The organism is Stutzerimonas sp. VN223-3, from assembly GCF_045999685.1.
GTDB lineage: Bacteria > Pseudomonadota > Gammaproteobacteria > Pseudomonadales > Pseudomonadaceae > Stutzerimonas > Stutzerimonas stutzeri_AR.
The window spans coordinates 1,079,727-1,136,886 of the sequence record NZ_RBEC01000001.1; the positions used below are offsets into that span (position 1 = coordinate 1,079,727).

Consider the following 57,160-nt stretch of genomic DNA (forward strand, 5'->3'; position numbering starts at 1 on the left):
GTTTGATTTCCATGCTGATTCCCGAGCCAGATGCCCAGATCCTCACTGCAAGCCTCAATGGCTACGGCAAGCGCACGGTGATCGGCGAGTTCCCTCGCCGCGGGCGTGGTGGTCAGGGCGTGATTGCGATGGTGAGCAACGAGCGTAACGGCCGACTGGTCGGAGCCGTTCAGGTGCAATCGGGCGAGGAAATCATGCTGATTTCCGATCAAGGCACGTTGGTGCGTACGCGCGTCGACGAAGTGTCGTCTTTGGGCCGTAATACACAGGGCGTCACCTTGATCAAACTGGGCAAGAACGAACACCTTGTCGGTCTCGAGCGGGTTCAGGAGCCCTCTGAGGAGGATGTTCTCGAAGATATCGAGGCGGTTATCGACGAGGAGGCATTGGACAAGGAAATGCCCGTTGTCAGCACCGAGCCCAGCGAAGACGAGTTGCTTGGGGGTGGTGGAGACGTTCCGCCAGACGTAGTACCTACCGACGACGATTGATCGAGCGGCGGCGCTGCCTTCACGGGCTTCGCCGCCGTTTTGTTGTGGATCCCTGCTGCGATGAAGGAGTTGCGAGCGCTGCACTTGGCCTCATGGCCGTAGGCGGAGCGAGCATAGTATCGACCGTTTTTGAGAGAACGAAGATGAGCAAACGCGCGTTTAATTTCTGCGCCGGCCCCGCCGCGCTTCCCGAAGCCGTGCTGCAACGTGCCCAGGCCGAACTCCTCGACTGGCAAGGTCGTGGCCTGTCCGTCATGGAAATGAGCCATCGCAGCGACGAATACACGGCCATTGCGGAAAAGGCCGAACAGGATCTGCGCGATCTGCTGAATATTCCCTCCAACTACAAGGTGCTGTTCCTGCAGGGTGGCGCCAGCCAGCAGTTTGCTGAAATTCCGCTGAATCTACTGCCCGAAAATGGCGTTGCCGATTACATCGATACTGGCATCTGGTCGCGCAAGGGCATCGAAGAGGCCAAGCGTTTTGGTCAGATCAACGTGGCCGCCAGTGCCAAGCCCTATGATTATTTCGCTATTCCTGGGCAGAACGAATGGGCACTCAGCGCCAACGCGGCCTACCTACATTACGCCAGTAACGAAACCATTGGCGGGCTGCAATTCGACTGGGTGCCGGAGCTTGGCGACACGCCACTCGTAGTCGATATGTCGTCCGACATCCTCTCGCGTCGGCTGGACGTGTCCCGCTTCGGTCTGATCTACGCCGGCGCGCAGAAGAACATCGGTCCATCGGGTCTGGTAGTGGTGATTGTTCGCGAGGACTTGTTAGGTCACGCACGTTCCAACTGCCCGACCATGCTCAACTACAAAATCGCCGCCGACAATGGCTCTATGTACAACACGCCAGCGACTTTTTCCTGGTATCTCTCCGGCCTGGTATTCGAGTGGCTGAAGGAACAGGGCGGGGTAGAGGCAATGGAGCAGCGCAACCGTGTCAAGAAAGACCTGCTCTACAGCGTAATTGATTCCAGCGATTTCTATTCCAATCCGATCGCGAGCAATGCCCGATCATGGATGAACGTACCGTTCAGGCTCGCTGATGAACAGCTGGATAAGGTGTTCTTAGCCGGTGCCGATGCGCGCGGCCTGCTCAACCTCAAAGGTCACCGTTCGGTAGGTGGCATGCGCGCCTCTATCTATAACGCAGTAGGTCTGGATGCGGTCGAAGCGCTGGTCGCCTACATGCGTGAATTCGAGAAGGAGCACGGCTGATGAGCGATGTCGATCGGCTGAAGGCGCTGCGTGTACGCATCGACACTCTCGACGAGAAGATTCTCGAGCTGATCAGCGAGCGTGCTCGTTGTGCGCAGGACGTTGCCAATGTCAAAACAGCATCGTTGGCTGAAGGCGAAGAGGCGATTTTCTATCGCCCGGAGCGTGAAGCCTGGGTGCTCAAGCACATCATGGAGCTGAACAAGGGACCATTGGGTAACGAAGAGATGGCGCGCTTGTTCCGCGAAATCATGTCTTCCTGCCTGGCGCTGGAGCAGCCGCTACGCGTCGCTTACCTGGGGCCTGAGGGCACCTTTTCCCAAGCTGCAGCGCTCAAGCACTTTGGTCAGGCGGTGATCAGCAAGCCGATGGCGGCGATCGATGAAGTATTCCGTGAGGTGGTCGCCGGAGCGGTCAATTTCGGCGTGGTGCCGGTAGAAAACTCTACCGAAGGCGCCGTCAATCACACCCTCGACAGCTTTCTCGAGCATGACATCGTCATCTGTGGCGAAGTCGAGTTACGGATTCATCACCATTTGTTGGTTGGTGAAACGACCAAGACCGATCGCATCACCCGAATTTACTCTCACGCGCAATCGCTGGCGCAGTGTCGCAAGTGGTTGGATGCCCATTATCCGAACGTCGAACGTGTCGCTGTTTCCAGCAATGCCGACGCCGCCAAGCGCGTAAAGAGCGAATGGAATTCCGCTGCGATCGCTGGCGATATGGCGGCGCAGCTGTACGGTCTGACCAAGATTGCCGAGAAGATCGAAGATCGTCCGGATAATTCCACGCGCTTTCTCATCATCGGTAGCCAGGAAGTACCGCCTACCGGTGACGATAAGACCTCGATCATTGTTTCCATGCGCAACAAACCGGGTGCGCTGCACGAGCTACTGATGCCGTTTCACTCCAATGGCATTGACCTCACGCGTATCGAAACCCGTCCGTCGCGCAGCGGTAAATGGACGTATGTATTCTTCATTGATTGCATTGGCCATCACCAGGATCCGCTGATCAAGGACGTACTGGAGAAGATCGGTCGCGAAGCGGTGGCGTTGAAGGTGTTGGGGTCCTATCCGAAGGCGGTACTCTAAAAAAAGCAGCTGGAAGTCGGAAGCTGGAAGCTGGAAGCCGAGAGCAATGCTGGATTGCTTCGAGCTTCGGGTTTCAAGCTTCGAGCTTCCAGCTCCAGCGGAGCTGAATATGAGTTGTGATTTCCTCGCTCTGGCGCAGCCAGGCGTGCAGAAGCTGTCGCCTTACGTGCCAGGCAAGCCGGTCGATGAGTTGGCTCGCGAGCTGAACCTGAATCCGCTCACCATCGTCAAACTGGCCAGCAATGAAAACCCGCTGGGTCCTAGTCCGAAGGTCATCGAGGCGATCAAAGCGCAGCTCGACGAGTTGACCCGCTATCCCGATGGCAACGGTTTCGTGCTCAAGCAGAAACTGGCCGAGCGATATGGCGTCGGCATCGAGCAGGTGACGCTCGGCAACGGTTCCAACGATATCCTCGAACTTGTCGCGCGCGCCTATCTCGCGCCCGGGCTCAACGCGGTCTTCAGTGAGCATGCGTTCGCGGTTTACCCTATCGCGACTCAGGCTGTGGGCGCGCAAGCGAAGGCTGTTCCAGCCCGGCAGTGGGGGCATGATCTTGATGCCATGCTTGCGGCTATCGATGAGAACACTCGTGTAGTGTTCATCGCCAATCCCAACAATCCCACCGGCACCTGGTTTGACGCCGATGCGCTGGGTAGTTTTCTTTCCAGCGTGCCCGAACATGTCTTGATCGTGTTGGACGAGGCTTATATCGAGTACGCCGAAGGCGGCGAGCTGCCGGATGGCCTGGCGTTCCTGGTCGCACATTCCAATCTGCTGGTTTCGCGAACCTTCTCCAAAGCCTATGGGCTGGCTGCTCTGCGCGTGGGTTATGCGATCTGTTCTGCGCGGATTGCCGATGTGCTGAATCGGGTGCGCCAACCGTTCAATGTCAATAGCCTAGCGCTCGCAGCGGCTTGCGCGGCGCTCGATGATACTTGCTATCTGACTGAGAGCAGGGCTTGCAATACCGCCGGTATGCTCCAGCTCGAAGCGGGTTTCAGGCAGCTGGGGCTGGACTGGATTCCCTCGAAGGGCAACTTCATTGCGGTCGATTTTGGTCGTGACGCGGCGCCAATAAATCAAGCACTGCTGCGCGATGGGGTTATCGTGCGGCCGGTCGCAGGCTATGGAATGCCGACGTTTCTGAGAGTTTCTATCGGCACTGAAGCGGAAAATGCCCGTTTTCTGGATGTTCTTCGCAAGGCGCTCGGACGTTGAGTCGAGACGTTGAGCTGCGCTCCGGCGTGCCGCTGGTACACCGTCTGGTCGTTGTCGGCCTCGGACTCATTGGTGGCTCATTCGCCAAGGGTCTGCGTGAGCGCGGGCTCTGTGGCGAAGTGGTCGGTTTCGATCTTGATCCACGTTCCCGTGAGCTTGCTGTCGAGCTCGGTGTGGTGGATCGCTGCGCGAATAATCTAGCGGAGGCCTGCGAGGGGGCGGATGTCATTCAGCTGGCCGTGCCGATCCTAGCGATGGAGCGGTTGCTGGCGGAGCTCGCCATGCTCGATCTCGGCGATGCAGTGCTTACTGATGTCGGCAGCGCTAAAGGCAACGTGGTGCGCTGTGCTGGTGAAGTGTTCGGTCGGATGCCGCAGCGTTTCGTGCCGGGCCACCCGATAGCCGGCTCGGAACAGAGTGGTGTTACTGCTGCCAAAAGCACGCTTTTTCGACGGCACAAGGTCATCCTGACGCCGTCGCAAGACACCGATCCTGCTGCGTTATCGCTTGTCGACAGTTTGTGGCGCGCTCTGGAGGCTGATGTCGAGCACATGGAGGTTCGGCATCATGACGAAGTCTTGGCGGCTACCAGTCACCTACCGCACCTGTTGGCGTTCGGCTTGGTGGACTCGCTGGCCAAGCGGAACGAGAATCTCGAAATATTCCGTTATGCGGCAGGTGGGTTTCGTGATTTCACCCGTATAGCGGGTAGTGATCCAGTGATGTGGCATGACATATTTCTCGCCAATCGCGAGGCGGTGCTGCATACCTTGGACGATTTCCGTGCTGACCTCGACGCACTGCGCGCCGCGGTCGAGGAAGGAGACGGGCATACGCTGTTGGGCGTGTTCACGCGCGCCAAGGCTGCCCGAGAACATTTCAGCAAAATACTGGCTCGCAGAGCCTATGTGGACGTTATGCATTCCAATGATCTGATCTTCCTAGCCAATCCTGGTGGCAGCCTGAACGGCCAGCTTCGTGTGCCCGGCGACAAGTCCATTTCCCATCGTTCCATCATGCTCGGCTCGCTGGCCGAGGGGACGACAGAGGTGGAGGGCTTCCTCGAAGGCGAGGACGCGCTCGCCACCATCCAGGCATTCCGCGACATGGGCGTAGTCATCGAAGGTCCGAGCCAGGGCCGCGTAACCGTTCATGGTGTTGGTCTGCATGGCCTGAAGCCGCCGCCAGGCCCGATCTATCTCGGCAACTCTGGTACCTCGATGCGCCTGCTGTCCGGCCTGCTGGCGGCGCAGCCGTTCGACTCCACCCTGACCGGTGATGCCTCTTTGACCAAGCGCCCGATGAACCGTGTCGCCAAGCCTTTGCGCGAAATGGGGGCCGTGATCGAGACGGCGGACGAAGGTCGTCCGCCCTTGACCATTCGCGGTGGCCAGAAACTTTCAGGTATGCACTATGAAATGCCGATGGCCAGCGCACAGGTGAAGTCTTGCCTGCTCTTGGCTGGCCTTTACGCGGCGGAAAAGACCTCCGTTACCGAGCCGGCGCCAACGCGCGATCACACCGAGCGGATGCTGCAAGGCTTCGGCTATCCGGTACAGGTCGAGGGCAGCACGGCTGCCGTCGAGTCTGGCCATAAGTTGCGTGCTACCCATATCGAAGTGCCGGCGGATATTTCGTCCTCGGCTTTCTTTATGGTCGCGGCGAGCATCGCGCCGGGATCAGATATCACCCTTGAGCACGTTGGCGTCAACCCGACGCGTACCGGCGTTATCGATATCCTCAGGCTCATGGGAGCCAATATAGAGCTGACCAATCAGCGGGAGGTGGGTGGCGAGCCGGTTGCGGATATCCGAGTGCGCGCCGCTCGGCTCAAGGGGGTCGATATTCCGGAAGATCTCGTCCCGCTGGCCATCGATGAATTCCCGGTGCTATTCGTTGCCGCGGCCTGCGCTGAAGGTCGGACCACTTTGCGTGGCGCGGAGGAATTAAGGGTCAAGGAGTCCGACCGTATCCAAGTCATGGCCGATGGTCTGCAAACGCTGGGTGTGAAGGCTACACCGACTCCGGATGGGATTATCATCGAGGGTGGCGGCACCATCGGCGGCGGCGAGGTTTGGGCGCACGGCGATCACCGCATCGCGATGTCCTTCAGCGTTGCGGCGCTTCGATCCAGTGCGCCGATACGCATCCACGATTGCGCCAACGTGGCCACTTCGTTTCCGAATTTCCTCGCGCTGGCCGAAAAGGTCGGAATGCGGATAGGCGTGGAGAGTAGTTCATGATCAGGCAGGTCCCGGTTATTACCATCGACGGCCCGAGCGGGTCCGGCAAGGGCACGGTTGCGGCACTGTTGGCGGCTAAGCTGGGATGGAATTTTCTCGATTCCGGTGCGCTTTACCGCTTGCTTGCTTTCGCCGCGCGCAACCATGGAGTCGACCTGACCAACGAGGAGGCGCTCCAACTACTGGCGGCTCATCTGGATGTGCAATTCGGTGCAGCCAAAGACGGCCATGGCATGGAGATCATCCTTGAGGGAGAGGAGGTCACCAATGCCATTCGTAACGAGCAGGTCGGTGCCGGCGCCTCTCAAGTTGCCGCGTTGTCGGTTGTGCGCGATGCGCTGCTGCAGCGTCAGAAGGCGTTTCGTGAACCGCCAGGCCTCGTGGCCGATGGCCGGGACATGGGAACAGTGGTATTCCCCGACGCATCGTTAAAGATATTTCTCACCGCCAGTGCCGAGGAAAGGGCACACCGCCGCTTCCTGCAGTTGAAGGCCAAAGGTGATGATGTTAATCTCGCGAGTCTTCTCGATGAGATACGGGCGCGTGATGAGCGCGATACCCGGCGTGAAGTGGCTCCGCTGAAGCCAGCAGACGATGCGGTACAGCTGGATTCTACGGATCTCTCTATCGAGCAGGTGCTAGGACAGATTCTGAGCGAAGTCGCCAAGCGCGATTTTGCCTGAAGAGCGACCGCCGAGAGGTGGCCCGACGGTCTCTCGATATCGAGGGCTGTTAACAAGGAGGCATGTGGGAGACCAGATCTAGTCCCGCAGGCCTTTTTTATATGAATGAACCCACTTCTATCTGGGATGTGGAGATTGGGCGGATTCTCGCCCGAAAACAGCAGGAATAAACATGAGCGAAAGCTTTGCAGAACTTTTTGAAGAAAGCCTAAAAACCCTCGACATGCAGCCGGGTGCAATCATCACCGGCATCGTGGTCGACATCGATGGTGACTGGGTCACTGTCCATGCCGGTCTGAAGTCCGAGGGCGTCATCCCGGTCGAGCAGTTCTACAACGAGCAGGGCGAGCTGACCATCAGCGTGGGTGACGAAGTTCACGTTGCGCTGGACGCGGTTGAAGATGGCTTCGGTGAAACCAAGCTGTCCCGCGAAAAAGCCAAGCGTGCCGAGTGCTGGATTGTTCTGGAAGCGGCTTTCGCAGCTGAGGAAGTGGTCAAGGGCGTTATCAACGGTAAGGTTAAGGGCGGCTTCACTGTCGACGTTAACGGCATCCGTGCGTTCCTGCCAGGTTCCCTGGTTGATGTCCGTCCAGTGCGTGATACCACTCACCTGGAAGGCAAAGAACTCGAGTTCAAGGTCATCAAGCTGGACCAGAAGCGCAACAACGTTGTCGTTTCCCGTCGTAGCGTCCTGGAAGCCGAGAACAGCGCTGAGCGTGAAGCTCTGCTGGAATCGCTGCAGGAAGGCCAGCAGGTCAAGGGTATCGTCAAGAACCTCACCGACTACGGCGCGTTCGTGGATCTGGGTGGCGTCGACGGCCTGCTGCACATCACCGACATGGCCTGGAAGCGCATCAAGCATCCGTCGGAAATCGTCAACGTTGGCGACGAGATCGACGTCAAGGTGCTGAAGTTCGACCGCGAGCGCAACCGCGTCTCCCTGGGTCTGAAGCAGCTGGGCGAAGACCCATGGGTTGCCATCAAGGCTCGTTACCCGGAAAACACCCGTGTGGTGGCCAAGGTCACCAACCTCACCGATTACGGCTGCTTCGCTGAGCTGGAAGAGGGTGTGGAAGGCCTGGTACACGTTTCCGAAATGGACTGGACCAACAAGAACATCCACCCGTCGAAGGTCGTACAGGTCGGCGACGAAGTGGAAGTCATGGTTCTGGACATCGACGAAGAGCGCCGTCGTATCTCCCTGGGTATCAAGCAGTGCAAGTCGAACCCATGGGAAGACTTCTCTGGCCAGTTCAACAAGGGCGACCGCATCTCCGGCACCATCAAGTCGATCACCGATTTCGGTATCTTCATCGGTCTGGATGGCGGCATCGATGGTCTCGTTCACTTGTCCGATATCTCCTGGAACGAAGTCGGTGAAGAAGCCGTGCGTCGCTTCAAGAAGGGCGACGAGCTGGACACCGTTATCCTGTCGGTCGATCCGGAGCGTGAGCGCATCTCCCTGGGCATCAAGCAGCTGGAAGACGATCCGTTCTCCAACTACGCCGCCGTCAACGACAAGGGCAGCATCGTTCGTGGCACCGTGAAAGAAGTTGACGCCAAAGGCGCCATCATCGACCTGGGCAACGACATCGAAGCGACCCTGAAAGCTTCCGAAATCAGCCGTGACCGCGTAGAAGACGCGCGCAACGTGCTGAAGGAAGGCGAGGAAGTCGAAGCCAAGATCATCAGCATCGACCGCAAGAGCCGCGTTATCAGCTTGTCCATCAAGTCGAAAGACGTTGAGGACGAGAAGGACGCGATGAAGGAACTGCGTACCAAGCAGGACGTAGAGCCGGCTGCCGGTCCGACCACCATCGGTGATCTGATCCGCGCTCAAATGGAAAACCAGAACTAAGTTCTGCAATCCATTGAAAAGGGCGACTTCGGTCGCCCTTTTTTGTACCTGTATTCTTGCAGTTGTTTCATGCACATAGTCGATGAGTTGCTGAACCCTCGTCTAGCTGTGACTCGTGCCGGTAGCTAGTGCCTGGTTCACTGAGAGCCAGCCGGAAACCGCGTCCTCTCCCGCCTCGTTGAACGCTCGTTCGAGCAGGCGCACCTGTTCCCGGCGTAGAGCTTGCTCCAGCTTCGCTCCGTCGCTGGTGAAACGCAGCATACGTTTGCGCTTATCGTCATCGGCGGTTCGACTTTCTACCAGATGCATCTCAATCAGCTGTCGCAGCGGAGTATTCAGCGCCTGTTTGGTGACGCCCAAGTAGCCAAGCAATTCTTTTACGCTCAGGTCAGGGTAGGTTGCGATAAAGAACAGGATTCGATGGTGTACGCGGGACAGTCCGCGCCGGGCAAGCATCTCGTCCGGTTTGGCGGTGAACGCTTGATAGCCCAGAAAAAAGCTTTCCATCATCTGACGCTGGACAATGCTTTTTTTTAGGTCAGGCATATTGACGTATTCCTGGATGAAGGCGTAATTTCAGTCAAGTAGTTTGACTTATTTTGTATGGCCTTGCATCTGGTGTCCCACATGGTTTTCTCCGAACGCGTCGACCGTCTCAAGAGCTCGCTTATTCGTGAAATTCTGGCCGCTGCGCAGCGGCCAGAGGTGATGTCGTTCGCCGGCGGATTGCCCGCAGAGTCGATGCTGCCTAAGGTCGAATGGGCTGAGATGCCTTCGTATATTGGCCAGTACGGCATGAGCGAGGGGGAGCCGGCATTGCGCGAGGCGATTGCCGCTGAAGCACGTCTGCTCGGAGTCCCCTGCGAGGCCAGTCAGGTGTTAATCGTTAGCGGTTCGCAGCAGACGCTCGATCTCGCATCCAAGCTGTTCATCGATCGTGGAACCGAGGTGCTACTCGAAGCCCCGACCTATCTGGCAGCGCTACAGGCGTTTCAGTTGTTTGGTGCCGAGTGCCTTGCTGTACCACAGGAAGCGGATGGACCTTCGCTGGTCGCGCTACGCCAGCGATTGGAACAGCACAAACCGGCTTTTGCTTACCTCATTCCGACCTTTCAGAATCCTTCTGCGGTTCGCTACAGCGAAGAAAAGCGCGACGCGGTTGCGGCGCTGCTCGATGAGTTCAAGGTAACTCTGATCGAAGACGAACCCTACCGTGAACTGGTTTTTGACGAAGGCAGCGCCAAGCCCATCGTCAGCCGCATGTGCCAGGCGAGCTGGATATACACCGGCACGGTTTCCAAGACGCTGCTACCTGGGCTGCGTGTTGGCTATCTGATCGCAACCCCGGACCTGTTCCCTTATCTGCTACGGCTGAAACAGTCAGCTGACCTACATACTAATCGCATCGGCCAGTGGCAGGCCCTGCAGTGGCTCGGCAGCGAGCAATATCGTTCGCACCTGAGTGAGCTGCGTAGTTTCTATCGCCTACGCCGCGACGCCATGCAGGTTGCGCTGGCGGAGCATTTCTCTGATCTCGCCGACTGGCAGGTGCCGCAAGGTGGGTTGTTCTTCTGGCTGCAATTGAAACAACCGTTCGATACCCGAACGCTGCTCGATTCCGCCCTGGCGCAGGATGTGGTGTTCATGCCTGGCGAGCCGTTCTTCATCGACCCTGAGCGAAATCCAGGATATTTGCGGCTCAATTTCAGTCATGTTGCGCCGGAGCGCCTCACCGAAGGCGTCCGCCGCTTGGCTTGTGTGATCCGTGAAGCGCTAGTAGTCGAGGCGGCTTGACCAATATAGCGGCTTGCGTTGCCCTGGGAGGGAGCAAATGGCGTACAAGATCTATGGCGATTATCGGTCAGGCAATTGCTACAAGGTGAAGCTGATGCTGCATCTGCTTGGTCGGGATTACGACTGGGTGTCGGTTGATATTCTTCGCGGTGAAAGTCGTGAGGAGGCGTTTTTGAAAAAAAATCCCAACGGCAAAATACCCGTGCTTGAACTGGAAGACGGCACCTGTTTATGGGAATCGAACGCGATACTCAATTTTCTGGCAGAGGGAACCGAGTTCCTGCCCACGGATGCGCGGCTACGTACCCAGGTTTTGCAATGGCAGTTCTTCGAGCAGTACAGCCATGAGCCGTTTATAGCGGTGGCGCGATTCATCAAGGTTTATCTAGGCTTGCCCGATGATCGCCTGGAAGAATATGCGGCCAAGCAGTTAGACGGTTATCACGCCTTGGAAGTGATGGAACAGCAGTTGCTACGTACCCCGTATCTGGTTGGCGAGCAGTACTCCATTGCCGACGTCGCACTGTACGCCTATACACACGTGGCCGAAGAGGGTGGTTTTCGGCTAGCCGGATACCCTGCAATCTGCGCGTGGCTGCAGCGAATTGCCAGCCACCCACGGTACGTTGGGATGTTCGATTAGGGGAACGCAAAAAAAGGCTGAGGGCTAGCGGCGGAGAGCTCTGCGGTCGCCTGAACCCAGCGGCAACAGTTGTTGGTGCAGCGGAAGAAATGAAAGCACTGGCGGCGTTACCTCGGCTGGCCTGATCAAGCCATATTCCTGACATAGTCTATTCCTAAGGTGATCCTCCAACGCCTTAGATCGCGCACATCGCGCGGTGCCGGCGCTAACCGGATGGAGACTTTGCCTCATGCGAATCCCGAAGCCGCTGGTCGTGGCGCTTGCCGCTGCGATCTCCGCCCCTGCGATGGCCGCCAGCAACATCTTAGTGGGCTGGGCGATGATGCCCGCCGACACCTTCTCCGACGGCCCGACTTCGGGTCAACTGATCAACGGGAATCCCTACGGGACGCATCGGCCACCTTACGAAGGCCGGCAACCGGTTCAGGGATTTTCCGCCGTGCTGCCGGGGGCCGACGAGAACAGCTTTATCGTCATGACCGATAACGGTTTCGGTGCGCAGGAGAACTCCGCTGATGCGCTGCTACGGCTTTATAGCGTGCGCCCGGATTTCCGCACCGCCAGCGGCGGCAGCGGTAAGGTCAGCGCCAGCGATTTCCTGAGCGCGGCGCCGTTGGCGCGCTTCATCCATCCGTCGCGGATCACCCTCAACGACATCAACCAGAAGCTTGAACTGCCGATCCAGGCGGATTTTCGCTTCTATTACGACGACGGCTCGAAACCGCGTGTCGATAGCGCCATCGGCTTTGGTCGATTGCTTACAGGGGCCGACCTGGATATCGAGTCGGTACGCCGGGATAAGAATTGTGCGATGTGGTTTGGCGATGAATTCGGCCCCTATCTGATCAAGACCGACACCTCGGGTACGGTCACCCGCAGCGCAATTTCACTGCCCGGTGTCTATGCGCCACAGCACGCCGATGTAATGGCGGGGCGGGCAACCGTCAATCTCGCCGGGTCAGGTGGTTTTGAAGGCATGGCGATTAATCCACGGGGTGATCGGCTCTATACGTTGCTGGAAAAAACCGTCAGCGGCGATCCGGCCGGCACGTTACGCATTAGCGAATTCGCTGTCGACCGGGAGCGCTACACCGGCAAGGTCTTTTTTTACACCTTGCAGGCTGTTGACCACGCCATCGGTGACATGACGGCCATTGATGACAGCCGCTTTCTGGTGATCGAACGCAATGGTGCAACAGCTACCCAAGGTACGCCGTTCAAGAAAATCTACCTGATCGATACGCGTGACGTCGGCAGCGGTGGGGCGGTGAGCAAGACCGAGTTGGTCGACCTGATGCAACTGGCTGACCCGGATGACCTCAACGGCGACGGCCAGCGCCTGTTCACCTTTCCCTACGTCACCATCGAAAGCGCATTGCTGCTGGATTCTCATACTTTGCTGGTGGCCAACGACAACAACTTCCCGGGCGGGGGTGGTCGCGAGTCGGCTGCCGATGCCACGGAGTTTCTGAAAATCCGCCTGGCTAGTCCCATCCCAGGCGTTAGCCCGCCGCACCTGCAGCAGGCGAGGGACGCGCGTCGTTGCGAGGTGTCGACGGCGCTGAACCCAAGCTGACCACCGGCCGAACCGCCGGGCAGCGTTTTATGTAGGAGCGAGGGGGACGGCTAGTTCTTGCTCGCGAGTGGAAGCATCAAAAGCTTCGCCAGCAAGCTGGCTCCTGCAAAAAACTGTGGTAATCGGTGCACCTGTAGGAGTGCCGCAGGGTGGGCCGGGCGGCGTTCCGCTTCAGCCCACCAAAGAAGACGCCGCGGGTAGGGAACCTCTGATCAGGCCTCGCCCACCTGCACCACCAGCTTGCCGAAGTTTTTGCCTTCAAGCAGCCCGATGAATGCCTCGGGGGCATTTTCCAGTCCCTGCACGATCTGCTCGCGATACTTGATCTTGCCATCGGCGTACCAGGCGCTCATATCGCGGGCGAACTCGTCGTAGCGGTGGCCGTAATCATTGAAAATGATGAAGCCCTGCATGCGCATGCGCTTCTTCAAAATCGTGTCGAGCAGCAGCGGCAGGCGATCCGGCCCATCCGGCAGACCGGTGCTGTTGTACTGGGCAACCACCCCGCAGACCGGCACTCGCGCACTGGTATTGAGCAGCGGCAGCACCGCATCGAACACCTTGCCGCCGACGTTCTCGAAATACACGTCGATGCCATCCGGACATTGAGCGGCCAATTGCTGAGGGAAATCGTCCGCGCGGTGATCGATACAGGCATCGAAACCGAGGGTTTCGACCGCATGACGGCATTTGTCGGGACCACCGGCGATGCCCACTACACGACAACCTTTGAGCTTACCGATCTGTCCGACTGTGGCGCCCACCGGCCCGGTGGCCGCCGCAACCACCAGGGTTTCCCCAGCTTTGGGCTGACCGATATCCAGCAGGCCCATATAAGCCGTGAATCCGGGCATGCCCAGCACGCCCAGCGCGTGAGACGGATTCTTCATATCGCGTCCGAGCTTGAGCAGACCATCACCATTTGACAGGGCGTAGTCCTGCCAGCCATTGCCACTGAGCACCCAGTCGCCTTCCTGATAGCCCGGATGGCGGGACTTGACGACCCGGCAGACCGTGCCGCCGACCATCACATCGTCGATCTCCAATGGCGGCGCGTAGGACGGCCCGGCGCTCATCCGACCGCGCATGTAGGGGTCCAGCGAGAGGTAGACGGTGCGCAGCAGCAACTGGCTGTCTTCGGGCGTCGGCACCGGGGCGGTTTCCAGGCGGAAGTTATCCGGCGTAGGCGCGCCGTGAGGGCGTGAGGCGAGGCGAATGCTGCGGTTTCGTTGCGACTGCTGTGTCATCACGGTCTCCCATGGGTCAGTCGGATAGATCAAAGTGGGAGCGTGCCGGGTACTTAGCGTTCCATAAGTATCGGCGCGCGTTTTATAGGCAAGCTGCTCAGAACATGGCCTATAGGCATATAGGTTCCGCGAGCTGTACCGACGCTGTCGCTACTCTATTTCTCTCGGTGTCGCGGATTTGTGTGGCGGGTCGTCGGTTATTGTTTCCTGTTCGGTGCGGTGCATGTTCCGGTTAGGTACCGAGTCGCTTTCGGGCATCCCTTTAACCACACGACCGTCCTCGGTCACGATCTGTCCTTGGTCATTGCGGTGGGTTTCGAGCTTTTCTTGTGGCGTCGGGTTGCCCATCGGGCTTGGGCGCGCGCCAGTGTCTTCCCGTGGCGTGCCTGCCGGCCATTGGGCAAAAGCAGGTTGGGCGGCAACCAGCAGCGTGGCTATCGCCAGTAACGATAGAAACGATCTGTTCATGACGTTCTCCTGTTTTTTTGACGTGCCGATGCGCCGATCAGCCGGCGTATTGGTATCCGGCTCTTTTAGAAAGGACAGTCCGCCACGTCCACGATTAGCGTCCCGTGACGCCTTCCGGTTCGCACACCAGCAGCGCAATGGGCCCACCGGCCGAGTATTTTCCTGGCACCCGCATGACGACCTGCTCGTTGGGATCTACCGAGAACGCCGGGGTAGCCGTCATGGCTGTTTCCTCGGGCAACGCATGAAATTGGCACGATGCGATCTCATTGCTGCGATTGGTTACTTTCACGGCTGGCACGCCGACCAGGTCGACCTTGCTGGACGACGCCTCTGGCACGCCGAGCGGCACCACTTCGATGTCCATTCCATTTAGTCGAGTAGATACCTGCACATCCTGCCCAAAAGCCGGGACCGCAAACGCCAGACTGACCAGCGCCAATAACGATGTTTTCATTCTGATTCTCCGTTGTGGCCTCAGAGCATGTGAACAGAGCTGACCGGCTGAGTTCGGGTTTCACCCATTTCAACTGAGCGCTGTTTCCTCGCCTTGCCTGACGAGGGGGCCGGGACAGCCGATATGAAGTAGCCTCCGTTTCGCCACATTTCGTTGCAAATTACTGAACCCCGTCCGTCTTCCTGGGTCGGAGCTGAGCGCTGTGGATAAAACCATGGCGGTGCCGCAGCGACGCCCCGACGCCAACGATGTGATCAATCGCTGGGCGACTGCTGGGCTTGGATGCCACCTGCCTTCTCGATCAGAGACCGAACGACCAATGGATCAGATATACGCAGTCGTACTGTCGTACAAACGCAAGGATTTGCTCAAACGCTGCCTCGATGGAATCAACGCGCAAAGCCGGCCATGCGACGGCGTCATCGTCGTCGACAACGCCAGCAATGACGGGACCGAGGAAATGCTGCTCGAATTGCAGCTGCCAAACCTCAAGGTGTATGTGCTGTCGCACAACACGGGCGCATCGGGTGGATTCAGTGCCGGGTTCCGTATTGCCTACCAGCTTGGCGCCGATTTCGTCTGGATGATGGATGACGACGTCATTCCCGAGCCAGACGCCTTGCAGAAGCTGACCGAGGCCGACGAGAAGCTTCGTGCCCAGGACAAGCCGCATTCTTTCCTGTTGTCGATGGCCTACACCGAAGACGGCCTGCTGACCAATGTTCCGCGCATCGACGAACGCACCAATGCCATTGCCTATGAGAACTGGCCGGCACTACTCGACCTAGGCGTGGTTCCGGTGCGCCCGGCGACATTCGTTTCGATACTGGTACCGCGCGCTTCGCTGCAGCGCTATGGCCTGCCGATCGCGTCGATGTTCATGTGGGGCGACGATACCGAATTCACCCTACGTATCAGTCAGGAGGCTCCAGGCTATCTCGTGGCGGCGAGCAAGGTGCTACACATGCGGCGAGTCAGCGGCGCCATCGACATTTTGAGCGAGACCGACCCGAAGCGGGTTGCGTTGCATCGGCACTTCATACGCAACGAATTATTCGTCGCACGCCGGTATTTCCGTAAGCGCCGCGTGCTGGGTGTGTTCTTTTCGCGCCTGGTATTGGTGGCTCGCATGCTTAAAAGCGGTGAGTTCGCCAAGGCTCGGATAGTGCTGAACGGTGTGATCGAAAGTTTCAGCTTTACGCCCAAGCCCGAGGCGGCCGATGCGCCAGTGGAGGCGCTCGGCGTGACTGTGCGGAAACTGAGCCCAAAGCCATTGAGCGGTGCGCAGATGAATGACATTTCACCGCCCGCCGTCGACACGCAAGCGCTTGCAGCAGACCCAACTGGCTTACTAACAGCAGGGGACCGCCAACCGCAGCCGCACTCATCCAAGCCGAACATGCGTGTCCTGGTGTGCGGTGCTGGCGGTCAGGTGGGCCACTGTCTGGTCAATCAGGCCGCGAGCTTTGGTCTGGATGCAATCGGGCTGATGCATCAGGAACTCGATATCACATCCCCGTCGCAGATCAGCGAGGCGATTGAGCGTTATCGACCGGCCCTAATTATCAATGCGGCGGCTTATACCAATCTTGATCACGCCGAGGCCGAGGTCGCACAGGCCGAAGCGGTGAATCGTGACGGTGCCGCAAACCTGGCCCAGGCTGCCAGTAATTTCGGGATTCCTCTGTTTCACCTGTCCAGCGAATACGTTTTTTCCGGCGACAGCAGCGAGCCTTATCGCGAAACCGATCCGGCTGTGCCAATTGGCGTCTACGGCACCACTCGGCGGGCCGGGGAGGTTGCCATCAGCGAAACCCTGGATCGATACCTGATTCTGCGAACCAGCTGGATCTACGGTGAGCGCGGCAATAATTTCGTCAAGACCATGCTCAACTTGGGCAGCAAGACGGATGAGGTTTCGGTAGTCAGCGATCAGGTTGGCTGCCCGACGCGCGCACGCAGTGTCGCTCGCGTGTTGATCGAGCTTGCGCTGCGCTATTGCCGTGATGGTGATCTCGAGTGGGGGCTTTACCACTACAGCGGTTCGTCGCCCTGCTCGTGGGCAGAGTTTGCTGTGGAAATTTTTCGTGAAGCCGAGCTTGCCGGGCTTATCGCTAAAGCACCTCGAGTCTTGCCGGTACTCAGCGCAAACCTGCCAAGGGCGGCGGCCCGACCAGCCTGGTCGGCGCTCGATTGCGGCCTGATAGAGACGACCTTCGGCATCAGACCCAAGCCGTGGCGGGAAGAGTTGCGCCATGTGATACGACAGATGAGCGACCTGCCAACTGCACCGTTCGGGCCTGCACCGAGCCGGGTGCCGTTCCGGACCTATCCGCAGCACGAGGGTGGCGAGCCATTCACTGCGCGTCTCTCGATAGCGCAAACGGCAAGCCAGCATTAGCCGTTTCCTCAAGCAAACTTTTTCCAGATGTTACGGTCCGAACTGCAGACCAAAAAATAAAGGGATTTTCGTGATGAACGGCACAGCTGTTAAAAGAGTGGGTGTTTCAGGCACAGGGATGATCTCGCACTGTTTCGTTCGCCTGATCATGCAGCATTACCAAGATCTGCAGATCAGCCGCGTCCTTACGCGCAGGAGCATTGACACGCTTGGCGATTTTCCGCTCCGGGATGTGCTGACCAATTCCATTGACGACCTCATCGTGCACTCGGACATCATCGTCGAGTGCACCGGTGATGTGTTCTTCGGGACGGAAGTGATCGAGCGGGCATTCGAAGCCGGCTTGCCTGTCGTCACCATCAATGCCGAGTTGCAAATCACCACCGGCTCCCACCTAGCCGGCAAGGGTCTGCTCACTGAAGCCGAAGGCGACCAGCCAGGGTCGTTGGCGGCATTGCGTGAAGATGCATTGCAAATGGGTTTCAAGCCTCTCGTTTACGGCAACATGAAAGGCTATCTGAACCATAACCCCAGCCACGAAGACATGGCGTACTGGTCCAAACGTCAGGGTATCAGCATCGATCAGACCACCTCGTTTACCGACGGCACGAAGGTGCAAATCGAACAGGCGGTGGTGGGTAACGGTTTTGGTGCGACCATCACCCGGCGAGGGCTGGAAGGGTTGGCGTCCACTGACCTTAACCGCAGCGGTAACATCCTCGGTCTGATCGCTGAAGGCATTGGTCAGCCTATCGTCGACTATGTGATCCCGAGCGGATATTCCGCTGGTGGGGTTTTCCTAGTCTGCCGCCACGATGAAGATCAGGCGCCGGCGATTGAGTACTTCAAGCTGGGCCCCGGTCCGTATTACGTATTGACGCGTCCGTTTCATCTCTGCTCGCTTGAAGTTGGCAAGACCGTGCGTCGAGTTCTGGCGGGCGGCGGCGTGCTATTGAATAACTCTGTCGAGCCGACACTGGGTGTTGCAGCGATAGCCAAGCGCGAGATAAAGGCGGGCGAGGTGATCAGCCGCGGTATCGGCGGATTCGACGTTCGTGGCGAAGCGGTGCGGCTTGTTGATGAGCTCGACTACGTGCCCATCGGCCTGCTTCGCAATACGGTGCTCAAAAGGCCCGTCGAACCAGGGCAGCTGATTACCTTCGACGACATAGAGATTCAACCCAGCCGGGTGCTGGACATCATCCTTCAGCAGCGCCAAAAGTTGATGGGAAAGACCGAAGCGCCCACTGTGATGAATGAAGTCGCTCAGCGGGTGCGCAGGTAATGATCGGAAATGAGGCCGAAATCTGGGCTGATGGTTATAGCTTCATCGAGTTTCAGCACACCGGGACAGGGCTCGTGCCATATCACTACGAATCCGCGCCGCCAAGCTTGGCGCAGCCTGCTGTGGTTGCCATGCCAGCAACGGAATGCGGGGCGGAAGATAACGGGAAGACGTTTACGCTTATGGCGTGAGCCGCTCTAGCTTCGACTTGATCCGGCTGAACAGCCTGCGGGCCGCGGCGGCGTTATAGAACTTGAGCTTCAGCAACGTTCAACCGCTGTACCTGCCTCACAGAACGCAGTCCAGACGTCTCCGGCAATCCGAACGACCGCACCACCAAAACTGGTGGCTTCGTCTTGAGCGTCTTGCTCGTTTTCAAATACCGCCAGTACGCTGCCGTACGAGTAAACAACCACCCATTGCCCAGCGTCTCTGGTATCGAGCCCTGTAGTATCCATTTGATATCTTCCTTGGAATGTTGCGAGATATGACGAAATCACGACATATGAATATCACTTCGTCAAAATATCGACAATCACCGTTCGGCGGGAGGCTCAAAAGAGGCTGGTATTGGCCGAATCTCCTTAGTTTTCGAAAATAAGGCCCTACTAGGAGCAGTACTCTGAGGGGCATTGGGAATCCAGGCTGGGTAATGAAACTCCGATTTGCGGTGTCATCAGCAACCGGCCCGGATGCCCATCGGTACCTGAGGCTCAGCTAATACTGTGACGTTCGCCCGGATGCGTCTCGTGGCCCATCGGCGTGGTATCGGGAAGCGTTACTTCGGGCTCGGCGAAATCGGGACTGTGAACTTCCGAGTCGAGGGGCATGTGGCTGTAACGCTGCTTATCTGCGACGTCCCTCCGCTGGCGCAAGTGCTCTTGCTCGGTCAGCATGCGTTTCGCCTCGCAACGCCCACTGATCCCGCGCGCCAATGCCATGCCGCCCATGGCCAGTTGCAAAAGCCCGCTCACTCCGCCACGGCGCAACCCCTTGCCCAGCAGCATCAGGCCCCCGGCGACCGACGCGGTGCGTTCCCAGCCGTGCACGTTCTGTGGTGCGGTCTTGTCGAACAGTCGAGTCATTCTGGTTTCCTCAGTTTCATCAGATATGTTTGGGGTCGGATGGAAGGGCGCGATCGGACACCGCGCCGTCTTCGCCTCAACCCAACGGGCTTTCGTCCTGATCCTCGCGTTCATCAACATCGGATGTATCTGCCGAGCCAGGTACATCGCTGTATTCGTCGTATTCGAGCGGCGTCTGGTCTTCGCTTGGCTGCGGTTCGCTACCGTTCATGGCTCACCTCGCTGTCTAGGGTTCGGCAACGGTGCTCGGCGATTCGTTCTGAACGACGGATGAACGGAATCAAAGGAACATGCGCTGAGCGCGAGCCTGGATTCGTAGACGAACGAGCGCTGTACTTTTTTGGTGAGCAGCAGACGGCATGCCAGTGGCGCGACCAAACCGCTTTTTCGGTAGGCTCTGCTCATTCATTCAGGATGACTCGACATGTGGCATATCGATCCAGTCTCGCTTCGGTTGTTTATCGCGGTGTGCGAAGAGGGCACCATCACCAAGGCCAGCGAGCGGGAGTTCATTGCGCCTTCGGCCGTCAGCAAGCGAATCGCCGACATCGAGGCGGATATCGGTACGCCGCTGCTCGTGCGTAGTAAGAAAGGTGTCGTGCCGACCCCCGCTGGCCAGGCTTTGCTGCGTCATGCGCGACAATTGATGCGCAGCATGGAACGCCTGCAGGGTGAGCTCAGCGAGTACGCCGAAGGGGCGCGAGGTCACGTGCGGATACTGGCCAACGTTTCATCCATCATCGAGTTCCTGCCCGAGGAGCTGTCCGATTTCATGTTTGCCAACGAGCATATCCAGGTGGACATCGAAGAACGCTTCAGTCCCGATGTGGTACGTGGTGTCGCTGAGGGCTATGCCGATCTGGGCGTCTGCCGTAAGTCCATGACCGAAGGCGACCTGGAATTCATTCCTTACCGCAGCGACCACCTGGCTGTCGTCGTCAACCGCGAGCATGCTTTGGCCAAGCGGACCAGCATCTCCTTCGTCGAGACGCTGGACTACGACCACCTGGGGCTGTCGGCGTACGCCACCCTGAACTCATTCATGCAGCGGGCAGCGTCAGAGGTCGGCCGTCAGGTGCATTTCCGTACCCACGTTTCGTCCTTCGATGCGGCCTATCGGCTGGTCCATGTGGGAATTGCCTTGGGCATCTTTCCCCAGGAAGCTGTGAGTCGTTACGCACAATTGTTCGACCTGAAGGTCATCCCACTAACCGATAGCTGGGCGCTCGGAGAATTCGTCATCTGCGTGCGCGATTCCGATGCGCTCTCGCTGTCGGCGCGGCGACTACTCAATCACCTGCTCGCGCGGGTGCCTAGCCAGAACACCGCGTCGGCCTAGGTTTCTATCCATCGTCAACGGCGATGGATCAGGCCGCGAATAACGTCTTTTCCCTGCCGCCGTAGCTTCTTAGTCTCTCCCTCAAGCGACACGCCTTAGCGAGAGACCTCATGACAAAAATAATCATCAATGAGGTGGGCATGCGGGACGGCTTGCAGAGCCTCCAATGCATCATGCCCACCGCCGACAAGTGCAAGTGGATCGATGCGGCCTATGCTGCGGGCGTCCGACATATGGAAGTTGCGTCGTTCGTTCCGGCCAAGCTGCTGCCGCAGATGGCCGACGCCAATGAAGTCGTCGCTCATGCACTGGGTTATCCAGACCTTCATATAACCGTCCTCGCGCCGAACCTGCGCGGCGTCGAAAACGCCCTTGCCAGTGGTGCGCATCGTATCGTCGCGCCGGTTTCGGTCAGCGCCGCGCACAGCCTTGCCAATGTCCGTCGTAGCCCACAGGAAATGGTCGAAGAACTTGGCCGCATGTGCGATCTACGCACCAGCTCCGGACGTGACGATGTGGTGATGGTGGCGGGCATGTCCACTGCGTTTGGCTGCACCCAGCAAGGTCAGGTGCCGCTTGCCGATCTTTGCGACCTGACCCATCTGGTCCTTGAAATCGGCTGCGATCAGGTTTCACTGGGCGATACCACCGGCTACGCCACTCCGGGCCAGGTTGGCGAGGCCATTGATGCGGTCCGCGCCATCGCTGGTGACAAGCTTCAGGCCGCGCATTTCCATGACACCCGTGGCTTGGCGCTGGCCAACAGCCTGGTGGCGGTTCAGCACGGTATCCGAGAGCTGGATTCATCGCTTGCCGGGCTTGGTGGTTGCCCGTTTGCACCGGGTGCCTCAGGCAACACCGTTACAGAAGACATGGTGTTCATGCTGCAGAGCATGGGCTACGAGACCGGCATCGACCTGCAACGACTGATCGAGTCGCGCACGGTGCTCGAAACCGCGCTACCAGGGGAAACCCTGTACGGGTACATCGCCCGCGCCGGTCTGCCGAAGAATTTCATCGCGCCGCCTGCCGCTGCCTGATCGCGCCTTTCATTGCTGGAGTAGAAAAATGTCGAGTCTTCCACTTGACGGGATTCGTGTTGTCGAAATTTCCCACATGGTCATGGGTCCCACCTGCGGAATGATCCTGGGTGACCTGGGCGCCGAAGTGATCAAGATCGAGCCCATCAAGGGCGACGGTACCCGTCGCTTGCTGGGCGCCGGGGCGGGATTCTTCCGCACCTTCAACCGCAACAAGCAAAGCATCGCGGTCGACGTCGATACGCCGGAAGGCAAGGAAGCCGTACTGAAGCTCCTCGACAGCGCCGATGTGTTCATCGAGAACTTCAAGCCCGGACGGATGGAGTCGCTTGGCTTCGGCTACGAGGCGGTCAAGGGCCGCAATCCGAAGATTGTTTACACCAGCCTCAAGGGTTTTCTCGCCGGGCCCTACGACAAGCGCCTGGCCCTCGACGAAGTGGTGCAGATGATGGCCGGGCTGGCCTACATGACCGGTCCGGTCGGCCGGCCATTGCGCGCCGGAAGCTCGGTCAACGACATCATGGGCGGCATGTTCGGCGCCATCGGCGTCCTCGCTGCGCTCAACGAGCGCAACCGTACCGGGCTCGGCCGCGAAGTGCAGAGTGCGCTCTACGAAAACTGTGTACTGCTCGCGGCGCAGCACATGCAGCAATACGTGGTCACCGGCGAAGCGGCGGCGCCCATGCCCAACCGTATCAGTGCCTGGTCGATCTACGACGTGTTCACCTTCGCTGGTGGTGAGCAGATGTTCGTTGCAGCCACCGGTGACGGCCAGTGGCGGGCACTGTGCAAGCTGATCGGTCAGCAGGCGCTGCTTGATGACCAGAGTCTCGCCACCAACAACGACCGCGTTCTGCAGCGGCCGCGGCTGTTGGCTCATCTAGGCGAAGTGTTCGCCACTATCGATGCTCAGGCGTTAGCACCGCAGCTGGAAGCCAATGGCATTCCTTTCGCTCCGATACGCAAGCCGGAAGAGCTGTTCGATGACGCGCATCTGATCGAAAGCGGCGGACTTGCCAAGCTTCAACTCGAGGATGGCTCCTACACCGACATGCCGCTGTTGCCCGTCTCCCTCGACGGCCATCGGCTGGGGCCGCGCCGCTCTATCCCCCGCATTGGCGAAAACACTTGTGAAGTCATGCGCGGGCTGGGTTACAGCGACGTGCAGATCGACGAATTGCAGCAGGCCGGCGTGTTCCGCGGCGAATGACTACCGCCGAGAAGGCAAGGAGACAGAAATGGCGATTTACGAATTCGAAGGCCAGCGGCCGGAAATCCACGACAGCGTTTACGTCGCCGACGATGCCACGGTGATCGGCAAGGTCGCGCTGGGTGAGGGCGCCAGCGTCTGGTCGCAGGCAGTGCTGCGCGGCGACAACGAGCTGATCGAGATCGGCAGCGGCAGCAATGTTCAGGAAGGCGCGGTACTGCATACCGATCCGGGCTTCCCGATGCGCATCGGCACCGACGTCACCATCGGCCATCAGGCCATGCTGCACGGCTGCACGGTGGGCGAGGGCAGCCTGATCGGCATCCAGGCGGTAGTGCTGAACGGCGCGAAGATCGGCCGTAACTGCGTGGTCGGCGCCGGTGCGATCGTTACGGAAAACAAAGAGTTTCCGGACAACTCGCTGATCATCGGCGCGCCAGCGAAAGTGGTACGCGAGCTCACCGAGGAGGCTGCCGCCAAGTTCCGCCTCAACGCGCAGGACTATGTGGCACGCGCGCAGCGGCACAAGAAGGGCCTGGTGCGCATCGGCTGAAGACTTGATGCCTGGCTCGGCCAGGCATGCAGAACTGCTTTCGGATCGAGAGCAGGCAACGCGTCCCCATGGGGACAAACCAATAATAAAAATGGGTTGCATAACAATGACAATAAAAGCGTCTCTACCACTCACCGGTACCCTGTTGATGTCATCAATGGTTGCCGTACCGTCCGCCTTCGCCGACTTTATCGGCGATGCGAAGGGCAGCCTGAGTACTCAGAACTTCTATTTCAGCCGCGATTTCCGCGACGGAGCGGGACAGAACAAACGTGAGGAGTGGGCGCAGGGCTTCATGCTCAAGCTCGAATCCGGCTACACCGAAGGCACCGTCGGCTTTGGGGTCGATGCCCTGGGCATGCTCGGCGTTAAGCTCGACTCCAGCCAGGATCGCACTGGCAGCGGGCTATTGGAGCGCGGTTCCGATGGACGCGCTGAAGATGAATATTCAAAGCTGTCTGCGACTGTAAAAGCCAGGATAGGCGAGACCGAGCTGTTTCTGGGTGGCGTCAGTCCAACCCTGCCTTTGCTGTTATCGAATAACAGCCGTCTGTTCCCGCAAATTTTCACTGGTGCTCAGCTTTTCTCGAACGATCTCGACAAATTCACCTTTCATCTCGGGCAGGTTCGGAAAGTAAAACAGCGCGATTCGGACGAATCTGTCGACCTGACAACGATGGGCCAGTTTGGCGCTTACGATGATTCAGTCACCAGCGACAGCTACACCTATGGCGGTGTCGACTTTGCAGTGACTCCGCAAACGAAGTTGAGTTTGCATGCCAGCGAGCTCAAAGATTTCTACGTGCGGCAGTATCTGGGATTCAAACATACCCATCCATTGAGCGAAAACAGCTCGCTCTTTGCTGAAGTTCGCTACTTCAACGCTTCTGAAACAGGCGCAGAGCGCGTAGGTGAGGTAGACAACCGTGCGTTAAGTACTTTATTTGGTTATCAGTTGGGTGGTCATCGCATTAGCGGCGGCTATCAGAAACTTTGGGGTGACAGCCCGTTTCCTCTACTTAACGGAGCTGATACCTATCTGTTTGCACAGCAGAACACCAGTCTTTTCGCCCAAGCGAATGAGCGAGCGTTGCATGCACGATATGACTACAACTTCGCAGCCATCGGCGTTCCCGGCCTGACTTTCACCCTGCGCTACGTCAAAGGCGACAATGTCAATCCAGAAAATATCGCCACGCCACAAGCCGCTGCACTGCGTGCGGCCGGTGAAGAAGGGCGCGAATGGGAGCGCACCACCGACATCACCTACGTGGTGCAAAGCGGACCGATGAAGGACGTCAGCCTGCGTTGGAGAAATGCCTCCAATCGCACCAACTACACCCGCAGTAACGACGAGAACCGCGTAATCATCGGGTATGCCTTCAAGTTCTGAAGATGAGAAGGGCAGCGTTTATGCCAATTGCGTACTGATTTGGAACTCGATATGAAAATCATAAAAGAATGTTTGCTGGCGATTGTTGTGGGTTCTCTTATTGCAGCGCCGTTATTCGCAGCGGAGCAAGATAAGGCGAGCGGCACTCGGGTATATACCGTAGGTACTGGCACGCCCGTACCGGAATCGGAACGTGCCGGCGCCTCCGTCGCGGTGGTTTATGGAGATCGATCGTTTCTGTTCGATGTCGGGTCGTCGGTTTCCAACCGTCTGATCAAGCTTGCCGAAGATGGCGAGAAGGCCCTGGCACCGCGAAACATTCAGCATTTGTTCATCACACATATGCACAGTGATCACACCCTGGGCTTCGCCTCAGTAGCGCTCAATCTGTGGTGGTTGCGTGAGAAGCAACTTCAGGTACACGGCCCGGTCGGCACTCGTTCGCTCGTCGAGCACATCATTAAAGCCTACGGACAGGACACCGAGATTCGCCAGAGCACGGTTGTAGGCGGAGCCGGAAGAGTCACGGATCCGACCCCTACGGTGAGCGAGATCACCGAACCCGGTGTGGTTTACGACGATGGCGAGGTGAAGGTGGAAGCCTTCCTGGTTGACCATGGCGACATCGAGCCGGCTTATGGCTACAAGATCACCACACCGGACAAGGTGACGGTCATTTCCGGCGACACCACGTATGACGAACGAGTCGCCGCCCAGGCTAAGGGCGCCGACTACTTGATCCACGAGGTGTACAGCGAAGCGGGCCTGCAGGCCAGCACCGACCCGAAGCGACCGCAGCGGAGCGACTATCACCGTCACCAGCACGCCTCGGTCGAGCAGGTTGCGAAAATTGCCGAGCACGCCCAGCCGAAGTTGTTGGTCCTTTCCCACATTCTCAAATGGTCGGACTCCGTAGAGAACATGCAGGCGGAGATGGCGAAGCATTACGACGGCCGTTTCGTCTTTGCGCGCGACGCCATGAAGCTGGAGTAGCCCGAGCGGTCTTTCATCGTTCCAGGTTTGTGGAGCGGGGCAGGTCGGCCCGTCCCTGAAAAATTACAAGAAGAGGCAATCATGAAAAAAACAGCCATTGCGTTAGCCGTTCTGCTCTCAAGCGCGGCATTGCCCCAGGCCCAAGCAGCCGACTACACGATGCGCCTGAGCCATCAGCTGCCGGCGTCCCATCATGTCGCCAAGGCGCTCGAGCAGTTCGCCGAAGACGTGAAGACCAACACCAACGATCAGGTCGAGGTGCAGATATTCGGCGGTGAACAACTGTTCAAGGCCACCCAGAACCACGCGGCCGTCGCCCGCGGCCAGGTCGAAGCGGCATCCGTGGTGAGTCTACTCTGGGGCGGAACCGTGCCGGAAGTTCAGGTGTTCAGCATTCCCTATCTGATGACGTCCAAGGAAAAGCTGGCCAACTTCTACGGTTCGGATGCAGAAAAGCTGCTCGACGAAAAGCTGCAGAAGAAGGGCGTTACCAATATCGCCTGGTTGGTCGACGCAAATAACGCCACCTTCACTTCCCAGCAAAAGCCGTTGATCGAGCCTAAGGATTTCGAAGGCGTGAAAATCCGCGGTCTCAGCCGCTTGAGCGATGTGGGTTTTATAGCTCTTGGTGCTGCGCCATCGACCATGCCCGGTTCCGAGGTCTATCAGGGGCTGCAAACGGGTGTGATTGATGCGGGTGTGTCCAGCGCCAGCGCGGTTCACGCGCGCCGTTACTACGAGGTACAGAAGTATGCCGTGGCGACTCCGTTGCTGACGGTGTACCAGAACCTCATCGTCAACCCGAAATGGTGGGCGGCTCTGCCCGCTGATGCCAAGGCTGGTGTGATGAAGGCCGCTGAAGCGGCTGAGCAAACGCTTCTTCCCAAATCGGATGAGGTCGATCCGGACGGTGTGGCGAAGCTTAAAGAGGACGGCATGCAGGTAACGGTGCATACGCCCGAGCAGGTCCAGGCGTTGGAAAAGCTCATGCAGCCGCCAGTGATCGAAGAATTCAAAAAGACCACCAAGGACGGGCAAAAGCTTATCGAAATGATCAAGCAACTCTGACCGGTTGTGCGGGGGGCGGGCGGAGCGTGGTTGGCTCGCGACGCTCGGCTCCCGCCTCTGTTGCATGCGTGCCGAGGTAAAGCAATGAACACTAAGCAAGCCTATCTGAGCAGCCAGATGAACGAGATCAAACTCCCGGCGTTCTGCCGAATTTTCAGCGCAGCGGTGGCTGGGCTGTTCACCGTTGCCATGGCGCTCTCCGCCGTCTGCGTGCTGGTCGCGCTGGCGCTGATCGGCTACTCGGTCGTAGTGCGTTACTTCGTTGGCGCGCCTTCTCTATGGATCGATGAGGTAGTGGGCTTTCTGGTCGTCGGCATCGTCATGTTCGGCGCCGCCTGCGCGCTGCGAGAAGGTCGGCACATCGGCGTGGATCTGGTGACCGAGCTGATGAGCCCTCGCTGGCAGCGCTGGGCGCAGATCTGGTCGATGTCCGTGGTGCTGGTGCTGTCGATTTTCCTGATCGTCAACGGCTGGCAGACGGCGATGTTCTCCAAATCCATCGGCATGGTGACGCAGGGCTACCTGGAGCTGCCGATGTACCAACTGCAGCTATTGATTCCGCTGGGAGGCTTCCTGCTGGCTTTGGCAGCCATCGATAGCCTGTTGCGCCTGGCCTGTGGTGCCTCGGCCTTCGTAGTCAATGAAGAGGAGAAGCACTGATGCTCGCCATTTCCCTTTTGCTGGTGGGGTTGATCCTGCTGCTTCTCACTGGATTGCCGATCTTCGCCGGGTTGTCGCTGTTCGGTGGTTTGCTGTTGATGGGCGAGCCGGGCGGGCTGGACATCGTTTCCGATATCGTCTTCGCCAAGACCGGCATGTATGTGCTTGTAGCCATCCCGCTGTTTGCCTACATGGCCCACGTAATGATCCGCGGGCGCATCGTCGACGATCTCTACAGCACCGCTTACACCCTGACGCGGCACCTGCCGGGCGGCGTCGGCATCGCCACCATCGTGGCCTGCATGATCTTCTCGGCGATCTCCGGCTCCAGCGTAGCGACGGCTCTGACCATCGGCGCGGTGGCAATTCCGCAGATGATCCGTTACGGCTATGACCCAAAGATCGCCTACGGGCTGGTTGCTGCCGGCGGCACCCTGGGGATTCTGATTCCTCCGTCCGGCCCGATGATTCTTTATGGAGTAGCGACCGATACTTCCATCAGCGGTCTGTTCATGGCTGGTGTTGTACCTGGCTTTCTGCTGGCGGGCATCTTCTGCGTCTATTGCATGTTCCGGCAGCGCGGCACGCAGCGTGAGCCACGCGCGACTACCCGGGAAATGCTGGTTGCTGTTCGTAAATCGGGATGGGCGATCACGTTGCCGACACTGGTACTGGGCGGCATGTATGCGGGCGTGTTCACGGCTACCGAAGCTGCCGCAGTCGGCGCCTTGCTTGCGTTGGCGATTGCAGCTTTCATCTATCGTAGCGTCGGACTGCGAGATATCTGGGAATGCGCCAAGGATGCCGCGCGCACCTCGGCGATGCTGTTCATGATCCTAGCTTCGGCAGCGGTGTTCAGCTACGCGCTGACGAAACTGATGGTGCCGCAGCAAATCGTCGAGATGGTCACCGAAATGGACATGGGCGCCCTCGGCTTCATCATCGCGATGATGGTGATGATTTTTGTGCTCGGCATGTTCCTCGAGTCGATTGCAATCATCCTGATCACCTCGCCGGTAATCATGCCGGTGATGGCGCACCTTGGCATCGATCCGATCTGGTACGGCGTGCTGCTGGTGATCAATCTTGAAGTCGCGATGATCACGCCGCCGGTGGGCATGAACCTGTTCACCATCAAAGCGGTTACCCAGTCGCCGATGGGGCCGATCATCCGTGGCTCGTTTCCCTTCGTATTGCTGATGTTGCTCGGTCTGGCGCTGGTTGTCGCTTTCCCGCAGCTGGCGACGCTATTACCGCAGAGCATGATGAATCCGACGTAGCGCAATTTCCTTGCTGGGGTCAGTCAACGGCGCTTCGGCACCGATTGACTGGCGATGGAGGCGCCAACATGGAAGCGAAAGCGTCGGCCGCCTAAACATCCCCAACTACGAAAAGCAGCAGGACGGAAAGCAATTGAAGCGAGATGTTCTAGACCGCCGCATGGCCGTTACGCGCAGGGGCAACATCTGATGCGTATCGTGCCAAGTGCTTGGCTGACATCGCGTCCGCCGTTGGCGCAGTGGCTGGCGCTGATTATCGGTGCGGGGGCGCTGGGCGGCCTGTTCCGGTTGATCCACTTGCCGGCAGCGTTCTTCCTCGGGCCGATGTTCGTTGGAATTGCCTTCGGCGTAATGGGCAGTTCGGCGCAGGTACCGTTGCGGGTCTATCAGTTTTCCATTGGCCTGGTCGGTGCGCTGGTAGCGCATTCGATCACGCTCGGCGTGCTGGCGTCATTGCTCCAGGATTGGCCGCTGATGCTCAGCGCCACCGTGCTCACGGTGTTGTTGAGCCTGGTGGCGGGATTGGCCCTTATGTGGCTCGGACGGCTTCCAGCCAGCAGCGCGCTATGGGGGACGGCGCCGGGTGCCGCGCCGGTGATGATGTCGATGTCGGAAAACTACGGAGCCGACCCGCGGCTCGTTGCCACCATGCAGTACGTGCGGCTTATCTGCGTGATCGCGATCAGCGCACTGGTGAGCCATCAGCTTGCATCTGCGCCGACGGTTGTTCCATACGTTCCGTCGATCTCATCGACGATGCCGGCCTATCTGCTGAATGTCGGGCTCAGTCTTGCGTTAGTGCTGATCGGCGTTGTGATGGGGTTACGTCTGCCGGCTGGATTGATGTTGTGTCCGCTCCTGCTGGCTGTGCTCGCTCAGCTGAGTGGGGCCTTTCAGATCACATTGCCTGGCCCGCTGATGGCGGTGGCCTATGCTGCGATCGGCAGTTACGTCGGGCTGCGTTTCGACCGCGCCACGCTGATCTATGTGGTGCGCAAGTTGCCGGTCATGCTCGCGGCCGCGCTGATGCTGATCGGGTTCTGCGCAGCTTCGGCCTGGTTGTTCGCGGTTTTGCTGGAGCGTGATTACCTGTCGGTTTTTCTCGCGACTAGCCCGGGCGGGCTGGACTCGTTGTCTATTATCGCTATGGAGTCCGGTGGCGACGTCGGCCTGGTGGTGACATTGCAGACGCTGCGCCTGTTCGCAGTCGTGCTCTTCACGCCACCGCTGGTGAGACTTTGTCTGCGTCTTTTCAAGCGCAATGCCGGGTCTGGATGAGCAAGGAATGGAGCGATCTGCGTCGGAGAAGGCTTGACAGTCAGGCATCGCTAACGCAAATTCCTCTAAACGTAATTCGATTACGCAAAACAATCAAAATGCTTACTTCGAGCTGCGTGCAACGATGATGGAATTACATACTTATTACCGGTCCACCTCATCCTATCGGGTGCGTATCACGCTAGCGTTGAAGGGATTGGATTACCGCTCTGTGCCGGTCAATCTCATTCGTGACGGCGGGGAACACCGCCAGCCGGCTTATCTCGCGCTGAATCCGCAGGGCAGGGTGCCGACGCTCTGCACCGACGAGGGCGAGCGGGTGATTCAGTCGCCAGCGATCCTCGAATATCTGGAAGAACAATATCCCGAGCCGGCACTGCTGCCCCAAAACGTCATGGCTCGTGCGCGGCATCGCGCGGTGGCTGCGCTAATCGGTTGCGATATTCACCCGCTGCACAACGCGGCGGTGCTCAATCGTCTACGCGGATTGCAGATTGGTGAGGACGAAGTGCTGGCGTGGATCGAACACTGGGTGGGTGAGGGCCTCAAAGCGGTCGAAGCTTTGATCGGCGATGAAGGCTACTGCTTCGGCGAGGCCGGTCTGGCCGATGTATATCTGCTGCCGCAGCTCTACGCGGCGCGACGTTTCAATGTCGACCTGAGCGCGTTGCCCCGCATCCTTCGCGTCGAGCGCCTGGCGCTGGCGCATCCGGCGTTCCAGCAGGCTCATCCAGATGTTCAGCCGGACGCGCCGCGGGCATGAAAATTCTAGGCTTTCGATTGACCCTGGGCGATCACCTTGGTCGCAGCGTTCGGGGGATTTCCTGTGCGCCGCCGGGCTGACGTGTCCTCACGTCATCCCTATCCAATGCACAGCCAGTCAAGGAGCCAATCATGGCCGACCTGTTTGAAAACCCAATGGGCCTTATGGGCTTCGAGTTCATCGAATTTGCCTCGCCCACCCCAAACGTCATCGAGCCGGTGCTGGAAAGCATGGGCTTCTCCCATGTCGCCAACCATCGTTCGAAGGATGTAGCGCTGTATCGTCAGGGCGAGATCAACGCCATTGTTAACCGCGAGTCCAAAGGCGTCGCCGCCTATTTCGCCGCCGAGCATGGCCCGTCTGTGTGTGGCATGGCGTTCCGCGTGAAGGATGCGCAAAAGGCCTATTCACGCGCGCTGGAACTAGGTGCTCAGGCCATCGAACTGCCCACCGGGCCGATGGAGCTGCACCTGCCGGCGATCAAGGGCATCGGTGGTGCGCCGCTGTACCTCATCGACCGCTTCGGCGAAGGCAGCTCGATCTACGACATCGATTTCGTCTTCCTCGAAGGCGTCGATCGGCATCCGGTCGGTGCCGGGCTGAAGATCATCGATCACCTGACCCACAACGTATATCGCGGCCGCATGGCCTATTGGGCAGACTTCTACGAGAAGCTGTTCAACTTCCGCGAGATCCGCTATTTCGACATCAAGGGCGAATACACCGGGCTGACCTCCAAGGCCATGACCGCGCCGGACGGCATGATCCGTATCCCGTTAAACGAGGAGTCGTCGAAGGGGGCAGGGCAGATCGAGGAATTCCTCATGCAGTTCAACGGCGAGGGCATCCAGCATGTGGCCTTCCTCACCGATGACCTGATCCAGACCTGGGACAAACTGAAGGCCAGCGGCACGGTGTTCATGACCGCACCGCCGGAAACCTACTATGAAATGCTCGAAGGCCGATTGCCCAATCACGGTGAGCCAGTCGATGAGCTGAAGTCGCGTGGCATCCTGCTCGACGGCGCCTCGGAGAACGGCGAGCAGCGCCTGCTGCTGCAGATTTTCTCCGGCACGCTACTGGGCCCGGTGTTTTTCGAGTTCATTCAGCGCAAGGGCGACAGCGGCTTCGGCGAGGGCAACTTCAAAGCGCTGTTCGAATCCATCGAGCGCGACCAGATTCAGCGCGGTGTGCTCAGCACCGCTGACTGATCCACTGGCTGCCGCTGGCTTCGGCTGCCGTTATGGGTGACTAGTCAGCTCTTTATATGGTTACACCAGCGCGTGAGACCTCGCGCGCCGGTGCCTAGATTAAGTTGTATCGATTTTCGTCTGCCTCTCAGCCGAAACCACCACCGTGAACCCTGCAGAACGTGCGTGATGGCCAAAGGACATTTTTTTGGAACTGATTTCTTCGGCTGTTTTCGAAAAAACGTACCAAAGAAAAGGTCGATGAGTATCAAACGGATCGGCAGGGAAGACATAACAATCACGATGGGGCGAGGAATGCAGAAACTGTCATTAGGCGTTCGGGACAATAACTTCGATTTTTTACGCTTCGTCGCAGCAACGATGGTCCTGTTGGGGCACTGCTACTGGCTGACTGGGCGGCTTTCAGAAGAACCGTTTCGTCCGTTGACTGGCGGTACCGATGTGGCGGACATGGCGGTAGATGTCTTTTTCGTGATCAGTGGCTTCTTGATCACTGCTTCCTATTTGCACGGCAGCAGCAACGTCAGCTTTATCCTAAAACGAGCCCTACGCATCTTTCCGGGTTTGGCCTTTGCGGTGGTATTCGCATTGCTGGTGATCGGTCCGCTAACTACGCCGCTACCGCTAGGCGAATACTTTAGCAACGGTAAGACCGCGGCTTTTTTGACTAACCTATTTCTGATGACCCGGTACGAATTGCCGGGGGTATTTGCTAACAACCCATTCCCCGAAGTGGTCAACGGATCGTTCTGGACGCTGCCCCTGGAAGGCATGATGTACTGCAGCGTGCTGCTGCTGGGGGCGCTGAAGCTGCTCAAGCGGCATATGGTCGTGCTTGGGCTGGGCGTGTTGATGGTCGGGCATTTCTTCGTTCTGCCGGCACTAGGCGTCGAAAGCGTAACCATCCTCAAGCTGTTCCGTCTGGGACTTTTCTTCTACGGCGGCGCTGCGCTGTATCTCTACCAGAACCAGATTCGCTGGGACGGCCGCATTGCATTGTTGTTCCTGGCGGCGTCTGTGCTGGCACTGGGTAGCTCCGCCTGGTTCGTCGTCCACATGTTCACGCTGCCGTATCTGGTGATTTACATCGCTTACGCGCGGCTGCCAAAGATCGCGCGTTTCGGCAACCACGGCGATTTCTCCTACGGCATGTACATCTTTGGCTTCCCAGTGCAGCAGTTGCTCATTTACTGGGTTGGTGCCGATATAGACCTGGCCGTGCTCGCGCTTTCGAGCATGGTGATCACGCTGTGTTTTGCGGTTTTGTCGTGGCGGCTGGTCGAGGCGCCAGCCTTGCGCCTAAAGCGCTACACGAACATTAGATCTCTGCGCATTGGCGCTGGCGCTTCCGTCAACCGGGACTAGCTTGGTGCATCGCCAGGCGGCTCAGGCGTCTGGCGACTAGTTAGTTGGCCGAAACCAGCGGAAGCCAGAGCGCAAGCGCCATCAGTGTCAGCAGTAATACCGGTGGCGTGATGATCAAGCCCACCTTGACGTACGCGCCCCAGGTGATGCGGTGGCCTTTGCCTGCCAATACATGCAACCAGAGCAGGGTAGCCAGGCTGCCAATGGGCGTGAACTTCGGGCCCAGGTCATTACCGATGACGTTGGCGTAGATCATCAGCTCTTGAGTAAGCGGCGCCACCTGAACCTGATCGATAGCCAGCGCGCCGATCAGTGTGGCGGGCAGGTTGTTCATGATCGATGCCAGAATCGCGACCGCGAAGCCGGTACCCAAGGTTGCGATGAAATCGCCTTGCAGACTCAACCAGGCCAGTACGCCGGCGGACCAGTCCGTCAGCCATGCGTTGCCCAGCCCGTAGACAACCAGATACATCCCGACCGAGAAGAGCACGATTTGCCATGGCGCGTTGGTCAGCACGGCTCGCATGGACACGACGTGGCCCCTGCCGAACGATAGCCAGCGCCCGGCGATGGCCATCAATACCAGCGCAGCAGTACCCATGATGAACGCAATGGGGATACCCCAGCGTGCCGTCACGAACAACGACACCAGCAACAGGCCGAGCAACGGAAAGGCGGCTCGAAACACCTGATGGTCGCGAATGGCCGAGGCGGGATCTTCCAGTCGGTCGACCGGATAGCTGCGCGGAATCTCCCGGCGAAAGTAGAGCCCAACGACCAGCAGCGTCGCCAGCAGCGACACGAGGTTGACCGGCACCATCACCAGCGCATAGCGCGAGAACGAGATGCCGAAATAGTTGGCGGTCACGATATTGACCAGATTGGAGGTCACCAGCGGAAGACTCGTGGTATCGGCGACGAAGCCGGTGGCGATGATGAACGCCAGCGCTGCCGCCGGGCTGAAGTCGAGCCGAAGCAGAATGGCCAACACGATTGGCGTCAGCAACAGCGCCGCTCCATCGTTGGCGAACAGTGAGGCGATCATCGCGCCCAAAACGATGATCAGCGGGAATAACAGACGCCCACGTCCACCACCCCAGCGGGCAATGTGCAGCGCCGCCCAGGCGAAGAAGCCGGCTTCGTCGAGGATCAACGAGATGATGATCAGCGCGACGAAGGTAAAGGTGGCATCCCAGACAATGTCCCAGACGACCGCAACATCGGCCAAGCCGACCACGCCGGTGGCCAGCGCCACCACGGCTCCGGCCAACGCGCTCCAGCCGATGCCAAGGCCCCTGGGTTGCCAGATCACGAAAATCAGCGTGGCGATAAAGATGACGAACGCGAGCATCAGATAATCCATTCACGAATACAGTCCACGCGGTCGACATGGGTGCCGGTCAGCTGCGGGATTGGTAGTTTGGTACGTTGGTGAACAATAAGTCGAGGCGGGCGATGTGAGTTTCGAACCGGCCTCCAGCAGGATCAGCGCGCCTGGTCGGCAAGCCTTACCACTTCGCCATCTTCCTTAGTGAAGACGTGCACCGGTTTGGGCAGTAGCGTTAGCACTTGTTCTGATGGTCGGCACAGGCGAGTGCCCAGTTCGGTCACGACGATGGGCCGATTGATCAGGATCGGGTGGGCCATCATCGCGTCGATGATCTGTTCGTCACTCAGCGCCGGATCGTCCAGGCACAGCTCGTCGAAGGGCGTGCCCTCGCGGCGCAGCAGATCGCGTGGTGCGATGTTCATGGCGGCGATCAGTTCCTCCAGTTTTTCACGCGTAGGCGGGCACTTCAGATATTCGATCACCTGTGGTGCTTCGCCTGACGCAATCATCATCGCGAGGGTATTGCGAGAAGTGCCGCAGGCAGGGTTGTGGTAGATCAGTGAAATCATTCTTCCAAAGCTCCAATGATGTGGCTTCAGTGCGGATAGGTGAAAAAAGGGTACGAGCAGCGCCAATGACGATCAAGGCGCGTCTCCTAGACACGCAGCGACCCGATCAGCGCGGGAGCCTAACTCGTCGAGCCGCTTCAGGTCCTGGCAACGCCTCGGCGTAGCAGCGCCTTACATGCAATTGATTAGCACAGCTTATTACGTCCTTCTGTATTGGTTATCTAGTCGCCGTTGTGCTTCTTCCGCAGACTCTAAGAAGAACGGGTTCATTTGCTTGTCGCAGCCTACGGCGCCATGCCGGGGACAAACCGTTTGAGCCCATACATATCGCTGGCGAGCTCCGGCCTCTCAAAACGACCTATATCGACGTTCAGAGGCCTTGACGACAAAAGAGTCGAGTAGCTGGAGTACGTTACCGACGAGCAGTACCTATCCGGCGCGACCACGGCGAATGCTGCGCCCGATCATTATCGAGGAGAGCACTGATGAACCGTTTTATTGCAAAGATTGGTTGGGGCGTCTTTGCCTTGCATGCTGCCGTGGCCTCTGCCGAGACCTCGAAATCGCAACAGATCACCCGAGCTGGTGATCAAGCGTCAATTGCCGGGCCCGCCGATTATTTCTCTGGGCAGGCGCGAATCGATCCGGTTTGGCCAGCTGATGACCACATCAATGCGTCGGGTGGCCTGGTGACGTTCGAGCCCGGGGCGCGATCGGCATGGCACACCCATCCTGCTGGGCAACGACTAGTAGTGATCTCCGGTGTAGGCCGTACGCAGGAGTGGGGCAAATCCATTCAGGAAATTCGGCCGGGCGACGTCGTCTGGTGCCCTCCAGGCGTCAAGCACTGGCATGGCGCCTCGCCAACCACGGCCATGACGCACCTCGCGGTCACTGGCACGGTCGATGGCAAAAACGTCAATTGGATGGAGAAAGTCACCGATGAGCAATACGACGCCCGCTGAACAAGGCATGAAACGTCGCCAAGCCTGTGGCTTGGCGATCGCCTTGAGCATGAGCCTAGCGGCTGTCGTCAGCAATGTCGCCGCCAGTACCCAGGAGCCCGAAAGCATGAGCACTCAGACCTCTGCGTCTAACATCTCCGAGACACTCGATGCGCGTCAGCGCGCCATCGTACCAATCGCAGCGCATGCTGCCGCTGGCGACATGGACGATCTGAGGGAGGCTTTAAATCAGGGGCTGGACGCCGGCATGACTGTAAGCGACGCTCGGGAAGTGTTGGTGCAGCTGTACGCCTACGCGGGTTTTCCACGAAGCCTAAACGCGCTTGGGGAGCTGATGAAAGTCCTCGAAAAAAGGAAGCAGAGCGGGACTCAGGATGAGCCTGGAAGTGAGCCGAGCCGCGACATACCGGAGGGCAAAGCGCTGCTTGACGCCGGCACCGCCAACCAGACCAAGCTGTCGGGAGCGCCGGTCAAAGGGCCGCTGTTCGAATTCGCGCCCGCTATCGATGAATACCTGAAGACGCACTTGTTCGGTGACATCTTCGAGCGCGACAACCTCGATTGGCAAAGCCGCGAGCTCGCCACCGTCAGCATGCTCGCCGCGCTCCAAGGTGCCGAAGCACAATTGCAAGCGCATATGCGCATCGGTATGAACGTGGGCTTGACGCAGCAGCAATTGCGCCAACTTGCAGATGTACTTGCCGATCGCGTGGACGCCCAAAGCGCTCAGCGTGCTCGCGAGGCTCTGGAGCGCCAACTTGCCATCGCGAAGCCCGGCAACTGACATGTGCAAGGTCGTAACGTCTTATCGGTAATAAATTATCGAGGCGGTTTTCCGAGAAAATCGCAGGGCTCGTTTAACAAGTCATATCCCCGTTGTCACAGGCGTTGCGTTATACGCATGCCACTACAGGAGTTCCTCATGACAAGGCTTCAAGTCAATGGCCAAGCCAAAAATATCGATGTTCCAGACGACATGCCGCTGTTGTGGGCGCTGCGTGATGAGCTTGGCATGACTGGCACCAAGTTTGGCTGCGGTATGGCGCTATGTGGCGCCTGCACGGTACATGTCGACGGCTCGCCAATTCGCGCCTGCATCACCCCCGTTTCGGCAGTGGCTGGCCGCGCCATCACCACGATTGAAGGTGTCGAGACCGACCGCGTCGGTCAACTGGTGCAGCAAGCCTGGGTTGAGAACAACGTCGCCCAGTGCGGCTATTGCCAGGCTGGGCAAATCATGACGGCCGTAGGCCTGCTCAAAACCACCCCAGTCCCCACCGAGAAGCAGATCGACGATGCCATGAGCGGCAACATTTGCCGCTGTGGCACTTATCCGCGCATTCGCGCCGCTATCCAGCAAGCGGCGAGTCATCTTGTGCAGGGGGATGTGTGATGACCACTAGCCAACTTTCTCGGCGCGTATTCCTTCAAGGCAGCCTTGGCCTGTTGACGCTTGCCGTGACGGCCAAAGGACTGATCTCTACCGTCTGGGCTGCTGATCCCGCCGCTCAGAAATATGGCGCAGACTCCATGCCCGGCGGTACGGTGGACGATCCGCTGATCTTCGTCTCCATTGCAGCGGATGGCTCCGTCACTATCGTGGCGCATCGCGCCGAGATGGGCACGGGCGTGCGCACCAGCTTGCCGATGGTGGTCGCCGACGAAATGGAGGCGAGCTGGGATCGGGTGAAAGTCGTGCAGGCAGAAGCCAACGAGACCCGCTATGGCAACCAGAACGTTGACGGCTCGCGCAGCATGCGGCACTTCTTATTACCCATGCGCAAAGCGGGTGCGGCGGCCCGTCAGATGCTCGAGGCGGCGGCTGCTGCGCGTTGGTCCGTGCCTATCTCCGAGGTCAGAGCAGTTCAGCACGAAGTGGTGCATCAGCCCACGGGCCGTCGCCTGAGTTATGGCGAGCTGGCGGCCGAGGCGGCCAGCCAGCCCGTACCCAGCGGTGACCAACTCAAGCTCAAGGCGCGTGCTGACTTCCGCTATATCGGAAAGGGCGAGGTGCGGGCGGTCGATCTGGAAACCATCGGAAAAGGCCAGGCCACCTATGGCATGGACATGCACCTGCCCGGAATGGTCTACGCGGTAGTTGCGCGCCCGCCCGTGGTGGGTGGCAAGTTGCACCGTGTGGATAGCACCAAGGCGCTGGCGGTGCCTGGCGTGCTGAAGGTGGTGGAAGTCCCCGCCTTCGAGGGCGCGCCAGGCTTCCAGCCGCTGGGCGGCGTGGCCGTGGTTGCGCGTAATACCTGGTCGGCCATGCAGGGCCGCGCCGCGCTGGAGATCGAGTGGGACGACGGCCCCAACGGCACCTACGATTCCGCGGCCTACCGTCAGACGCTGGAGGCCGCTTCGCGGGTGTCAGGCAAGGTCGTGCGCAATCAGGGCGACGCGGCTCAGGCCTGGGGGAATGCCCCCGAAACCGAGCGCTTTGCTGCCGATTACTACGTACCGCATCTGGCCCATGCGTCCATGGAACCGCCGGTAGCCACCGTGCGGATCCAAAGCGGCAGCGCCGAGGTCTGGACATCGATCCAGAATCCGGTCGCCGCGCAAGATGCCGTAGCCGCACGCCTCAAGCTCCAGCCCGAGAATGTGCGGGTCCATGTGCTGCTGCTGGGTGGCGGCTTTGGCCGCAAGTCCAAGCCCGACTTTGTCGATGAGGCCACCATTGTTGCTCAGGCCATGCCCGACGGTACGCCGGTCAAGTTGGTGTGGACACGCGAGGACGACATTCACCACGACTATCTGCACACCGTCTCCAGCGAGCGACTGGAGGCCGTCATCGACACAAAGGGACAGGTGCAGTCTTGGCTGCACCGCAGCGCCGCACCCACGATTGCTTCGCTGTTCACCGAAGGGGCGAAGGGCCAGCAGATCTTTGAGTCTGCGATGTCGGCCATAAACATGCCTTATCGGATTGCAAACGTGCGGGTCGAAACCGCCGAAGTGCCTGCCCACGCACGCATCGGTTGGTTCCGCTCGGTGGCCAATATCCCACATGCCTTTGCCGCGCAGTGCTTCATCGCCGAGCTGGCGCACCGCGCCGGTAAAGATCACATGCAGTTTGCGCTCGATCTGATCGGGCCGGCACGCAAGATCGACCCTGGCACCTTGGGCGACACATGGAACTACTCCGAGTCGCCCGAGCGCTATCCCTACGACACCGGCCGCCTGCGCGGTGTGATCGAGGCCGCCGCGCACGGCGCGGGCTGGGGCCGAGAGCTGCCCGAGGGGCATGGCCTGGGCCTGGCCTTCTGCTACAGTTTCATGAGCTACACGGCCACCGTTGTCGAGGTAGCTGTAGACGAGAAGGGCGAGGTGCGCGTACTGGCCGTGGACATGGCGCTGGACTGCGGCCCGCAGATCAACCCCGAGCGCATTCGCGCGCAGATGGAAGGTGGCGCCATCATGGGGCTGAGCCTGGCGCTCACCAGCGAAATTACCTTTGAAAAAGGCCGCGTGAAGCAGAGCAACTTTCACGACTACGAAGTGCTGCGCCACAACGCCTCGCCGCGGATGATCCGCACCCACCTGGTCAATGACAACTACGATCTGCCGCCGGGCGGCGTGGGTGAACCGCCGGTGCCGCCGGTCGCACCGGCGCTGTGCAACGCGATCTTTGCCGCCAGCGGCAAGCGCGTGCGCAGCCTGCCGGTGCGCAAGGTGGTGTAAGTCTCTGTGTCGGAGCGCCAGTCAACCCATTGTGATCGTGTTAGGTCGCCGGTCGGGGTCTGCGCTTTGCTCAGTCCGGCGGTACGCACAAGCTCGATGCCTTTCTGGGCGGCACTCCGGTGTTGCAGCGCCTGATGCGCGAGCTGCATCAGGCGATTCGCTTCGCTTCCGAGCGGGATGTCAGGAAAATCAGGAAGGTTGCGAGCAGTAGCAGGGCTGTGCTCGCCAGGAAAGTGCTCTGGTAACCGCTCGCGTCGAAGAGCAAACCGCCCAGCGTTGAGCCCAGGGCTATCGATAGCTGGACGACAGCCACCATCAGCCCGCCGCCAGCCTCGGCGTTGCCCGGAAATGTCTTGGGCACCCAGCTCCACCATCCCACGGGCGCTGCGGTGGCGATGAATCCCCAAAGCCCGAGGAGCGAAACGACGACGGCCGTCCAGTCTCCAAAGGCGATCAACGCGACGGCGATCGCGGCCATCAGAACCGGTATTCCAATCAGTGTCTGGTAGAAGCCCCGCTTGAGCACCGTGCCGATGATTGTGGTGCCGATAAATCCCGTGATGCCGATCACCAGCAACGTGAGCGAGAGCGTGGAAATGTCCATCCGCGTCACCGTCTCCAGGAATGGTCGCAGGTAGGTGTACAGCGTGAATTGCCCCATGAAGAACACGCCGACACCGAGCACGCCCAGGGTCACCACCGGATTGCGGAAGAGGGTGAAGACATTCCCAGAGTTGTCGCTGCGATGACCGACCCGCATGGAGGGCAAGCTGATCCATTGCCAGGTCAGCGCGATCACCGCCACGGGAACTAGGCAGAAGAAGGCGCCTCGCCAACCGATGATCGAACCCAGGTAACTCCCCAATGGCGCAGCCACCACCATGGCCAGCGCGTTGCCGCTGTTGAAGATGGCCAGAGCGCGCGGAACATGGTGTGCTGGCACCATCCGCATGGCAGTGGCTGCCGACATGGACCAGAACCCGCCAATGACCACGCCAATCAGCGCGCGGCCTACCATGTAGACGAAGTAGTTCGGAGCCAGGCCGACGATCGCGCCAGATAGTCCCATCATTGCTGTTAGAGCCAGCAGAAGCGTCTTGCGGTTCATGCTTCCGGCGAGAGCGGAGATGAACAGGCTTGTCACCATCGCGAATGCGCCGGAGATCGCGATGCCTTGCCCTGTCATGCCCTCGGTGACATAGAGATCCGCCGCCATCGGTGTCAGCAGGCTGACGGGCATGAACTCCGAGGCGACCAGTGCGAACACGCACAGAGTCATCGCAAAGACGCCGCTCCAGTGGGCGGGGTGGTTCCCAGCCTCTAAAGCCGGGTCGGTATCGCCCATAGGGGCCTCATATACTGAGGTTGTCATGAATTCGGGGGTTTCCTGGTGCAGGTCGGAAAACGAACAGGCGGTCGAAGCGCTGATGGCAACGCTGTTAGTGATTGGATTGGATTGGATGCCGCCAGCCAGGCCCCGAGCTGCCAACCAACATCAGAGTCCCTTAAGGCAAGCGGCAAAGCCGGGCATGAACTGACATCCTCATGCAGGCAGGCATTGTCGTGGAACATTGTTTGCCTTATTAGCTTATTAATCCTTAAAGACTATATAAGGCATGCTAATCAATCATCCATGCGAAACTAAAGCCTATGGTCAGACGCAACCTCAACGATCTCTTGTCCTTCGTCACTGTTGCCCGTGAAGGCAGTTTCACGCGTGCCGCCGCGCAGCTGGGTGTCACGCAGTCGGCGCTCAGTCAGGCAATAAGTGGCCTGGAAAAACGCCTTCGGATTCGGCTGCTCACACGCACAACGCGTAGCGTCTCGCCCACGACGGCGGGGGAACGGCTTTTACAAGCCATTGGTCATCGCTTCGACGAGATCGAAGCGGAATTGGACGTGCTGACGGAGATGCGCGACAAGCCAGCGGGGACGGTGCGGATCACCTGCGGCGATCATGTTCTGCGGACCACATTGCTGCCGAAAATCACCCCTTTGCTGCTGGAGTTTCCTGACATCAAGGTCGAGTTCGACGTCAATTACGGCTTTAGAGACATCGTGGCGGATCGCTTCGACGCGGGTGTGCGTTTGGGCGACACCATCGACAAGGACATGATCGCGGTACCGATTGGTCCGAAACTGCGCATGGCGGCAGTTGCATCACCGTCCTATTTCGTCAAAAACCTCATGCCAAAAACGCCGCACGATCTCACGACACACCGCTGTATCAACATGCGGTTTCCTACGCATGGCGGGTTATATGTTTGGGAATTCGAGCGCGGGGACCAGCAGTTGAATGTCCGTGTCGATGGCCAGATCGTTCTCAACAGCACACCGCACATCGTTCTCGCGGCGCTCGAAGGACTCGGCATTGCGTTCCTCCCCGAGGACGAATTTGCCCCGCACATCGAGGAAGGTCAGCTCGTACGAGTGCTGGAAGACTGGTGCGCGCCGTTTGAGGGTTTCTATCTGTACTACCCAAGCCGGAAGCAGCCCTCACCGGCGTTTACGCTGGTTGCCGACGCGCTGCGTGTCGCAACACCAGGCACGCCTAAACGCCGCTAGGACATGGCCAGTTTCGCGCGCCTCGGTAGTTGCCAGAATGCCCAGGCGGACGCATTTCGCAAACATTAGGATTCAGCGATGATTGCCCGTAAGTGCATGCCGCAACATACTGATTTAATAGGTAGACCACGGCCACCCCGTTACGGAGAACCCGAATGCAACCGCTAGCGACAATCATCAACCTGCTTGGAGCAAGCGCTTTGCTTATTAGCCTTACAGGCTGTGATGCAGCAGAAAAGTCTGCTCAACGTTTGGCTGAAAAAGCGGAACAAGCTGTTCAGGATGTAGCGCGAGAAGCTATCAGCGGCACAGTCAATGAGCTCAATAAACAAGTGGATGATTTTCAGCAATCAACCAACGAATTTTTAGGCAAGCCATTGGTGCAGCCTGAAGAGGACGTACAACCTGACGAAGTCGATTCAGAGCAGCCGATAATAGCCAGCCCCAAGTCAGCCATCGAAACCTGAGTTTCCCAAGCTACCTTCCAGTCGCCTGATTAAAGGGTTGCTCCGCGTAGCGTCGTTATGTGAAAAGGTTAAAACAGATCAAGCCCGCAACCATCGTCCTAGCAGTGTTTGATATGGATGTGATTTGCAGGCCCATTAAGCGCCATCACAGGCCCTAACTAGCCACAATCCGAGTTTCTCAATGGAATCGCTTCTACTGCTATTTTCCGAGCCCACCACCTGGGTGGCCCTGGCCACGCTGATCGCCATGGAGGTGGTGCTCGGCATCGACAACCTCATCTTCATTTCGATCTTGACCAACAAGCTCCCCGAGAATCAGCGGGAGCGTGCACGGCGCATCGGTATTGGCCTGGCGCTGGTGATGCGGTTGGGTCTGCTAGGAACCGTGGCCTGGATTGTTCAGCTAACCGAGCCTGTTTTCGAGCTGATGGGCAACGCCTTTTCCTGGAAAGACATGATCTTGATCGCTGGAGGTCTGTTTCTGCTGTGGAAAGCAACCAAGGAAATCCACCACAGTATGGACCCCACGCCTGGCGGTGACATGTTCGAAGGCAAGCCGCTGGAGAACGCGGTGACGATGGGTTTCAGTGCTGCAATTGCGCAAATTCTGGTGCTCGACCTGGTGTTCTCCATCGACAGTATCATCACCGCTGTAGGGATGACTGAGCACGTCCCGATCATGGTTATCGCCGTAATATTTGCGGTCACCGTTATGCTCGTTGCCGCCAATCCGCTAGCTAAGTTCATAAACGACAACCCGTCAGTCGTGATGCTTGCCCTGGGTTTCTTGCTGATGATCGGTATGACCCTTATTGCCGAAGGCTTCGGTGCCCATGTTCCCAAGGGCTACGTCTATGCAGCCATGGCGTTCTCAGCGGGTATTGAGGTGCTTAACATGTTGTCCCGGCGCGCAAAACGAAAGCAGCAAAACTCAACTATCTAAGATGCGCGTGCTGGGCGTAGCGGGGAACCCAGCGTTAGCCACATGCTTTTCCGAAACTACTCGACCAGCCGCCGGGGTGCGGCGCGGAGCGACCAAAGCCGAGGCGGTCGTAAGCAATGACTTCGTTCGGTGGCCATCGCGAGGCGCTCGGGAAAGTCGCCCCACAGTTCCACACAACCTTCCGACAAAAAAGACGCGGCCCCTATGGGCCGCGTAGCTCCGTCACGCCACAATCCGATACCGCAGGTTGGCAATAGCCGGACGCTGCCGCGTCGAGATGCCTGCTTCAGCAGTTAGCCACCGCCGCCGGTGCCTGCTGCGCTGTCTTTTCCCGGTCACGCAGGAGGAATCGCTGGATCTTGCCGCTCGGGGTTTTCGGGAGCTCACTGACGAACTCGATCTCGCGCGGATAGGCATGGGCGGACAGGCGTTGACGCACATGTTGTTGCAGCTGTTCGGCCAGCGCCTTGTCGCCCTGTTGGCTGGCATGCAGCACAACGAAGGCTTTTACCAGTTCGGTGCGCTCTGGATCCGGCTTGCCGATTACCGCCGCTTCGATCACCGCCGGATGTTCGACCAGGGCGCTTTCCACATCGAAGGGGCCGACGCGGTAGCCGGACGTGGTGATCACATCGTCTGCGCGGCCCACGAAGCTGATGCTTCCGTCAGGATTCAGTTCCACCGTGTCGCCGCTCAGGTAGTAATTGCCAACGAAGGCCTTGGTCTTGGTGCCCACATAGCCCGCGAACCAGAGCAGCGGCGAGCGTTGGCGGTCCAGCGCGAGCATGCCAGGCGTGCCGGGTTCCAGTTCGCGTTGCTGATCGTCGAGCACCACGACGTGGTGCCCGGGCATGGCGTAGCCCGCCGTACCGATGTTGACGGCGTGACTCAGCGCATGGTGGTTGCACAGCACCATGCCGAGCTCGGTCTGGCCGTAGTGGTCGTGGATAGTGCAGCCGAGGCCGCTCTTGAACCAGCGGATGACCTCGGGCGTGAGCGGTTCGCCGGCGCTGCTCACGGCGCGCAAGCGGCCCTTGATCTTGCCTTCCACCTCGTCGCGGGCTGCCAGCAACAGGCGGAATGCAGTGGGTGAGCCCGCCATGTTGGTGATGTTGTATTCGCTGACGACGCGGCACGTGCTGTCGACAGTGAAGCCACCTTCGTAGAACAGCGTGCTGTGGCCCATGGCGAGCGGTCCGGTGACGGCGTAGTACAGCCCATATGCCCAGCCCGGATCGGCGATGTTCCAGAAGTTGTCATCGGGCCGTAAGTCCACCGCATCCCGCATATAGGTGACGAAGGCGACGATGGCCTTGAGCGGCACATGCAGCTGTTTCGCCGGCCCTGTGGTGCCCGAGGTGAACATCGCGAGGAAGGGTGCTTCGCCGCCCAGCAGCACCGGCTCGAACTCGGCCGACTGGCGATTCACCTGGGTCCAGAAATCATCAGCACTGTCACCTACGACCAGGCGGCGTGGCGCGGCTTCGATGGCGTCCAGCTTCTCGCTGTTTGTAGTGTCGGTGACGACAATCTTCGCGCCGGATTCCTTGATGCGATGCTCGACCGCTTTGGGGCCGAATGCAGTGAACAGCGGCTGATAGATGGCACCGATGCGCCAGGTGCCTAGGATGGTGATCAGCAACTCCGGTGTGCGCGGCAGAAGACCGGCGACGGTATCGCCCGGCTTTATGCCGTAGCTGTTCAGGAGATTGGCGAAGCGCGCCGCAGCTTCCTTGAGTTGCGCGAAGGTCCAGGTGGCTCGCTGGCCATCGCGGCCTTCCCAGATCAGGGCAACTTTGTCTGAGTCTGCATGGCGGTCGCAGCACTCAACGCAGGCATTCATGGCGGACAGGTCGCCGGCAAGGATGGATGAGACTGTCTGATCGTAATCGAACTCACTGGCCGCAGTTGCATGATCGCGCATGGCTGGCTCCTGGGTTTCTTGTTATTGGATCTCCGGATATTGGCGCTGCATGGCCCACGCAACAATGGCAAAAGCCACCAATCTGGATGAGCGGTTTGGACAAATGTCGCGGGCTTGGCGATTCGTTGGGGCAGGGCGGTGCATGCCAGTCGCCGAGCATGTTTGGTCAGAGCTGGCACCCAGACCTTTTCGGTGTGGTTGACTCAGCCCTGCAGGTTTGTTGCCTTCTTCCAGGCAGTCTGGATCGGTTTACATGGAGGAGATGCGCTTACCGCCAAGTGACACGCGGCTAGCACTAATCGACCAGAACGGCCTCGAATCTTTGAGCCATTCACGGCTAAATCGGAGGTGATCCATGAGTATCGATCCGCTCGATAGACCCCATAACCAGCAGCCCGTGCCGGGGCAGGGCCAGAACCCCAGCCATTCCCCTGAACCTGACTTCATTACCGATAATCCGGATGTCCAGCCAGGTTCCGGCAATGGCACAAAACCTTCAGAGCAGCCAAGTAGATCGCCAGACACCGACCCGAACGAGCCGGGTCTTGGCAATCCGCTTCCTTGATCTGTTCAGAGAAACCGAGCCCAGCCTTTGCGCTGGGCTTTTTGTTCGGACAGGCCTATCGCGATGAGCCACAGATCCTGCACTACTGTAATAATGTGATTCGGCTTACTGCCCCAACGAATACCGGTAGATTCCGTCCCCTTGGAGGCGCCATGGCTCGACTCACAGCTACAGAAAAACGAGCGGTATTTACTGAAATGCATCGTGCAGGGTGCTTTTTGCTACCCAATCCCTGGGACGCGGGCAGTGCCCGTATCCTGGAGACGCTCGGCTACAAAGCGCTAGCGACTACCAGTTCTGGCTATGCGTGGTCGCAAGCACAAGCTGACGGTCAGTTATCCCGCTTCGATACTCTGAGTCATATGCGTTACATGGCCGCCATCAGCGATCTTCCTATCAATGCCGACTTCGAAAGCGGTTATGCACTCACCGCCGAGGAGGTATTCGAAAGTGTCAGCATGGCGGTCGATACCGGTGTGGCCGGTCTATCGATTGAAGACTCGACAGGCGACCCAAAACAGCCGTTGAGAGACAAATCGGAAGCCGTGGAGCGCTTGCAGGCAGCCCGTGCAGCTATCGATGCAAATGGCGGCGATACCCTCTTGGTCGGGCGCGCAGAAAACTACTTCGTGGGTCGCCCCGATCTGGACGATACCATCGAGCGTTTGCTCGCCTATTCGGACGCCGGAGCAGACTGTTTGTATGCGCCTGGCCTCAAGACGCGGGAAGAAATTCAGGCGGTTGTCAGCGCAGTAGCACCAAAACCCGTGAACGTCCTCATCGGCTGGGCCAGTGACTTGTCGGTACAAGATCTGGCCGATCTTGGCGTGAGGCGAATCAGCGTCGGCGGTGCCTTGGCCCGAGCAGCTTGGGGCGGTTTTATCACCGCGGCCCGGACGATGAGTGAACAGGGTCGATTCGATGGATTTATCGATACGCCCTCGGGTGCGGAGCTCAACAAACTGTTCGGTTCGACAACCCCTCGCTGAGGTCGCATTGGGCAATATGGCGCGCCGCTCAGTGTGGGTGCGCCATAGGAGGTTGCTACGCTTCGGAAACGCGCCGGCTCAGGCTTTTGCAACCGTTACCGGCTGCGGCAAAGTGAATCCCTTCAACGGCAGCTTTAGCGAAACCACTGCGGCAATCAAAAGCAGCACACCTGAACTACCAAAGGCGAGCCAATGGGTACCGAACTGCTCGAACCCCCACCCGCCTAGCCAAGAGCTGATCATGGCCCCGACCTGATGGCCTAAATAAGCCGTTCCGTACATCACACCGACCAGCCGCACGCCATAGACGTCCGCGAGTATGGCCGACGAAGCTGCGATACTGCCCGCCCACACCATTCCTCCAATGGCCGCCGCGATGTACAGCTCCCAATGGGTCCCCACCAGCAGCAGCGCAAAGAATCCCAGGCCCCGGATGAAGTAAATCGCCCCTAGGATGTTCCGTCGAGGGAGCCGGTCGGACAGTCGACCCAGTACCAGTGTTCCGGCAATGGCCACGAGGCCGATAAGCCCGATGCCGTAGGAACTCGTCATGGCATCGAATCCGTGATCCATGAGCATAGGCACACCATGAGTTCCAAGAAGATTCATGCTGTACCCACATGCGAACAGGCCGAGCACGATTTTCCAGAAAGGCGACGTGCGCATAGCGGCACCGAACGTGAGCTCCACAGGCGCCGCATTGTTAGCTGGGGGCGCAGAACCAGGTGTTGCGGGAAGCAGATCTGAGTTTTGCGGCACCTCGTCCTTCATGATGAACAAGGCTGCTGGCACGGTTACTACAGCGAATGTAATAGCGAAGCCAACAAGGGTGGTTTGCCAGTCAAATAACGTAATAGACAGCGTCAGCAGCGGCGTCAGTACCGCCATACCAGCCATTGAGCCAGTGGACAGAAAGAACAACGCCATACCACGTTGCCGAGTAAACCAGCGACTAATGACCGGCGTCAGCGCCACTGGGCTGGTGAACGCAAGACCAATCGAGAGCAGCACACCGAATGACAGTAAAAAGGTGAAAGGCGTACGCGCAACGACCGTCCATATCGTTGAGGCAACAACTATGGCCGTTCCGAGCAACAGCACGGAGCGTGTTCCAATGACCCCCACCAAGTATCCCGCCAGAGGCATCGCTAGGCCATAGAACAGCATGCCAACCCCAACGATAGTGGCCAGAAGACTACGGCTAAAGCCCAGATCTTCCGCCATTGGCAGGAAAAATGGCCCGATCCCGAGGCGCATCCCAACTGTCAGCAGCGTAAGGACCGTGGCAGCAGCGACGATGTTCCAGCCGTGATACCAGCTACCTTTTCGAAGGGATGAAGACACAGATCGCACCTCTGAAATGGATTCCTAAGTTGCTGAGCCGAAACTAGCAAACAATCCTGCGTCCGACCTTAAGTATTCTTCGTAGGAATATTCCAACCATTCAGATTCGCCATGAGGCTGATTCGGCAGAAGCGGCCGCGCCGGCGGAAGATCAGGGACTACCAATTGGCCATAAGGTCCGCAACAGCATAGGGCTTGCAAACAGCAAAGGCACAGACATAAGCCGCGTCGCAGCGAGCAAACTGCTGCTTACGAGAGCCCATACGGACGGCCAGATGAAAAAACCTTCTGCTGGAATATTGATAGCGCTGGCAGAGTCGCAATTGGTGGCGCCGCTAACTGCTCGCGATATCCTCGTCTCAGACAAAGCCGATCCAGCGGCCAGCTATGAGGATCGAAAGCCAAAGAATGGCGGATGCGGCGGCCAGGGCGCGAACTCGGACAGTTGGCTGGCCGCACAGGGCGGCATCAAAGCGCTCGCCGTGATGCTGGAGTGCGATGTTACAGATCGCCAGCACTAACAGCGCGGCCTTGCAGAGAAAGGCTGGATTCTCTACGTACTCCGCTGGCTTCACTGAGAACAACCAAAGCCCCGTTATCACCGCAAGTGTCGTGCCCGTTGCCGCTGCGCGTACTAGAAAGGGGCCAAGGACCGGCAGATCCCGTCCGTGCATTGAACGCAAAAGGAGCAAATCGAGCGGCAGGATCGCGCCTAGAAGTAGCCCTATGCCAAGGATGTGAGCTGCATTGACGACCAGATAGGCTATCCAGTACTCCTGCAGGAAGACGGCACCGGGCCAGCCAGCAATCGACTGCAGAAAAACAGTCATCGCCGTGTCGTCATTCCTTGATTCGTTCCGGGTACATGTCGTACTGCTTGCCGCCGACCGTAATGCGCACGGCTTTCATATGCGCTTCGTTCGGCTCTTTGGTGCGGTTGCCGAGGACGGTGATGTCATCTCCCTCCTTAGCGGTATCGCCGGTGAAGCCGGAACGTTGCGTCTGGTTCGGATTCCCCAGATCGACTCGCCATAAACGACCGTCTTGAGCCTTTACGCGCAAGACCGGATGAGGTGGCGCCATCGAAATCTCGGTAATCGTGCCCTTCAATTCCGACTGCTCTTCTTCCGCCCAGGCCCAACCGTGATGAGCGAAGGCCTGCGTTGTAAACAGCACCATCGCTGTGACGCCAAGCACTAAGACCATACGCTGCGCAGCATCGCGCGCCGTGATTGATCGGGTGGCGGTTCGGTTTTCGCTTGATACCGACATAACCATGCTCCTTTGCTGACTAGATAAATGAGAGTTCGGCACATTGAACGCAGTTCCCGGTTTCTGCTGGGCTACCTGCTTGTTTTCAAACTGCAAAATCTGTGGAGCTGCATCGGCACCTTCGTGCTGAGCGGGTTGGTAATTGTTTTTCGGCGGTTGGTCGGCGCTGGTCAGAACGCTGCTGATGCCTATATCAAGAATATTTGTACAATTAATTGGCCGGAAACCTGTACGATCCGAGGGTCTTGTAGAGTATTTGCTTTTTTCCCTTCATCGGTATCAGACATGTTCAACAGAAAGCTAAAACGAGACTTGGCCGAAATGCGCGAGGAAGTCGCGACCAATCGGCAAATAAAGGATTCGCTGTACAGAGAGTTGATGATCATGGAGATCGACCCGCAGGGCCGGGTTCAGCATGCCAATCCGCTCTTCCTCAGTGAGATGGGCTATCAACTCGATGAGCTCGTTGGTCGTCCAATCGATAGCTTCTTTTCCGATGAATTTCGCAGGGAGCCCAACTACGCAAGCCTGAAGATGACAATGCAACGGGCCGAGCATATAAATGGCGCGTTCCGGCTACTCAAGGCGAACGGAGAGGAAGCCTGGCTTCGCTCGATCTGGCAGCCAATCAAGCGCTCGGATGGGTCATTGCAGCATTTTGCCCTCTGTGCCAGTAATCTGACCCGCACGATCGCTGCGTCTCGCGAGCATGAAAGTGTGATCAGTGCGCTCAGGCGCTCGACCGCAGTAATCGAATTCGACCTGAGCGGCCATGTACTGAACGCGAACGATCGCTTCCTCGAAGGCATGGGCTATCGACTGGAGCAGATCAAAGGTAAGCATCACCGCATGTTCTGCGAGCGAGAGGAAAGCGACTCCGCGGCATATCGCGAATTCTGGATCCGTCTAAACCGCGGCGAATACATCGCAGAACGCTTCAAACGCATCGACGCCAATGGTCGTGTCGTCTGGCTCGAGGCGTCTTATAACCCGGTGCTCGATGCATACGGCAAGCTGTACAAGGTCATCAAGTTCGCCACGGTGATTACCGATCAGGTCAACCGCGAAATGGCAGTCGCCGAAGCCGCGACCATCGCCTATGGCACTTCACAACAGACCGACCTCAGTGCCCAGCGAGGCGCGGCAGTGGTGCAGCAGACCGTAAACGTCATGCGCCAGATTGCAGTGCAGATACAACAAGCATCCAATGGTATAGAGGCGCTGGACAAGCAATCGCAACTGATCAGTGCGATCCTGAAAACCATCAGCGACATTGCCGACCAGACCAACCTGCTGGCGCTCAACGCGGCGATCGAAGCGGCACGCGCCGGCGACCAGGGTCGAGGTTTTGCGGTAGTGGCAGACGAAGTCAGGCAGCTTGCGGCACGAACCAGCAAAGCCGCCAGTGAAATCGTTGGCGTTGTAGGAAAGAACCAGGACCTGGCGCAAGCCGCCGTACACAGCATGTCGGCCAGTCGCAACCAGGCCGAAGACGGTCTGGAACTTGCCAACCAAGCGGGCGCAGTCATCGTCGAAATTCAGGACGGCGCGAAGCGGGTCGTGAACGCGGTGGGCCAGTTCGCCAGCCAGCTCAAGACTTAAGATGGGGGCAGGTTCAGCGGCAGTCAATGCGCGCGTTGCGCCATCCAGCGCCGGTACTGGCGAGTACGCGAGGCGTTGGCCATTTGCTGCATGATCAGTGCTCGCCATGGAGATACCTTCGGGTTGGGGGTCTTGTTCAGACTGTGTTTGCTCAACTGAAATTTGACGACCGCCATGTTAGCCAGCGATGCCAGGGCCTTATTCTTCCAGGTTATGGGTGGCAGCTGTGGGGCGCTGTTCTTGCCGAGATGCCAATCGCGCGGCAGAGCCGGATCGATGGCCAGGGCCGTGCCGATGCCGACCATATCGACACCGCTATTGATTACCTGCTCAGCCACCGGTCGACGGCGGATGCCTCCCGTGACCATCACGGGCATCTTCGCGACCTTCCGGATATCACGGGCGAACTCCAGAAAGTAGGCTTCTCTCGCCAATGTGCGACCGTCGCGGGCTTCGCCCTGCATGGCAGGAACTTCATAGCTTCCGCCTGACAACTCGACCAAGTCGACATCTTGGTTGTTGAGCAGCCTCACTACCTGCTCGGCATCCTTGGCACTGAAACCACCACGCTGGAAATCCGCGGAGTTGAGTTTCACGGCAACCGAGAAACTCGGTGAAACCTCTGCCCGCACGGCTCTGAGGATCTCCAGCAGAAGGCGGGCTCGGTTCTCGAGGGAACCACCCCACTCATCCGTTCGTTGATTGGTAAGGGGTGACAGGAACTGGCTCAGCAGGTAGCCATGGGCCGCGTGGATTTCCACACCGGTAAAGCCGGCCAGCTCGCCGAGGCGGGCGGTGCGAGCGAACCGTCGGACTACCTCGTCGATGACCTCCGGCGTCATCTCGCTGGGCGTGTCGAAGTGCTTGGACATCTTGCCCAGATTCAGCGGTACCGCCGACGGCGCCCAAGTCTTCTGCCCGAGATTGGCGCGCATCTGGCGGCCGGGATGATTGATTTGCAGCCAGAACTGCGCGCCCTTGGAGCGGCCGATCCGGGCCCAACGCTTGAACTTATCCAACTGCTTGTCATCCTCCAGCACCACGCCGCCGGGGCCCGTCATGGCGCGGCTATCGACCATCACGTTGCCCGAGATGATCAGGCCGGCACCGCCATCGGCCCAGGCCTGATACAAGCGCATCAGCCTCTCGGACGGCGCCTGGTTGTCGTCGGCCATGTTTTCTTCCATGGCGGCCTTGGCGATACGGTTCGCAATGCTGGAGCCGTTGGGGAGGATCAACCCGTCGAAAACGCTCATGAATGACTACCTCGTGTGATGTGGAGCGACCTTAAGATTAAAGTTGACTTTAATGTCAAGGCCTTCTTTGCGGCTGAGGCAGACCGCTGTTCCAGACTCAAAGAGCCGGGCAGGAGCCGAAAGCGATGCGGTGCATCCGACAGCCCAGCGCCATGAACGGCGCTGCATGGCTGACATGAATCGCAACGAATAAGCCCCCAAAAGTCCCTATCGATACGCTTGACCTTAAAGTTTAGTTAAACGTTAGGGTGCGCGCAGCTGGCCACTAGAGGTGTGCCAGTGCGACGCAGATAACTTGGTTTCTGCTCGCATATCAGCCATAGCGCAAGCGGAGACAGAGAATGAAACTCGGAAATATTGTGGTGATAACAGGCGTGCTCCTGAGTGCTGCTACAGCTCCCTCATGGGCGGAGGCGCCTCTCGAGGCCGCGCAACGCGACGGCAAGACCAACCTTGGCGGTCGCGAAGTGAGCGTGGCGGCGGGTGGGCTGTATGACCGCTATCAATCGAACCCGCCGCTGTCGGTGATCGCCGCCGAGGCTCCGGGCATCGACCTGAGCTGGTTCAAAGAGCTGAAGAAAACCAAGGTCGACATGGGCTTCGAGTCCTATTCGCCCAACTTCTACTACAAGAACAGTAGAGTGACGGCCGTCTTCACGGCAGACATAGACCGGCTGAGGGAACTCATGCCCGCCGAGGTTCTGAAAGAAGTCCGGCCGCTTCAAGTATGGCCCGGCCGTGGGCTGGTCGCATTCACCGCCTATGCCTACGAATACTGCGACAACGACAGTTACAACGAGATCGCGCTATCGATCGTCACCAACAAGCCCGGTCGTTCGAACCTGGGACCCGTCACGCTGATCGGTCAGTCCATATCCAAGGACTTCTGGGGCTATGTGCTCAAGCTCCCAGTGAATACGGAGCTGGCCGAAGTCAGGGGCGTGGTGGGCTATAACCTGCCCAAGTGGCTGACCGGCATCAATTTCAGGGAAACCGACAAGTCGGTGGTCTTTGAACTCATCGACCAGAAAACAGGCAAAGTCGACGTCACCTTCGAAGGCGAGAAACTCAGCGATCTCTCGGATGAGATCGACATGGTCACCAACAGCTTCACCAATATCGGTCACGATGGGGAGTTGGCCTATGGCTATGCGGTTTCACGCCAACAACGCCATGCGTCCAGCTCAAACGAAGACTCGGTAAAGCTCATGCTGAGCGGTGGAAGCCTGTCCGGCTACATTGAATCGCTGGGTCTGGGAAAAATGATGAAGTATGAATACGTTCCCGAATTCCAGAGCGCCTTGTATGCCCCCGAACCCTTGACGGCCATGCTGGAGCGCGACTGAGTCCATGCGGATTCCAGTAAAAAAGCCAGGCCGTCACGGCCTGGCTTTTTTGGCCTGGGATGCGTACCTGCGCTGATCGCGTCGCAGATGCAAATCAGGCCTGGGTCGAGCGTGCTGTCGTCGCTTTTTCCTCTTTTCCGTCTTCGCGAAAGCGGTTCAGCAGCCGTTGCGTATTCTCGGTGCAGCGCATTCCTTCGGGTTTGGTTTCGATACCCTCGATGACAACGAGCAGTTGCGCCTTGTTCTGCTCCAGACGCTTTTGCAGGACTTCGATTTCGGACACCTTGCGTTTGAGGCTATCCAGAAGCTCGTCATGCTGCCAGGCATCGGCGCTTACTGGCAGCAAAGTCCGAATCTCCTCCAGCGAGAAGCCGGCGTTCTGGGCGCCGGTGATGATCTCCAGAATCCACACCGCCTCGGGGCCGTAATCACGGTAACCGTTTGCCTTGCGCTCCACCGACTTGATCAGGCCGCTCGACTCATAGAAGCGGATACGTGAAGCCGCCAGACCGCTGAGCTTCGCCAGTTCACCAATTTTCATTTCCCACACTCTCGAAAGGCGTTGGCATTAAAGTTTACTTTAACCCTGCAGTCGAAGCGCGGCCAGGCAAGTGGCCCGTAGAGCGGATACAGAAGTGGTAATCGGGGGTAGAAGACTGCTTGAAGATCGGCCGTAGTTTAAGGGAGTGATGACAGCGTTCAACAGCATGACCAATGTCCGCTCTTGGCCGATACCGGACACTTGGAATCGGAACCTTGTTCTCGATGCGCGATTTCCGGCGGCTACCGGCTCGAATGAACGTATACAGATGTGTACGCCTGCGCAAACCTCCGGTTCCGTATACGGCCCGCCAACCAACACTAGCTGGAGCGGTAGGGAAGGGGGGGGTTGTAATGGGAATGATTCGCGATTAAGGTGCGCGCGGTCGCCGTGCTCATCCATGGCCTTTTCTGCAGTGGTGGTCTGGAGCGAGCCATGTCGCTACATGAAATGGATTCGGTCGTTTCTTTCGATGTGCTGTACGGCACGCATCACGGCTGGCTGCATGGCTGGCTGCGACGTTCGGTCGGCTGTTCGCAGCAAGCAGCGGACCTGGCGCAAGACACCTTTCTGCGTTTGCTGGTACGTGGCCAGCCGATCAGCGACCGCGCGCCGCGCGCGCTACTAGCGCGTATCGCCCGCGGCCTGGTGATCGACCACTGGCGAAGGGATGCGCTGGAACGTGCCTACCTCGAGGCACTGGCGCAGTTGCCCGAGCCCAGCCATCCCTCGCCCGATGTTCGCCATGAGGCGCTGCGGTGTCTGGAGCGCATCGCCCAGCTGCTCGACGGCCTCAAGCCGGCTGTGCGCGAAGCCTTCCTGCTGTATCAGCTCGGCGGCTTGACCCATGCCCAGGTCGCGCTGGAGTTGGGAGTTTCTAGCCGCACCGTCGAGCGCCATGTAGCCAGCGCCCTGTTGCACTGCTATCGCGTTTGTTTCGAACAATGAGCACGGCCGAGCGTCTGCCCGAGCCCATCGTGCGTAAGGCGATCGAGTGGCAGATGCGCCTGCGTGCCAACACCGGGAATGCCGAGCTGCATCGGCAGTTGCAGGACTGGCTGCGCCACGATGCGCACCATCAACTGGCCTGGCAACGCTTGCAGCAGATGGGGGGGGTGTTCCAGGCCAACCAGTTGCCCGATGCCGCGCACACCATTCCCTTGCTGCAGCGCGCCGAGGCCGATCTGAGTCGCCGACGCACGCTGAAATTGCTCGGCCTCGGTCTGGCGGCGGGAAGCGCGACGCTGTTGGCAACCCATACACCCCCGACCTGGAATGCCGATCTCTCCACGGCTACCGGCGAAAGCCGTCTGGTGGACGTGGGCGATGGCGTCGAGGTCCTGCTCAACACGGACAGCGCTCTGGACGTGCACGGACGTGAACTGCTGCTGCGTTCCGGCGAAGTGCTGGTGGATGGCGCTCACTGGCAGGCGCGCTGTCGTTTCGCCAGGTGTGAAGGACAGCAGGCGCGGGTGCTGTTGCGCGAGCGGGATGGCTACAGCGAGGTCCGCGTCGAGCGCGGCGAAGTGCTGGTTTTCGCCGAGTTCGGGCAACGCCGACTGCGGGCCGGTGAAGGGCTGGGCGTGTCGGCGCGCGAGATGACCCCGCTGGGCAAGGGACCGCTCGATCCTTTCGGCTGGGCGCGTGGCCTGCTGGTGGTCAACGATATCCGCCTGGGCGACTTCGTCGCCGAGGCAGGGCGCTACCGGCAGGGCTGGCTGGGGTGCGACAAGACGGTGGCCGAGCTACACCTGTCCGGGGTTTTCCGCCTGGATGAACCCTCCGTGATGCTGCGCAACATCACCCACCTGCTGCCGGTGAAAATCATTGAGCGCACGCGCTGGTGGGTGCGCATCGTGCCGGTGGCATAAA

At 58.8% G+C, this 57,160-nt stretch carries 54 protein-coding genes (1 of these 54 running past the window's edge); 38 read left to right on the forward strand and 16 right to left on the reverse strand.

From position 1 onward, the window contains the following. From gyrA to rpsA, 7 genes are all read left to right on the forward strand, one after another. Positions 1-491, forward strand: the final stretch of a protein-coding gene (gene gyrA / locus D7241_RS04995) for a DNA gyrase subunit A (RefSeq protein ID WP_408100544.1). The gene continues 2,314 nt to the left of window position 1, outside the view; 491 of the gene's 2,805 nt are visible here — the last part of the coding sequence; its start codon lies off the left edge, out of view; the stop codon is at positions 489-491. Between the two features lie 143 nt (positions 492-634). Next, a complete protein-coding gene (serC, locus tag D7241_RS05000; protein ID WP_255981734.1) occupies positions 635-1,720 on the forward strand; it encodes a 3-phosphoserine/phosphohydroxythreonine transaminase in 1,086 nt (361 codons plus the stop codon). Then, positions 1,720-2,817: a prephenate dehydratase gene (gene pheA, locus D7241_RS05005; RefSeq protein ID WP_408100545.1), complete on the forward strand. Its 1,098-nt coding sequence runs from the start codon at positions 1,720-1,722 to the stop codon at positions 2,815-2,817. The genes serC and pheA overlap by 1 nt, the downstream gene beginning before the upstream one ends. 109 nt (positions 2,818-2,926) lie before the next feature. Further along, a complete protein-coding gene (gene hisC / locus D7241_RS05010) occupies positions 2,927-4,036 on the forward strand; it encodes a histidinol-phosphate transaminase (RefSeq protein ID WP_408100546.1) in 1,110 nt (369 codons plus the stop codon). After that, positions 4,033-6,279 (forward strand): bifunctional prephenate dehydrogenase/3-phosphoshikimate 1-carboxyvinyltransferase, encoded by a 2,247-nt coding sequence (locus D7241_RS05015; protein WP_408100547.1) that lies wholly within the window; start codon positions 4,033-4,035, stop codon positions 6,277-6,279. Before hisC ends, D7241_RS05015 begins: the two co-directional genes overlap by 4 nt. After that, the gene (gene cmk, locus D7241_RS05020) at positions 6,276-6,962 is read left to right on the forward strand and encodes a (d)CMP kinase (protein ID WP_255981723.1); all 687 of its coding nucleotides are present in this window, start codon (positions 6,276-6,278) and stop codon (positions 6,960-6,962) included. Before D7241_RS05015 ends, cmk begins: the two co-directional genes overlap by 4 nt. A 172-nt stretch (positions 6,963-7,134) precedes the next feature. Next, positions 7,135-8,820, forward strand: coding sequence for a 30S ribosomal protein S1 (rpsA, locus tag D7241_RS05025; protein WP_255981721.1), 1,686 nt, complete (start codon positions 7,135-7,137; stop codon positions 8,818-8,820). Between the two features lie 102 nt (positions 8,821-8,922). Here rpsA and D7241_RS05030 read toward each other — a convergent pair whose 3' ends face one another. Beyond that, positions 8,923-9,366, reverse strand: coding sequence for a MarR family winged helix-turn-helix transcriptional regulator (locus tag D7241_RS05030; protein WP_408100548.1), 444 nt, complete (start codon positions 9,364-9,366; stop codon positions 8,923-8,925). A gap of 81 nt (positions 9,367-9,447) precedes the next feature. Here D7241_RS05030 and D7241_RS05035 point away from each other — a divergent pair, with 81 nt between their 5' ends. From D7241_RS05035 to D7241_RS05045, 3 genes are all read left to right on the forward strand, one after another. Further along, on the forward strand, positions 9,448-10,614 hold the full coding sequence (locus D7241_RS05035) for a PLP-dependent aminotransferase family protein (RefSeq protein ID WP_408100549.1): 1,167 nt from the start codon (positions 9,448-9,450) through the stop codon (positions 10,612-10,614). A 37-nt stretch (positions 10,615-10,651) separates the two neighbouring features. Next, on the forward strand, positions 10,652-11,257 hold the full coding sequence (locus D7241_RS05040; protein WP_408100550.1) for a glutathione S-transferase family protein: 606 nt from the start codon (positions 10,652-10,654) through the stop codon (positions 11,255-11,257). Between the two features lie 229 nt (positions 11,258-11,486). Beyond that, positions 11,487-12,833, forward strand: coding sequence for an esterase-like activity of phytase family protein (locus D7241_RS05045; RefSeq protein ID WP_408100551.1), 1,347 nt, complete (start codon positions 11,487-11,489; stop codon positions 12,831-12,833). 212 nt (positions 12,834-13,045) lie between these two features. On the opposite strand, the gene D7241_RS05050 is transcribed toward D7241_RS05045, so the two are convergent. The 3 genes from D7241_RS05050 to D7241_RS05060 form a co-directional block, all read right to left on the reverse strand. Then, complete coding sequence (locus D7241_RS05050) at positions 13,046-14,080, reverse strand: NADP-dependent oxidoreductase (protein ID WP_408100552.1); 1,035 nt, start codon at positions 14,078-14,080, stop codon at positions 13,046-13,048. 150 nt (positions 14,081-14,230) lie between these two features. Further along, positions 14,231-14,548, reverse strand: a complete 318-nt coding sequence (locus tag D7241_RS05055) for a hypothetical protein (RefSeq protein WP_408100553.1) — start codon at positions 14,546-14,548, stop codon at positions 14,231-14,233. A gap of 94 nt (positions 14,549-14,642) precedes the next feature. After that, positions 14,643-15,005: a hypothetical protein gene (locus tag D7241_RS05060; RefSeq protein ID WP_255981705.1), complete on the reverse strand. Its 363-nt coding sequence runs from the start codon at positions 15,003-15,005 to the stop codon at positions 14,643-14,645. Positions 15,006-15,324: 319 nt separating this feature from the next. Here D7241_RS05060 and rfbD point away from each other — a divergent pair, with 319 nt between their 5' ends. Together rfbD and D7241_RS05070 are read left to right on the forward strand one after the other, a co-directional pair. Then, positions 15,325-17,406: a dTDP-4-dehydrorhamnose reductase gene (gene rfbD, locus D7241_RS05065; protein WP_408100554.1), complete on the forward strand. Its 2,082-nt coding sequence runs from the start codon at positions 15,325-15,327 to the stop codon at positions 17,404-17,406. Positions 17,407-17,524: 118 nt separating this feature from the next. Next, complete coding sequence (locus tag D7241_RS05070) at positions 17,525-18,691, forward strand: SAF domain-containing protein (RefSeq protein ID WP_408100555.1); 1,167 nt, start codon at positions 17,525-17,527, stop codon at positions 18,689-18,691. A gap of 260 nt (positions 18,692-18,951) precedes the next feature. Here the strand turns inward: D7241_RS05070 and D7241_RS05075 are convergent, their stop codons facing one another. The 3 genes from D7241_RS05075 to D7241_RS05085 form a co-directional block, all read right to left on the reverse strand. After that, complete coding sequence (locus tag D7241_RS05075; protein WP_408100556.1) at positions 18,952-19,149, reverse strand: hypothetical protein; 198 nt, start codon at positions 19,147-19,149, stop codon at positions 18,952-18,954. A gap of 255 nt (positions 19,150-19,404) precedes the next feature. Further along, a complete protein-coding gene (locus tag D7241_RS05080) occupies positions 19,405-19,776 on the reverse strand; it encodes a hypothetical protein (protein ID WP_408100557.1) in 372 nt (123 codons plus the stop codon). 76 nt (positions 19,777-19,852) lie between these two features. Beyond that, positions 19,853-19,987, reverse strand: coding sequence for a hypothetical protein (locus tag D7241_RS05085; RefSeq protein WP_408100558.1), 135 nt, complete (start codon positions 19,985-19,987; stop codon positions 19,853-19,855). A gap of 213 nt (positions 19,988-20,200) precedes the next feature. On the opposite strand from D7241_RS05085, the gene D7241_RS05090 reads away from it, so the two are divergent. The 13 genes from D7241_RS05090 to D7241_RS05150 all read left to right on the forward strand — a co-directional run bounded on the left by D7241_RS05090 (position 20,201) and on the right by D7241_RS05150 (position 33,929). After that, positions 20,201-21,115, forward strand: a complete 915-nt coding sequence (locus D7241_RS05090; RefSeq protein WP_408100559.1) for a LysR substrate-binding domain-containing protein — start codon at positions 20,201-20,203, stop codon at positions 21,113-21,115. A gap of 110 nt (positions 21,116-21,225) precedes the next feature. Beyond that, positions 21,226-22,155, forward strand: coding sequence for a hydroxymethylglutaryl-CoA lyase (locus tag D7241_RS05095; RefSeq protein ID WP_408100560.1), 930 nt, complete (start codon positions 21,226-21,228; stop codon positions 22,153-22,155). A 28-nt stretch (positions 22,156-22,183) separates the two neighbouring features. Further along, on the forward strand, positions 22,184-23,365 hold the full coding sequence (locus tag D7241_RS05100; RefSeq protein WP_408100561.1) for a CaiB/BaiF CoA transferase family protein: 1,182 nt from the start codon (positions 22,184-22,186) through the stop codon (positions 23,363-23,365). 28 nt (positions 23,366-23,393) lie between these two features. After that, entirely contained in the window at positions 23,394-23,918 is a 525-nt protein-coding gene (locus tag D7241_RS05105; protein WP_408100562.1) for a gamma carbonic anhydrase family protein, read from the forward strand. Between the two features lie 148 nt (positions 23,919-24,066). Then, the gene (locus D7241_RS05110) at positions 24,067-25,311 is read left to right on the forward strand and encodes an OprD family porin (protein ID WP_408100563.1); all 1,245 of its coding nucleotides are present in this window, start codon (positions 24,067-24,069) and stop codon (positions 25,309-25,311) included. Between the two features lie 51 nt (positions 25,312-25,362). Next, a complete protein-coding gene (locus D7241_RS05115; protein ID WP_408100564.1) occupies positions 25,363-26,304 on the forward strand; it encodes an MBL fold metallo-hydrolase in 942 nt (313 codons plus the stop codon). 81 nt (positions 26,305-26,385) lie between these two features. Continuing rightward, positions 26,386-27,372: a TRAP transporter substrate-binding protein DctP gene (dctP, locus tag D7241_RS05120; protein WP_408100565.1), complete on the forward strand. Its 987-nt coding sequence runs from the start codon at positions 26,386-26,388 to the stop codon at positions 27,370-27,372. 84 nt (positions 27,373-27,456) lie between these two features. After that, the gene (locus D7241_RS05125; RefSeq protein ID WP_408100566.1) at positions 27,457-28,032 is read left to right on the forward strand and encodes a TRAP transporter small permease; all 576 of its coding nucleotides are present in this window, start codon (positions 27,457-27,459) and stop codon (positions 28,030-28,032) included. Next, positions 28,032-29,312 carry a TRAP transporter large permease gene (locus D7241_RS05130; RefSeq protein WP_408100567.1) on the forward strand — a complete coding sequence of 427 codons (1,281 nt, stop codon included), beginning with the start codon at positions 28,032-28,034 and terminating at the stop codon, positions 29,310-29,312. Before D7241_RS05125 ends, D7241_RS05130 begins: the two co-directional genes overlap by 1 nt. A gap of 189 nt (positions 29,313-29,501) precedes the next feature. After that, positions 29,502-30,590: an AbrB family transcriptional regulator gene (locus D7241_RS05135; protein ID WP_408100568.1), complete on the forward strand. Its 1,089-nt coding sequence runs from the start codon at positions 29,502-29,504 to the stop codon at positions 30,588-30,590. A 127-nt stretch (positions 30,591-30,717) separates the two neighbouring features. After that, positions 30,718-31,353, forward strand: coding sequence for a maleylacetoacetate isomerase (gene maiA, locus D7241_RS05140; RefSeq protein ID WP_408100569.1), 636 nt, complete (start codon positions 30,718-30,720; stop codon positions 31,351-31,353). A gap of 131 nt (positions 31,354-31,484) precedes the next feature. Beyond that, positions 31,485-32,564: a 4-hydroxyphenylpyruvate dioxygenase gene (gene hppD, locus D7241_RS05145; protein ID WP_255981696.1), complete on the forward strand. Its 1,080-nt coding sequence runs from the start codon at positions 31,485-31,487 to the stop codon at positions 32,562-32,564. A gap of 168 nt (positions 32,565-32,732) precedes the next feature. After that, the gene (locus D7241_RS05150) at positions 32,733-33,929 is read left to right on the forward strand and encodes an acyltransferase family protein (protein WP_408100570.1); all 1,197 of its coding nucleotides are present in this window, start codon (positions 32,733-32,735) and stop codon (positions 33,927-33,929) included. Positions 33,930-33,969: 40 nt separating this feature from the next. On the opposite strand, the gene D7241_RS05155 is transcribed toward D7241_RS05150, so the two are convergent. Beyond that, positions 33,970-35,283 (reverse strand): arsenic transporter, encoded by a 1,314-nt coding sequence (locus D7241_RS05155; protein ID WP_408101190.1) that lies wholly within the window; start codon positions 35,281-35,283, stop codon positions 33,970-33,972. Between the two features lie 131 nt (positions 35,284-35,414). After that, the gene (gene arsC, locus D7241_RS05160; RefSeq protein ID WP_408100571.1) at positions 35,415-35,828 is read right to left on the reverse strand and encodes an arsenate reductase (glutaredoxin); all 414 of its coding nucleotides are present in this window, start codon (positions 35,826-35,828) and stop codon (positions 35,415-35,417) included. A 485-nt stretch (positions 35,829-36,313) separates the two neighbouring features. On the opposite strand from arsC, the gene D7241_RS05165 reads away from it, so the two are divergent. From D7241_RS05165 to D7241_RS05180, 4 genes are all read left to right on the forward strand, one after another. Next, entirely contained in the window at positions 36,314-36,793 is a 480-nt protein-coding gene (locus D7241_RS05165; RefSeq protein WP_408100572.1) for a cupin domain-containing protein, read from the forward strand. 7 nt (positions 36,794-36,800) lie between these two features. Continuing rightward, a complete protein-coding gene (locus tag D7241_RS05170; RefSeq protein ID WP_408100573.1) occupies positions 36,801-37,577 on the forward strand; it encodes a carboxymuconolactone decarboxylase family protein in 777 nt (258 codons plus the stop codon). Between the two features lie 138 nt (positions 37,578-37,715). Continuing rightward, positions 37,716-38,186: a (2Fe-2S)-binding protein gene (locus D7241_RS05175; protein WP_408100574.1), complete on the forward strand. Its 471-nt coding sequence runs from the start codon at positions 37,716-37,718 to the stop codon at positions 38,184-38,186. Continuing rightward, a complete protein-coding gene (locus D7241_RS05180; RefSeq protein ID WP_408100575.1) occupies positions 38,186-40,474 on the forward strand; it encodes a molybdopterin cofactor-binding domain-containing protein in 2,289 nt (762 codons plus the stop codon). Before D7241_RS05175 ends, D7241_RS05180 begins: the two co-directional genes overlap by 1 nt. 148 nt (positions 40,475-40,622) lie before the next feature. Here D7241_RS05180 and D7241_RS05185 read toward each other — a convergent pair whose 3' ends face one another. After that, positions 40,623-41,819, reverse strand: a complete 1,197-nt coding sequence (locus D7241_RS05185; RefSeq protein WP_408100576.1) for an MFS transporter — start codon at positions 41,817-41,819, stop codon at positions 40,623-40,625. Between the two features lie 305 nt (positions 41,820-42,124). On the opposite strand from D7241_RS05185, the gene D7241_RS05190 reads away from it, so the two are divergent. The 3 genes from D7241_RS05190 to D7241_RS05200 all read left to right on the forward strand — a co-directional run bounded on the left by D7241_RS05190 (position 42,125) and on the right by D7241_RS05200 (position 44,449). Beyond that, on the forward strand, positions 42,125-43,039 hold the full coding sequence (locus tag D7241_RS05190; RefSeq protein WP_408100577.1) for a LysR family transcriptional regulator: 915 nt from the start codon (positions 42,125-42,127) through the stop codon (positions 43,037-43,039). Between the two features lie 155 nt (positions 43,040-43,194). Then, positions 43,195-43,506 (forward strand): hypothetical protein, encoded by a 312-nt coding sequence (locus D7241_RS05195; protein ID WP_408100578.1) that lies wholly within the window; start codon positions 43,195-43,197, stop codon positions 43,504-43,506. Between the two features lie 181 nt (positions 43,507-43,687). Beyond that, positions 43,688-44,449 (forward strand): TerC family protein, encoded by a 762-nt coding sequence (locus tag D7241_RS05200; protein WP_408100579.1) that lies wholly within the window; start codon positions 43,688-43,690, stop codon positions 44,447-44,449. A 286-nt stretch (positions 44,450-44,735) separates the two neighbouring features. On the opposite strand, the gene D7241_RS05205 is transcribed toward D7241_RS05200, so the two are convergent. Continuing rightward, positions 44,736-46,373: an AMP-binding protein gene (locus D7241_RS05205; RefSeq protein WP_408100580.1), complete on the reverse strand. Its 1,638-nt coding sequence runs from the start codon at positions 46,371-46,373 to the stop codon at positions 44,736-44,738. Between the two features lie 355 nt (positions 46,374-46,728). Between D7241_RS05205 and D7241_RS05210 the strand changes: the two genes are divergently transcribed. Continuing rightward, positions 46,729-46,938, forward strand: a complete 210-nt coding sequence (locus D7241_RS05210) for a hypothetical protein (RefSeq protein ID WP_408100581.1) — start codon at positions 46,729-46,731, stop codon at positions 46,936-46,938. A gap of 152 nt (positions 46,939-47,090) precedes the next feature. Next, positions 47,091-47,927, forward strand: a complete 837-nt coding sequence (locus tag D7241_RS05215) for an oxaloacetate decarboxylase (RefSeq protein WP_408100582.1) — start codon at positions 47,091-47,093, stop codon at positions 47,925-47,927. Between the two features lie 78 nt (positions 47,928-48,005). Here the strand turns inward: D7241_RS05215 and D7241_RS05220 are convergent, their stop codons facing one another. From D7241_RS05220 to D7241_RS05230, 3 genes are all read right to left on the reverse strand, one after another. Beyond that, positions 48,006-49,271: an MFS transporter gene (locus D7241_RS05220; protein ID WP_255981681.1), complete on the reverse strand. Its 1,266-nt coding sequence runs from the start codon at positions 49,269-49,271 to the stop codon at positions 48,006-48,008. Between the two features lie 359 nt (positions 49,272-49,630). Next, on the reverse strand, positions 49,631-50,101 hold the full coding sequence (locus D7241_RS05225) for a DUF2214 domain-containing protein (RefSeq protein ID WP_408100583.1): 471 nt from the start codon (positions 50,099-50,101) through the stop codon (positions 49,631-49,633). Between the two features lie 10 nt (positions 50,102-50,111). Next, positions 50,112-50,639 (reverse strand): DUF6152 family protein, encoded by a 528-nt coding sequence (locus tag D7241_RS05230; protein ID WP_408100584.1) that lies wholly within the window; start codon positions 50,637-50,639, stop codon positions 50,112-50,114. Between the two features lie 189 nt (positions 50,640-50,828). Between D7241_RS05230 and D7241_RS05235 the strand changes: the two genes are divergently transcribed. After that, positions 50,829-52,145, forward strand: coding sequence for a methyl-accepting chemotaxis protein (locus D7241_RS05235; RefSeq protein ID WP_408100585.1), 1,317 nt, complete (start codon positions 50,829-50,831; stop codon positions 52,143-52,145). Positions 52,146-52,168: 23 nt separating this feature from the next. On the opposite strand, the gene D7241_RS05240 is transcribed toward D7241_RS05235, so the two are convergent. Beyond that, a complete protein-coding gene (locus tag D7241_RS05240; RefSeq protein ID WP_408100586.1) occupies positions 52,169-53,401 on the reverse strand; it encodes an NADH:flavin oxidoreductase/NADH oxidase family protein in 1,233 nt (410 codons plus the stop codon). 341 nt (positions 53,402-53,742) lie between these two features. Between D7241_RS05240 and D7241_RS05245 the strand changes: the two genes are divergently transcribed. Continuing rightward, on the forward strand, positions 53,743-54,747 hold the full coding sequence (locus tag D7241_RS05245; protein WP_408100587.1) for an acetoacetate decarboxylase (ADC): 1,005 nt from the start codon (positions 53,743-53,745) through the stop codon (positions 54,745-54,747). A 94-nt stretch (positions 54,748-54,841) separates the two neighbouring features. On the opposite strand, the gene D7241_RS05250 is transcribed toward D7241_RS05245, so the two are convergent. Next, entirely contained in the window at positions 54,842-55,288 is a 447-nt protein-coding gene (locus D7241_RS05250; RefSeq protein WP_255981672.1) for a MerR family transcriptional regulator, read from the reverse strand. Positions 55,289-55,738: 450 nt separating this feature from the next. Here D7241_RS05250 and D7241_RS05255 point away from each other — a divergent pair, with 450 nt between their 5' ends. Both D7241_RS05255 and D7241_RS05260 read left to right on the forward strand, forming a co-directional pair. Further along, positions 55,739-56,236, forward strand: a complete 498-nt coding sequence (locus D7241_RS05255; protein WP_408101191.1) for a sigma-70 family RNA polymerase sigma factor — start codon at positions 55,739-55,741, stop codon at positions 56,234-56,236. After that, positions 56,233-57,159 (forward strand): DUF4880 domain-containing protein, encoded by a 927-nt coding sequence (locus tag D7241_RS05260; RefSeq protein ID WP_408100588.1) that lies wholly within the window; start codon positions 56,233-56,235, stop codon positions 57,157-57,159. The genes D7241_RS05255 and D7241_RS05260 overlap by 4 nt, the downstream gene beginning before the upstream one ends. The last annotated feature ends 1 nt before the right edge of the window (position 57,160 follow it).

Bases quoted from the DNA above. Each gene is read 5' to 3' on its own strand.
- serC (WP_255981734.1), top strand. From the start codon at position 635: ATGAGCAAACGCGCGTTTAATTTCTGCGCCGGCCCCGCCGCGCTTCCC.
- pheA (WP_408100545.1), top strand. From the start codon at position 1,720: ATGAGCGATGTCGATCGGCTGAAGGCGCTGCGTGTACGCATCGACACT.
- hisC (WP_408100546.1), top strand. From the start codon at position 2,927: ATGAGTTGTGATTTCCTCGCTCTGGCGCAGCCAGGCGTGCAGAAGCTG.
- cmk (WP_255981723.1), top strand. From the start codon at position 6,276: ATGATCAGGCAGGTCCCGGTTATTACCATCGACGGCCCGAGCGGGTCC.
- rpsA (WP_255981721.1), top strand. From the start codon at position 7,135: ATGAGCGAAAGCTTTGCAGAACTTTTTGAAGAAAGCCTAAAAACCCTC.
- D7241_RS05030 (WP_408100548.1), bottom strand. From the start codon at position 9,366: ATGCCTGACCTAAAAAAAAGCATTGTCCAGCGTCAGATGATGGAAAGC.
- D7241_RS05035 (WP_408100549.1), top strand. From the start codon at position 9,448: ATGGTTTTCTCCGAACGCGTCGACCGTCTCAAGAGCTCGCTTATTCGT.
- D7241_RS05040 (WP_408100550.1), top strand. From the start codon at position 10,652: ATGGCGTACAAGATCTATGGCGATTATCGGTCAGGCAATTGCTACAAG.
- D7241_RS05045 (WP_408100551.1), top strand. From the start codon at position 11,487: ATGCGAATCCCGAAGCCGCTGGTCGTGGCGCTTGCCGCTGCGATCTCC.
- D7241_RS05050 (WP_408100552.1), bottom strand. From the start codon at position 14,080: ATGACACAGCAGTCGCAACGAAACCGCAGCATTCGCCTCGCCTCACGC.
- D7241_RS05055 (WP_408100553.1), bottom strand. From the start codon at position 14,548: ATGAACAGATCGTTTCTATCGTTACTGGCGATAGCCACGCTGCTGGTT.
- D7241_RS05060 (WP_255981705.1), bottom strand. From the start codon at position 15,005: ATGAAAACATCGTTATTGGCGCTGGTCAGTCTGGCGTTTGCGGTCCCG.
- rfbD (WP_408100554.1), top strand. From the start codon at position 15,325: ATGGATCAGATATACGCAGTCGTACTGTCGTACAAACGCAAGGATTTG.
- D7241_RS05070 (WP_408100555.1), top strand. From the start codon at position 17,525: ATGATCTCGCACTGTTTCGTTCGCCTGATCATGCAGCATTACCAAGAT.
- D7241_RS05075 (WP_408100556.1), bottom strand. From the start codon at position 19,149: ATGGATACTACAGGGCTCGATACCAGAGACGCTGGGCAATGGGTGGTT.
- D7241_RS05080 (WP_408100557.1), bottom strand. From the start codon at position 19,776: ATGACTCGACTGTTCGACAAGACCGCACCACAGAACGTGCACGGCTGG.
- D7241_RS05085 (WP_408100558.1), bottom strand. From the start codon at position 19,987: ATGAACGGTAGCGAACCGCAGCCAAGCGAAGACCAGACGCCGCTCGAA.
- D7241_RS05090 (WP_408100559.1), top strand. From the start codon at position 20,201: ATGTGGCATATCGATCCAGTCTCGCTTCGGTTGTTTATCGCGGTGTGC.
- D7241_RS05095 (WP_408100560.1), top strand. From the start codon at position 21,226: ATGACAAAAATAATCATCAATGAGGTGGGCATGCGGGACGGCTTGCAG.
- D7241_RS05100 (WP_408100561.1), top strand. From the start codon at position 22,184: ATGTCGAGTCTTCCACTTGACGGGATTCGTGTTGTCGAAATTTCCCAC.
- D7241_RS05105 (WP_408100562.1), top strand. From the start codon at position 23,394: ATGGCGATTTACGAATTCGAAGGCCAGCGGCCGGAAATCCACGACAGC.
- D7241_RS05110 (WP_408100563.1), top strand. From the start codon at position 24,067: ATGTCATCAATGGTTGCCGTACCGTCCGCCTTCGCCGACTTTATCGGC.
- D7241_RS05115 (WP_408100564.1), top strand. From the start codon at position 25,363: ATGAAAATCATAAAAGAATGTTTGCTGGCGATTGTTGTGGGTTCTCTT.
- dctP (WP_408100565.1), top strand. From the start codon at position 26,386: ATGAAAAAAACAGCCATTGCGTTAGCCGTTCTGCTCTCAAGCGCGGCA.
- D7241_RS05125 (WP_408100566.1), top strand. From the start codon at position 27,457: ATGAACACTAAGCAAGCCTATCTGAGCAGCCAGATGAACGAGATCAAA.
- D7241_RS05130 (WP_408100567.1), top strand. From the start codon at position 28,032: ATGCTCGCCATTTCCCTTTTGCTGGTGGGGTTGATCCTGCTGCTTCTC.
- D7241_RS05135 (WP_408100568.1), top strand. From the start codon at position 29,502: ATGCGTATCGTGCCAAGTGCTTGGCTGACATCGCGTCCGCCGTTGGCG.
- maiA (WP_408100569.1), top strand. From the start codon at position 30,718: ATGGAATTACATACTTATTACCGGTCCACCTCATCCTATCGGGTGCGT.
- hppD (WP_255981696.1), top strand. From the start codon at position 31,485: ATGGCCGACCTGTTTGAAAACCCAATGGGCCTTATGGGCTTCGAGTTC.
- D7241_RS05150 (WP_408100570.1), top strand. From the start codon at position 32,733: ATGGCCAAAGGACATTTTTTTGGAACTGATTTCTTCGGCTGTTTTCGA.
- arsC (WP_408100571.1), bottom strand. From the start codon at position 35,828: ATGATTTCACTGATCTACCACAACCCTGCCTGCGGCACTTCTCGCAAT.
- D7241_RS05165 (WP_408100572.1), top strand. From the start codon at position 36,314: ATGAACCGTTTTATTGCAAAGATTGGTTGGGGCGTCTTTGCCTTGCAT.
- D7241_RS05170 (WP_408100573.1), top strand. From the start codon at position 36,801: ATGAAACGTCGCCAAGCCTGTGGCTTGGCGATCGCCTTGAGCATGAGC.
- D7241_RS05175 (WP_408100574.1), top strand. From the start codon at position 37,716: ATGACAAGGCTTCAAGTCAATGGCCAAGCCAAAAATATCGATGTTCCA.
- D7241_RS05180 (WP_408100575.1), top strand. From the start codon at position 38,186: ATGACCACTAGCCAACTTTCTCGGCGCGTATTCCTTCAAGGCAGCCTT.
- D7241_RS05185 (WP_408100576.1), bottom strand. From the start codon at position 41,819: ATGGGCGATACCGACCCGGCTTTAGAGGCTGGGAACCACCCCGCCCAC.
- D7241_RS05190 (WP_408100577.1), top strand. From the start codon at position 42,125: ATGGTCAGACGCAACCTCAACGATCTCTTGTCCTTCGTCACTGTTGCC.
- D7241_RS05195 (WP_408100578.1), top strand. From the start codon at position 43,195: ATGCAACCGCTAGCGACAATCATCAACCTGCTTGGAGCAAGCGCTTTG.
- D7241_RS05200 (WP_408100579.1), top strand. From the start codon at position 43,688: ATGGAATCGCTTCTACTGCTATTTTCCGAGCCCACCACCTGGGTGGCC.
- D7241_RS05205 (WP_408100580.1), bottom strand. From the start codon at position 46,373: ATGCGCGATCATGCAACTGCGGCCAGTGAGTTCGATTACGATCAGACA.
- D7241_RS05210 (WP_408100581.1), top strand. From the start codon at position 46,729: ATGAGTATCGATCCGCTCGATAGACCCCATAACCAGCAGCCCGTGCCG.
- D7241_RS05215 (WP_408100582.1), top strand. From the start codon at position 47,091: ATGGCTCGACTCACAGCTACAGAAAAACGAGCGGTATTTACTGAAATG.
- D7241_RS05225 (WP_408100583.1), bottom strand. From the start codon at position 50,101: ATGACTGTTTTTCTGCAGTCGATTGCTGGCTGGCCCGGTGCCGTCTTC.
- D7241_RS05235 (WP_408100585.1), top strand. From the start codon at position 50,829: ATGTTCAACAGAAAGCTAAAACGAGACTTGGCCGAAATGCGCGAGGAA.
- D7241_RS05240 (WP_408100586.1), bottom strand. From the start codon at position 53,401: ATGAGCGTTTTCGACGGGTTGATCCTCCCCAACGGCTCCAGCATTGCG.
- D7241_RS05245 (WP_408100587.1), top strand. From the start codon at position 53,743: ATGAAACTCGGAAATATTGTGGTGATAACAGGCGTGCTCCTGAGTGCT.
- D7241_RS05250 (WP_255981672.1), bottom strand. From the start codon at position 55,288: ATGAAAATTGGTGAACTGGCGAAGCTCAGCGGTCTGGCGGCTTCACGT.
- D7241_RS05255 (WP_408101191.1), top strand. From the start codon at position 55,739: ATGGATTCGGTCGTTTCTTTCGATGTGCTGTACGGCACGCATCACGGC.
- D7241_RS05260 (WP_408100588.1), top strand. From the start codon at position 56,233: ATGAGCACGGCCGAGCGTCTGCCCGAGCCCATCGTGCGTAAGGCGATC.